This is a genomic window from Leuconostoc holzapfelii, from assembly GCF_012396485.1.
GTDB classification, from domain to species: Bacteria; Bacillota; Bacilli; order Lactobacillales; family Lactobacillaceae; genus Leuconostoc; species Leuconostoc holzapfelii.
Map to the genome: position 1 here is coordinate 115,344 of NZ_JAAXPO010000001.1, position 57,671 is coordinate 173,014.

Annotated in this window: 56 protein-coding genes, 1 other RNA gene, 1 riboswitch and 1 other annotated feature (2 of these 59 cut by a window edge); of the genes, 8 read left to right on the forward strand and 49 right to left on the reverse strand. The window is 44.4% G+C overall.

Translation table 11 applies throughout. The annotated features are described in order from the left end of the window. Together HF966_RS00495 and fni are read left to right on the forward strand one after the other, a co-directional pair. Positions 1-443, forward strand: partial view of a phosphomevalonate kinase gene (locus HF966_RS00495; RefSeq protein WP_168675711.1) — the final stretch only. 586 nt of this gene lie to the left of the window's left edge; 443 of the gene's 1,029 nt are visible here — the last part of the coding sequence; its start codon lies off the left edge, out of view; its stop codon occupies positions 441-443. Further along, a complete protein-coding gene (gene fni, locus HF966_RS00500) occupies positions 436-1,491 on the forward strand; it encodes a type 2 isopentenyl-diphosphate Delta-isomerase (protein WP_168675712.1) in 1,056 nt (351 codons plus the stop codon). The genes HF966_RS00495 and fni overlap by 8 nt, the downstream gene beginning before the upstream one ends. An 11-nt stretch (positions 1,492-1,502) precedes the next feature. On the opposite strand, the gene hpt is transcribed toward fni, so the two are convergent. From hpt to leuS, 32 genes are all read right to left on the reverse strand, one after another. Beyond that, the gene (gene hpt / locus HF966_RS00505) at positions 1,503-2,066 is read right to left on the reverse strand and encodes a hypoxanthine phosphoribosyltransferase (RefSeq protein ID WP_168675713.1); all 564 of its coding nucleotides are present in this window, start codon (positions 2,064-2,066) and stop codon (positions 1,503-1,505) included. Next, positions 2,063-3,358 carry an adenylosuccinate lyase gene (gene purB / locus HF966_RS00510; protein ID WP_168675714.1) on the reverse strand — a complete coding sequence of 432 codons (1,296 nt, stop codon included), beginning with the start codon at positions 3,356-3,358 and terminating at the stop codon, positions 2,063-2,065. The genes hpt and purB overlap by 4 nt, the downstream gene beginning before the upstream one ends. 304 nt (positions 3,359-3,662) lie before the next feature. Beyond that, positions 3,663-4,466, reverse strand: coding sequence for an alpha/beta hydrolase (locus HF966_RS00515; protein WP_168675715.1), 804 nt, complete (start codon positions 4,464-4,466; stop codon positions 3,663-3,665). A 65-nt stretch (positions 4,467-4,531) separates the two neighbouring features. After that, positions 4,532-6,196, reverse strand: a complete 1,665-nt coding sequence (locus HF966_RS00520) for a formate--tetrahydrofolate ligase (protein WP_168675716.1) — start codon at positions 6,194-6,196, stop codon at positions 4,532-4,534. A 35-nt stretch (positions 6,197-6,231) separates the two neighbouring features. Then, complete coding sequence (gene purD, locus HF966_RS00525) at positions 6,232-7,491, reverse strand: phosphoribosylamine--glycine ligase (RefSeq protein WP_168675717.1); 1,260 nt, start codon at positions 7,489-7,491, stop codon at positions 6,232-6,234. 174 nt (positions 7,492-7,665) lie between these two features. Further along, positions 7,666-8,127 (reverse strand): 8-oxo-dGTP diphosphatase, encoded by a 462-nt coding sequence (locus HF966_RS00530; RefSeq protein ID WP_168675718.1) that lies wholly within the window; start codon positions 8,125-8,127, stop codon positions 7,666-7,668. Positions 8,128-8,187: 60 nt separating this feature from the next. Continuing rightward, a complete protein-coding gene (gene purH / locus HF966_RS00535) occupies positions 8,188-9,714 on the reverse strand; it encodes a bifunctional phosphoribosylaminoimidazolecarboxamide formyltransferase/IMP cyclohydrolase (RefSeq protein ID WP_168675719.1) in 1,527 nt (508 codons plus the stop codon). After that, positions 9,711-10,301, reverse strand: coding sequence for a phosphoribosylglycinamide formyltransferase (purN, locus tag HF966_RS00540; RefSeq protein ID WP_168675720.1), 591 nt, complete (start codon positions 10,299-10,301; stop codon positions 9,711-9,713). The genes purH and purN overlap by 4 nt, the downstream gene beginning before the upstream one ends. Further along, positions 10,295-11,332, reverse strand: a complete 1,038-nt coding sequence (purM, locus tag HF966_RS00545) for a phosphoribosylformylglycinamidine cyclo-ligase (RefSeq protein WP_168675721.1) — start codon at positions 11,330-11,332, stop codon at positions 10,295-10,297. The genes purN and purM overlap by 7 nt, the downstream gene beginning before the upstream one ends. After that, positions 11,329-12,951, reverse strand: a complete 1,623-nt coding sequence (gene purF, locus HF966_RS00550) for an amidophosphoribosyltransferase (RefSeq protein ID WP_168675722.1) — start codon at positions 12,949-12,951, stop codon at positions 11,329-11,331. Before purF ends, purM begins: the two co-directional genes overlap by 4 nt. Beyond that, the gene (gene purL, locus HF966_RS00555) at positions 12,933-15,155 is read right to left on the reverse strand and encodes a phosphoribosylformylglycinamidine synthase subunit PurL (protein ID WP_168675723.1); all 2,223 of its coding nucleotides are present in this window, start codon (positions 15,153-15,155) and stop codon (positions 12,933-12,935) included. The genes purF and purL overlap by 19 nt, the downstream gene beginning before the upstream one ends. Positions 15,156-15,224: 69 nt before the next feature. Then, positions 15,225-15,893 (reverse strand): phosphoribosylformylglycinamidine synthase subunit PurQ, encoded by a 669-nt coding sequence (purQ, locus tag HF966_RS00560; RefSeq protein ID WP_168675724.1) that lies wholly within the window; start codon positions 15,891-15,893, stop codon positions 15,225-15,227. After that, the gene (gene purS, locus HF966_RS00565; RefSeq protein ID WP_168675725.1) at positions 15,890-16,156 is read right to left on the reverse strand and encodes a phosphoribosylformylglycinamidine synthase subunit PurS; all 267 of its coding nucleotides are present in this window, start codon (positions 16,154-16,156) and stop codon (positions 15,890-15,892) included. Before purS ends, purQ begins: the two co-directional genes overlap by 4 nt. A gap of 10 nt (positions 16,157-16,166) precedes the next feature. After that, positions 16,167-16,910: a phosphoribosylaminoimidazolesuccinocarboxamide synthase gene (locus HF966_RS00570; RefSeq protein ID WP_168675726.1), complete on the reverse strand. Its 744-nt coding sequence runs from the start codon at positions 16,908-16,910 to the stop codon at positions 16,167-16,169. Further along, positions 16,897-18,012, reverse strand: a complete 1,116-nt coding sequence (gene purK, locus HF966_RS00575; RefSeq protein ID WP_168675727.1) for a 5-(carboxyamino)imidazole ribonucleotide synthase — start codon at positions 18,010-18,012, stop codon at positions 16,897-16,899. The genes HF966_RS00570 and purK overlap by 14 nt, the downstream gene beginning before the upstream one ends. After that, entirely contained in the window at positions 18,009-18,494 is a 486-nt protein-coding gene (purE, locus tag HF966_RS00580) for a 5-(carboxyamino)imidazole ribonucleotide mutase (protein WP_168675728.1), read from the reverse strand. The genes purK and purE overlap by 4 nt, the downstream gene beginning before the upstream one ends. Positions 18,495-18,776: 282 nt before the next feature. Further along, positions 18,777-20,252 (reverse strand): ABC transporter substrate-binding protein/permease, encoded by a 1,476-nt coding sequence (locus HF966_RS00585; protein ID WP_168675729.1) that lies wholly within the window; start codon positions 20,250-20,252, stop codon positions 18,777-18,779. Between the two features lie 162 nt (positions 20,253-20,414). Beyond that, positions 20,415-20,784, reverse strand: an RNA gene (rnpB, locus tag HF966_RS00590) — RNase P RNA component class B. A gap of 30 nt (positions 20,785-20,814) precedes the next feature. After that, positions 20,815-21,207 carry a DivIVA domain-containing protein gene (locus HF966_RS00595; RefSeq protein WP_168675730.1) on the reverse strand — a complete coding sequence of 131 codons (393 nt, stop codon included), beginning with the start codon at positions 21,205-21,207 and terminating at the stop codon, positions 20,815-20,817. Between the two features lie 76 nt (positions 21,208-21,283). After that, complete coding sequence (locus tag HF966_RS00600; protein ID WP_168675731.1) at positions 21,284-21,856, reverse strand: SLOG family protein; 573 nt, start codon at positions 21,854-21,856, stop codon at positions 21,284-21,286. A 50-nt stretch (positions 21,857-21,906) separates the two neighbouring features. Further along, entirely contained in the window at positions 21,907-24,081 is a 2,175-nt protein-coding gene (locus tag HF966_RS00605; protein ID WP_168675732.1) for a transglycosylase domain-containing protein, read from the reverse strand. Positions 24,082-24,104: 23 nt separating this feature from the next. Continuing rightward, the gene (recU, locus tag HF966_RS00610; RefSeq protein WP_168675733.1) at positions 24,105-24,719 is read right to left on the reverse strand and encodes a Holliday junction resolvase RecU; all 615 of its coding nucleotides are present in this window, start codon (positions 24,717-24,719) and stop codon (positions 24,105-24,107) included. Positions 24,720-25,071: 352 nt separating this feature from the next. Beyond that, positions 25,072-26,619: a glutamine-hydrolyzing GMP synthase gene (guaA, locus tag HF966_RS00615; RefSeq protein ID WP_168675734.1), complete on the reverse strand. Its 1,548-nt coding sequence runs from the start codon at positions 26,617-26,619 to the stop codon at positions 25,072-25,074. 63 nt (positions 26,620-26,682) lie between these two features. Then, the gene (locus HF966_RS00620; protein WP_168675735.1) at positions 26,683-27,663 is read right to left on the reverse strand and encodes an IMP dehydrogenase; all 981 of its coding nucleotides are present in this window, start codon (positions 27,661-27,663) and stop codon (positions 26,683-26,685) included. 23 nt (positions 27,664-27,686) lie between these two features. Then, positions 27,687-28,859, reverse strand: a complete 1,173-nt coding sequence (guaB, locus tag HF966_RS00625) for an IMP dehydrogenase (protein ID WP_168675736.1) — start codon at positions 28,857-28,859, stop codon at positions 27,687-27,689. Positions 28,860-29,054: 195 nt separating this feature from the next. After that, a riboswitch (purine riboswitch) is annotated at positions 29,055-29,151 on the reverse strand. 61 nt (positions 29,152-29,212) lie between these two features. After that, positions 29,213-30,379, reverse strand: a complete 1,167-nt coding sequence (locus HF966_RS00630) for a C40 family peptidase (protein ID WP_168675737.1) — start codon at positions 30,377-30,379, stop codon at positions 29,213-29,215. 129 nt (positions 30,380-30,508) lie between these two features. Further along, positions 30,509-31,405: a zinc metalloprotease HtpX gene (gene htpX, locus HF966_RS00635; protein WP_168675738.1), complete on the reverse strand. Its 897-nt coding sequence runs from the start codon at positions 31,403-31,405 to the stop codon at positions 30,509-30,511. Continuing rightward, positions 31,405-31,953 (reverse strand): LemA family protein, encoded by a 549-nt coding sequence (locus tag HF966_RS00640; RefSeq protein ID WP_168675739.1) that lies wholly within the window; start codon positions 31,951-31,953, stop codon positions 31,405-31,407. Before HF966_RS00640 ends, htpX begins: the two co-directional genes overlap by 1 nt. 65 nt (positions 31,954-32,018) lie before the next feature. After that, positions 32,019-32,936, reverse strand: coding sequence for a hypothetical protein (locus tag HF966_RS00645; protein ID WP_168675740.1), 918 nt, complete (start codon positions 32,934-32,936; stop codon positions 32,019-32,021). 6 nt (positions 32,937-32,942) lie between these two features. Further along, complete coding sequence (locus tag HF966_RS00650) at positions 32,943-33,794, reverse strand: hydrolase (protein ID WP_168675741.1); 852 nt, start codon at positions 33,792-33,794, stop codon at positions 32,943-32,945. A gap of 115 nt (positions 33,795-33,909) precedes the next feature. Beyond that, positions 33,910-35,901 (reverse strand): putative polysaccharide biosynthesis protein, encoded by a 1,992-nt coding sequence (locus HF966_RS00655; RefSeq protein WP_168675742.1) that lies wholly within the window; start codon positions 35,899-35,901, stop codon positions 33,910-33,912. Positions 35,902-35,972: 71 nt separating this feature from the next. Beyond that, positions 35,973-38,384, reverse strand: coding sequence for a leucine--tRNA ligase (gene leuS, locus HF966_RS00660; RefSeq protein ID WP_168675884.1), 2,412 nt, complete (start codon positions 38,382-38,384; stop codon positions 35,973-35,975). Between the two features lie 344 nt (positions 38,385-38,728). Between leuS and HF966_RS00665 the strand changes: the two genes are divergently transcribed. Genes HF966_RS00665 through HF966_RS00675 form a run of 3 tightly spaced genes read left to right on the forward strand, consistent with a single transcriptional unit; the run spans position 38,729 to position 40,669 of the window. Then, a complete protein-coding gene (locus HF966_RS00665; RefSeq protein WP_168675743.1) occupies positions 38,729-39,367 on the forward strand; it encodes a phosphatase PAP2 family protein in 639 nt (212 codons plus the stop codon). After that, positions 39,348-39,869 carry an SAM-dependent methyltransferase gene (locus HF966_RS00670; protein ID WP_168675744.1) on the forward strand — a complete coding sequence of 174 codons (522 nt, stop codon included), beginning with the start codon at positions 39,348-39,350 and terminating at the stop codon, positions 39,867-39,869. The genes HF966_RS00665 and HF966_RS00670 overlap by 20 nt, the downstream gene beginning before the upstream one ends. Positions 39,870-39,880: 11 nt before the next feature. Next, positions 39,881-40,669 (forward strand): peptidylprolyl isomerase, encoded by a 789-nt coding sequence (locus HF966_RS00675; protein ID WP_168675745.1) that lies wholly within the window; start codon positions 39,881-39,883, stop codon positions 40,667-40,669. A gap of 28 nt (positions 40,670-40,697) precedes the next feature. Here HF966_RS00675 and HF966_RS00680 read toward each other — a convergent pair whose 3' ends face one another. The 3 genes from HF966_RS00680 to HF966_RS00690 form a co-directional block, all read right to left on the reverse strand. Beyond that, entirely contained in the window at positions 40,698-41,141 is a 444-nt protein-coding gene (locus HF966_RS00680) for a universal stress protein (protein WP_168675746.1), read from the reverse strand. A gap of 111 nt (positions 41,142-41,252) precedes the next feature. Next, positions 41,253-41,948: a ribose-5-phosphate isomerase RpiA gene (gene rpiA / locus HF966_RS00685; protein ID WP_168675747.1), complete on the reverse strand. Its 696-nt coding sequence runs from the start codon at positions 41,946-41,948 to the stop codon at positions 41,253-41,255. 49 nt (positions 41,949-41,997) lie between these two features. Further along, positions 41,998-42,732 (reverse strand): amino acid ABC transporter ATP-binding protein, encoded by a 735-nt coding sequence (locus tag HF966_RS00690; protein ID WP_168675748.1) that lies wholly within the window; start codon positions 42,730-42,732, stop codon positions 41,998-42,000. A gap of 135 nt (positions 42,733-42,867) precedes the next feature. Here HF966_RS00690 and HF966_RS08925 point away from each other — a divergent pair, with 135 nt between their 5' ends. Then, the gene (locus tag HF966_RS08925) at positions 42,868-42,996 is read left to right on the forward strand and encodes a hypothetical protein (RefSeq protein ID WP_261657118.1); all 129 of its coding nucleotides are present in this window, start codon (positions 42,868-42,870) and stop codon (positions 42,994-42,996) included. A gap of 79 nt (positions 42,997-43,075) precedes the next feature. Here the strand turns inward: HF966_RS08925 and tuf are convergent, their stop codons facing one another. The 3 genes from tuf to HF966_RS00705 form a co-directional block, all read right to left on the reverse strand. Beyond that, the gene (tuf, locus tag HF966_RS00695; protein WP_168675749.1) at positions 43,076-44,263 is read right to left on the reverse strand and encodes an elongation factor Tu; all 1,188 of its coding nucleotides are present in this window, start codon (positions 44,261-44,263) and stop codon (positions 43,076-43,078) included. Between the two features lie 162 nt (positions 44,264-44,425). Then, entirely contained in the window at positions 44,426-45,355 is a 930-nt protein-coding gene (locus tag HF966_RS00700; protein WP_168675750.1) for a type I restriction endonuclease subunit R, read from the reverse strand. Between the two features lie 63 nt (positions 45,356-45,418). Beyond that, on the reverse strand, positions 45,419-47,248 hold the full coding sequence (locus tag HF966_RS00705) for a ribonuclease J (RefSeq protein WP_168675751.1): 1,830 nt from the start codon (positions 47,246-47,248) through the stop codon (positions 45,419-45,421). Positions 47,249-47,461: 213 nt separating this feature from the next. Here HF966_RS00705 and HF966_RS00710 point away from each other — a divergent pair, with 213 nt between their 5' ends. Further along, positions 47,462-48,106 carry a hypothetical protein gene (locus HF966_RS00710; RefSeq protein ID WP_168675752.1) on the forward strand — a complete coding sequence of 215 codons (645 nt, stop codon included), beginning with the start codon at positions 47,462-47,464 and terminating at the stop codon, positions 48,104-48,106. Between the two features lie 96 nt (positions 48,107-48,202). Here HF966_RS00710 and rplT read toward each other — a convergent pair whose 3' ends face one another. The 8 genes from rplT to larD form a co-directional block, all read right to left on the reverse strand. Continuing rightward, positions 48,203-48,622: a 50S ribosomal protein L20 gene (gene rplT / locus HF966_RS00715; protein ID WP_168675753.1), complete on the reverse strand. Its 420-nt coding sequence runs from the start codon at positions 48,620-48,622 to the stop codon at positions 48,203-48,205. Between the two features lie 81 nt (positions 48,623-48,703). Then, complete coding sequence (rpmI, locus tag HF966_RS00720) at positions 48,704-48,901, reverse strand: 50S ribosomal protein L35 (protein ID WP_004900365.1); 198 nt, start codon at positions 48,899-48,901, stop codon at positions 48,704-48,706. Positions 48,902-48,963: 62 nt separating this feature from the next. Further along, positions 48,964-49,503 (reverse strand): translation initiation factor IF-3, encoded by a 540-nt coding sequence (gene infC / locus HF966_RS00725; RefSeq protein ID WP_220729021.1) that lies wholly within the window; start codon positions 49,501-49,503, stop codon positions 48,964-48,966. 12 nt (positions 49,504-49,515) lie between these two features. Continuing rightward, positions 49,516-49,640: a sequence feature (ribosomal protein L20 leader region), on the reverse strand. 33 nt (positions 49,641-49,673) lie between these two features. After that, complete coding sequence (locus HF966_RS00730; RefSeq protein ID WP_168675754.1) at positions 49,674-50,309, reverse strand: DUF1361 domain-containing protein; 636 nt, start codon at positions 50,307-50,309, stop codon at positions 49,674-49,676. Positions 50,310-50,391: 82 nt separating this feature from the next. Beyond that, positions 50,392-51,765, reverse strand: coding sequence for an amino acid permease (locus tag HF966_RS00735; RefSeq protein WP_168675755.1), 1,374 nt, complete (start codon positions 51,763-51,765; stop codon positions 50,392-50,394). An 88-nt stretch (positions 51,766-51,853) separates the two neighbouring features. Then, positions 51,854-53,818 carry a threonine--tRNA ligase gene (gene thrS, locus HF966_RS00740; protein ID WP_168675886.1) on the reverse strand — a complete coding sequence of 655 codons (1,965 nt, stop codon included), beginning with the start codon at positions 53,816-53,818 and terminating at the stop codon, positions 51,854-51,856. A gap of 331 nt (positions 53,819-54,149) precedes the next feature. Then, on the reverse strand, positions 54,150-54,272 hold the full coding sequence (locus tag HF966_RS08930; protein WP_261657112.1) for a hypothetical protein: 123 nt from the start codon (positions 54,270-54,272) through the stop codon (positions 54,150-54,152). An 86-nt stretch (positions 54,273-54,358) separates the two neighbouring features. Next, positions 54,359-55,078 (reverse strand): D/L-lactic acid transporter LarD, encoded by a 720-nt coding sequence (gene larD, locus HF966_RS00745; RefSeq protein WP_168675756.1) that lies wholly within the window; start codon positions 55,076-55,078, stop codon positions 54,359-54,361. Positions 55,079-55,343: 265 nt separating this feature from the next. Between larD and HF966_RS00750 the strand changes: the two genes are divergently transcribed. Beyond that, positions 55,344-55,793, forward strand: a complete 450-nt coding sequence (locus HF966_RS00750) for a flavodoxin (RefSeq protein WP_168675757.1) — start codon at positions 55,344-55,346, stop codon at positions 55,791-55,793. 34 nt (positions 55,794-55,827) lie between these two features. Here HF966_RS00750 and HF966_RS00755 read toward each other — a convergent pair whose 3' ends face one another. The 3 genes from HF966_RS00755 to HF966_RS00765 form a co-directional block, all read right to left on the reverse strand. Further along, entirely contained in the window at positions 55,828-56,550 is a 723-nt protein-coding gene (locus HF966_RS00755) for a YebC/PmpR family DNA-binding transcriptional regulator (RefSeq protein WP_168675758.1), read from the reverse strand. A 117-nt stretch (positions 56,551-56,667) separates the two neighbouring features. After that, positions 56,668-57,153 (reverse strand): phosphatidylglycerophosphatase A family protein, encoded by a 486-nt coding sequence (locus HF966_RS00760; protein WP_168675759.1) that lies wholly within the window; start codon positions 57,151-57,153, stop codon positions 56,668-56,670. A gap of 12 nt (positions 57,154-57,165) precedes the next feature. Beyond that, a protein-coding gene (locus HF966_RS00765) for a 3-phosphoglycerate dehydrogenase family protein (RefSeq protein WP_168675760.1) crosses the window boundary here: on the reverse strand, positions 57,166-57,671 show its 3' portion. Its footprint extends 673 nt past the window's final position; the window shows 506 of its 1,179 coding nt (coding positions 674-1,179); the start codon falls outside the window, past its right edge; the stop codon is at positions 57,166-57,168.

The window sequence follows — 57,671 nt, forward strand, 5'->3', positions numbered from 1 at the left end:
GGCCAAACCTACAAATCACACCATTAGCCTGGCCAGCTCAATGGCGTATTCTTCTTGGGGCAACCCATGAATCTGCGGACACCAAAACAGCATTGCAAAACTTAACGCTGAGTTCAAGTTTCTTAACCGCAAGTCAAAAATGTGTGGCTGAGAGCATTGCAGCCATCACGGCAAGCGACTATCCCACTTTTGCCAAGGCACTTCAGCGCAACCAATCCTTATTACAAGCTACGCTACCTGCTGGCTACGTCACACCAAAGTTAGCGCAACTCCTTGCTAACCTTGGCAACCACGCAGGCAAGATTAGTGGCGCTGGTTATGGCGACAATGGCTTCGCCGTGGTGATGGATGATGCCGCCACATTAATAACTAACTGGCAAGCGGCTGGGTTAATGACAATCCCCATGACTATTTTTCCAGAAAACGAGGTGAACCATGAGTGAATCTGCCCAAGCGCACCGTAAAGATGAGCATCTTTCTCTTGGCGTCAATTTATGGCGTCAACAACAAAATATTCAAGTTGGCGCCACTTTTGACGATATTCGGTGGCTACCAGAAACGTTCCCTGAAATGGCGGTGGCTGATGTCAACACGCAGGTTACTTTATTTGGGCACAACTTTGACTGGCCATTTTACATTGAGGCCATGACTGGTGGTTCAACCTTGACTGGCCGTGTGAACGGCCAACTTGCAGCTGTTGCACAACAAACTGGCTTGGCAATGGCGGTTGGCTCACAATCTATCGCACTAAAAGAACCTGATGCTGCAAAAACTTTTCAAATTGCCCGACAAAACCATCCTGATGGCTTCTTAATTGCTAATCTCGGGGCCGATCATCCGATTGAAAACGTGCGTCAAGCCATTGATATGATTGATGCCAATGCCATTGAACTACACGTCAATGTCGCCCAGGAGTTAGTGATGTCTGAAGGCGATCGTGCCTTTTATTGGTTAGACAATCTCGCCACAGTCATCGCGAAGTCACCGGTGCCTGTGATCATTAAAGAAGTTGGTTTTGGTATGAGCCAATCGGCTTTTAAAACAATCCAAGCGCTCGCACCGTCGGCGATTAATGTTGGCGGCGCAAACGGGACGAACTTCGCGATGATTGAGCGCCGTCGTAACCGACCGGCAGAAACTTTTAACCTCGATAATTATGGTCTTTCCACTGTGGAAAGTTTGTTAGCGGCGCAAAGTGCAGACAACAACTTGCCGCTGATTGCCACTGGTGGGATTGCTTCTGCAAACGATGTCGTGACCAGTCTCATGCTGGGTGCTACACTAACTTCAAGTGCCGGTTACCTATTAAATACACTCATGCGTGACGGGGAAGCTGGTTTAATCACTGAAATTCAATCATGGCAACGCGATTTACCGCGTCTCATGACCCTCCTTGGTGCCAAAAAAACAGCTGAATTGTCGGCCAAGCCAAGGTTATATTCTCCTATGCTGCACAACTTTATCCAACAAACAAAAAAAGCAACGCGCTAAGCGTTGCTTTTTCATTTAATTAAATCCAACTTATCAAAATCAATAATAGCAATCACAGGTAAGTTACGGAAGAAATTATTGTAATCCATACCGTATCCCACTAAGAATTCGTCGGGCACATCTAAACCAAAGTAATCAACATCAAAGTCAACCACGCGCGCGGCTTTCTTATCAGCCAAAGCGACTGTGGTCACACTGGCTGCGCCTTTGAGTTCAAAATAATTCTGTAACCATTGCATCGTCCGGCCAGAATCAATGATTTCATCAACAATCACGACATCACGATCTGTCAAATCCATGCTGACATCATGCACCACTTTAACTTGACCCGTTGAAGTTGCGCCTGAATAGCTTTTCACGTCAATAAAATCAAAATCGACATCAAGTGGCATCTTACGCAACAAATCTGTAGCAAAAATCACGCCACCCTTGAGGACTGCAATGAAAACTGGCCGTTTGACGTTGTCTACAAACTTGGCCGTCAATTCGTTAGCGACCCGTTGTACCTGGGCTTGAATATCTGTCTCTGTTGCAAGGACGGTTTTAATCGCTGGATGGTTTATGAGTGATGTCATGCCAAACCTACTCTCTTAAAGATTTCATCAACATGGCGCAAGTGATAGTGATAATCAAAGGCGTCATCAATTTGTGCCTTGGTCAAGTTGGCCGTAATTGTCTCGTCGGCATCGACCAAATCACGGAACATCAATTGTTCATCCCATGAGCGTGCTGTCAATGGTTGCACTGTGTCATATGCTTGTTCACGTGACAACCCAGCATCAATCAAGCTCAACAACAAGCGTTGTGAGTAGATTAAGCCATACGTGCGATCCATGTTTTTACGCATGGTTTCTGGGAATACCCCAAGGTTGTTCAAAATGCCTGTTTGACGGTCAAGCATATAATCCAAGGTTGCTGTCGCGTCGGCCAAAATAATGCGTTCAGCTGATGAATGTGAAATATCACGTTCGTGCCACAATGGAACGTTTTCAAGTGCTGTCACGGCATAACCGCGCAATACGCGGGCCAAACCTGTAATGTTTTCATCACCAATTGGGTTGCGCTTATGTGGCATTGCTGAAGAACCCTTTTGCCCCTTGGCAAAGCCTTCTTCAACTTCATGGATTTCTGAACGTTGCAATGACCGAATTTCAGTAGCTAATTCTTCCATTTGCGTGCCGATCAAAGCAATCGTTTGCACGTAATCAGCATGCAAATCACGTGGCAAAACTTGTGAACCGATTGGTTGAGGCGTTAGGCCAAGTTCTTTCATCGCCACTGCTTCAACATGTGGTGGCACGTTGGCAAATGTGCCAACCGCACCAGACAACTTACCTGTTTCAACTTCAGCTGATACACGATCAAAGCGTTCAATTGCGCGTGTTGCTGAGGCATAAAAACGCGCCATCTTCAAACCAAATGTTGTTGGTTCAGCATGCACGCCATGCGTACGGCCCATCATGACGGTGTCCTTATATTTCAAGGCCAAATCCTTAATGGCTGCTTGCCAGGCTTGCAAGTCTGCTTTAATAATGTCGTTAGCTTGACGCAAACGCAACGCTTGCGCCGTGTCAACCACGTCAGTTGATGTTAGGCCATAATGAATCCACTTCCGTTCGTCACCTAATGACTCTGAGACGTTACGTGTAAATGCGACCACATCATGGCGTGTTGACAATTCAATTTCAGCAATCCGATCCACATCAAAAGTTGCGTCTTGACGGATTTTTTCCAAATCCGCTGCTGGAATATGTCCGGCTTCAACCCAACCGGCATCCACGGCAATTTCAACATCGAGCCAAGTTTGATATTGGTTTTGCATTGACCAAATATCACGAAGTGCTTGACGAGAATAACGTTCAATCATGTTTAAGATTCCTCTACTTAATTAATGTTCTGTCTTTCTATTCAATTGTACCAGTAAAACCGTGGCTTGCGTTCGTTATTTTATGAGTTTTATCTCACAAACAGCGCCGCTATATCCTTAAAAACGAACAATAACCACTTTTTACCTGTATGACACGAACGTTAAGAATGTAAGCGCTTTACTTAACGTTGCATTAACAAAGCCCACCACGTCGCCTTCACCACCCGAAAAAAGTGGCGGCCTTGTCAAGCCGTGCCGATCAGTGTGACAGAACTCGACGCTAATATTGTATACCCAGCACGTTTTATGCTAACCGTTCTTCTGGTTGATAGGCAATCGGTAACCATTCTAGGACCCGTTCGATTTGCTTATCCCAATAATACCAATCATGCGTCCCAGGACTCGTTTCAAACGTTAAATCATAGCCCAATGCTGCAATTTGCGGTAACGTTGTCAAATTATTTTGATATAAATAATCTTGTTCACCGATCCAGGCATACAACTTTGGTAGGTGTTTTTGTGATGCGACTTGCTGCTTCGCTAAGGTGATGACGTCATTTTTGGACCCTAATACTTGTGACATCTCCCCAAAAATTCCTTCCCAATAGGCGTCATTTTGCCACGTCGTGCGATTAGGAAAGTTTGGGTCGCCCATTAGCGCACCTGACAATGAGGCCGCATAGCTAAATTGATCATTGCTAAACGCCATTTTAAAGGCCCCGTACCCGCCCATAGACAGTCCGGCCACAAAGTTTTTTTCACGCTTTTGAGATATTTGTGGAAAAAGTGTTGCCACCTTTTTAGGCAGCTCATCTAATAACGCATCCAAATACGCCATGCCATAAGTTGTATTGGTATACCATGCAAGATCTGTTGAAGGCATGACAATAGCAATTGGTGTTTGACGGACAAGCCGTTCAATACTTGTGCGCCGAGACCAAACGTCCTGATCGCCCGACATCCCGTGTAACAAGTACAGGACCGGAATATCTTGTAAGTCAGCGGCCGTCCATGCAGGCATATGATCCGATAATTCAGGCAAAATCACCTGCATCATCCGGTCCATTCCCAAAACCTGTGAGTAATAATTTACTGCCAATCGTGCCATTGTTATCCACCTTTCTGTGTGTCATTGCACAAAAAACGTTAACCGACAAGTTAACGTTTTTTTGTTTAGAATAAACCAGTAATTTTACCATCAGCATCAATATCCATATCAAATGCTGCCGGATGCTTCGGCAAGCCTGGCATAGTGAGCACCGTCCCGGTCAACGCAACTAAGAAACCAGCCCCTAATTTTGGAACAAATTCACGCACATGAATGACAAAATCCTTCGGCGCACCGAGCTTTTTTGGATCATCCGAAAATGAATATTGTGTTTTGGCCATGATGATAGGCAACTTATCCCAACCGCGCGTTTTAAATTCAGCCAGTTGTTTTTGCGCAGTCGGTGATAGCTCCACCCCCGCGCCGCCATAGATTGTCGTCACAATCGCATTGAGCTTATCAATTGCTTCGTCCGTTGGCTGATATAACGGCGTAAAATCTGATTCTTGATCCGCTAATTCAATGACTGCAGCCGCCAACGCTTCAGCCCCCGCACCACCTTTTGCCCAAACTTCTGTGGTGTAAGCTGTCGCACCAAATTGCTCAGTATAAGCTTTAATCAGCTGCAATTCAGCTGGCGTATCTGCTGTGAATCGATTGATGGCAACTACGACTGGCACGCCGTAGCGCCCCATGGCTGTTAAATGCTGCCCTAAATTTTCCAGACCAGCCGCCAATGCCGATAGATTTTCCGTATCCAAATCAGCTAAAGCGACACCACCGTGGTGCTTTAACGCCCGAATGGTTGCCACGACCACAATCGTATCTGGCGTTTTTTCAAGCAGTGGCACTTTCACATCTAAGAACTTCTCACCACCAAGATCAGCCCCAAATCCACCTTCCGTCACCGCATAATCAGCTAATTGGAGTGCCGTTTTCGTTGCCAAAATGGAATTGGTCCCCTGCGCAATATTAGCAAACGGCCCGCCATGAATGATAGCCGGTGTGTGGGCTAAGGTTTGCACCAAGTTGGGTTTGATTGCATCCTTGAGTAATACGGCAATCGCGCCGGCAATGCCAAGATCTTGCACCGTGACTGGCTGCTTGTCGTAGGTATACCCGACAACAATGCGCGCAACACGCGCTTTAAGATCCATTAGATCTGTGGATAAGGTCAAAATTGCCATCAATTCTGAGGCCACCGTGATGTCAAAACCATCTTCGCGTGGGACCCCTGATGTTGGGCCACCCAGACCAATTGTGACGTGTCGTAACGCACGATCATTAATATCAAGTACCCGTTTCCAAATAATCCGACGCGGATCAATTTGCAATGGATTCCCTTGTTGTAAACTGTTATCCAAGACTGCCGCAATGGTATCATGCGCTGACGTTAACGCGTGAAAGTCACCAGTAAAATGCAGGTTGATATCTGCCATGGGTACCACTTGGGCCATACCGCCACCCGTAGCACCACCTTTCATTCCCATAACTGGGCCAAGTGAAGGCTCGCGCAAAGCAATCATTGTTTTTTTACCAGCTAAAGTCAAGGCATCTGCTAGGCCGACAGTGACCGTTGATTTGCCTTCGCCAGCTGGCGTTGGATTAATTGAAGTCACTAAAATCAGCTTACCCAAAGTCTGCTTGCGAGCGACCGAAGCATCAAGCTTGATTTTAGCTTTATCAAAACCATAGGGTTCAATTTCTTGGGGTTGTAACCCAGCGGCCGCAGCAATTTCTGTAATCGGTGTGATTTGCGCAGCTTGAGCAATTTCAATATCAGTTTGCATAGGTTCCTCTCTTCAAAACGTCTGGTTAGCAACGCTTAATCTTTAGATTCGGCTTCATGTTGCACAGCCTGATAAGCAATATCATGACGATATTGTAAATCAGTTGGCAAGTGGTCAATTTTTTCATAAACAGCAGCTTGCGCCGCTGTCGCATTTGGCGCATAGGCCACAACAGTTGCCACACGTCCACCACTCGCTAAACCTGCTTTAACGCCAGCATAGTTAATCGCTAGTGGTGCGATCTCACTGGTTGATGGCACACTGGCCCCTTTTTCCGGTGCTTCTGGATAGCCGGCAGCCGCCAACACAACGCCAATATAGACATCGTCAGTTTGCCATTCTGGCACGACTGCCTGACCTTGTAATAGGTCATTAATCAACTGGTAGAAATCTCCCGTATATTGGGGCAAAACAACTTGAGCTTCAGGATCACCAAAGCGAACATTAAATTCAATCACTTTTGGCCCATCGGCCGTTAACATCACCCCAGTATATAATACGCCAGTAAACGGTGTCCCCTCTTTTGCCATGGCGGCAATCGTTGGCATAACGAGCGTGTCAATGGCTTGTTGGCGGACTTCGTCAGATAACCAACGGACAGGACTATACGCCCCCATGCCACCAGTATTTGGGCCTTTATCATGATCAAACCGCCGCTTATGGTCTTGTGCCAATGGGGCATGGGTCACCACACCATCTTGGCCAACCAATGAAAAGATGGAAAATTCGACGCCTGCAAGATAGCTTTCAATCACGAGTTTCGCTTGCGGTTGACGTGTGTAAAGCGCTGTGAGATAAGTGGTCACGTCTTCGGCTGACGTGATAATCGTCACCCCTTTGCCCAAAGCCAAACCATCTAACTTAAAAACAATTGGTAAGCCAAATTCAGTAACAGCCGCCGCAGCGGCCTCAGCACTCGTCACGGTACGTGATTGTGCCGTTGGAATCTGGTACTGGTCTAAAATTCGCTTTGTAAACGATTTTGACCCTTCCAATTGTGCGGCAACTTTTGTAGGCCCAAAAATTTGCAATCCTGCTGCTCGGAATACATCAACTACACCCAGCGTTAAAGGTTCTTCATTGCCAACAAATGTTAAATCAACCGCCTCATTGACAGCCAACGCGCGAAGGCCATCAAGGTCAGTGACGGCAACAGCGGCACGTTGTAAACCAGTATCGGTCATCCCATCATTACCTGGGGCGACAATGACTTGTTCAACTTGTTCACTACGTAAAAATGCCTGTGCTAAAGCGTGTTCACGTGCACCCGAACCAATTACTAATACTTTTTTCATGTTATCCTCTAAAATTACGGTTTATTATCCTACGATATATTTAGTTTATCAGAAATGGCAGACCTTGTGTTCGTGTATAAATTATCTTTTTCTCACAAATATAAAATTCGTTCGTTATTCACGAACATTATTGTACTCAATTAGCAATAAAGCGAACGTTTGGGATGTATCCGCTTACAACCACGTTAACGTCCTCTCGCCGTCAACGCTAGGTCCCAATGCCAATTCATTTATTTCCTGGTTGTCAAAGACGGGCAACATTTCTTTAAACGTTGGGGGTAATGGCATAGCTTTTAGCGCTTCTCGGGTCGTCCAAAAAATTTGCCCTTCGCGCCCCGCTTTCAGCTCACCATGAAACTTTGTGGCCTTAAACAAAAAGACAATATACCGTTGCCCATTTTCTAACGGCCATTCTTTCAACCCGACTAATTGTGGCTGTTCAATTGTCAACCCTGTTTCTTCATAGGCTTCCCGAATCGCACTCGCCACAATGGTTTCATCTGCTTCGATATGCCCACCAGGAAAAGTGACCCCCGGCCAAGTCGGGTTTTGTCGGTCTTCGACCAAAATGTCGTGTGTTTGGGGATTTTCAATCATAATCATATTCGTTAATTCGATGGGCGTTGTTCTTGTCATCTTCCTACCTCTTTTGGCATTATAACATACAAAAAAACGCCCCAAAGGGCGCTTAACAGTTTAATGCTTAAAGTGACGTGTGCCAGAGAAGACAAGCACAATGCCTAATTCATCAGCTTTGGCGATTGAGTCCTTATCCTTAATTGAACCACCAGGTTCAACAATCGCCTTGATGCCATGATCAGCGGCATATTGAACCGAATCATCCATTGGGAAGAAGGCATCTGAGGCCAAGACCGCTTCATCAAAGCCTGGCTTTGTTGCCGCTTTTTGAATGGCATAGACAACCGAATCAATCCGGTTTGGTTGTCCTGCACCCATCCCCAAAGTTTGGCCATCGCGCGCCACAATAATGGCGTTAGACTTCACATGCTTGACCACTTTTTGCGCAAAAATCATGGCCCGCAATTGTTCTGCTGTTGGTTGCGCTTTTGAAACGACCTCAAAATTTGTTTCAGCATCAGTATACAAATCGCGTTCTTGCACGACAACACCGCCCAAGACAGAAGTCACTTCTAACTTTTGTGGTATTGTTGTGGTAAATGGTACCGTCAACAAACGCAAGTTCTTCTTGGCTGACAAAATTTCAAAGGCTTCCGGTGTAAAGCTTGGCGCAATGATGATTTCCAAGAAAATGGCATGCATCTTTTCAGCCGTTGCAGCATCAACTTCACGATTCAACGCCACAATACCACCAAAAATTGACACGTCATCCGCGGCAAATGCCTGGTCCCAGGCTGCTTCCAAAGTTGCCCCTTGCCCAATACCTGCTGGGTTCATGTGCTTCACCGTCACCACAGTTGTTTCTTCAAATTCGGCAATAATGCGCATCGCTGCGTCAGCATCGCGAATATTGTTGTATGACAGTTGCTTACCGTGCAAAATATCGGCATTCAGCACGGAGTAAGCTTCTGGCAAGGCAGTCTTATAGGCTGCGGCCTTTTGGTGTGGGTTTTCACCATAACGCATATCGTCAAACTTTTCGTATGGCAAAGTGAGGTTATTGGGGAATTCTGTTGTCGTCAAATAATCGGCAATCAACGCGTCATAGGCTGCTGTGTGTTGGAAAACCTTAGCGGCCAATGACTTACGGTAAGCAGCATCCACAGTGCCTGCTTGCAACTTGTCAATCACAACATCATAATCAGCCGGATCAACAATTGGCAAAACGGCCGCAAAGTTCTTAGCAGCTGACCGCAACATTGATGGGCCACCAATGTCGATATTTTCAATGGCTTCGGCTTCTGTCACGCCGTCTTTTTGAATCGTTGACTTGAAAGGATACAAGTTCACGACCACCATATCAATTGGTTCGATGTCAAATTCACTTAACTTGGCCATATGTTCTGGCAAATCACGACGCGCAAGTAAGCCAGCATGAACACGTGGATGTAATGTTTTTACCCGACCATCTAACATTTCCGGGAAATTCGTGACGTCATCAATGGCAATCACATCAAGTCCTGCTTCAGCAAGCACTTTATGCGTGCCGCCCGTTGAAATCAATTCATAGCCTAAAGCAACCAACTTTTCAGCAAATGGTACCAAACCACTTTTATCAGAAACACTGAGTAATGCACGTGTCATTTTAAGAAAACTCCTTCGTTAAGTAACTGTTCTAAAGTATTGGGATATAAAACATGTTCAACATGATGGATTCGGGTTTCCAAATCCAACAACGTATCTTCTGGGTATCGTGGGACAGCTTGTTGGGCAATAATTTTGCCGGTATCAATTCCGTTATCAACAAAATGGACCGTCACCCCAGTTGTCTCAACCCCTGCCTCAAACGCATCTAAAATGCTATGACGGCCAGGAAAGGCTGGCAACATGGCCGGATGCAAGTTGATAATCTTGCCTGCATACGCATCAATTAACTTGGGCGTTAAAATTCGCATATAACCAGCCAGTAAAATGCCATCGACATGATCGTCGGCTAGTTGGTCTAAAATCGCCTGCTCAGCAGCTGGTTTAGCGTCATACGCAGAATATTTGATAAACGTCGCCGGTACACCAAATAGTTTAGCCAAATTCAGGGCCCCAGCTGATGACTTATCCACGATCAAACGCACAATTTCAGCGTCTAATTGTCGTTGCAAGATCGCATCATACAGCGCTTGAAAATTGGTCCCCGTCCCCGAAGCAAAAACGGCTAAGCGAGCTTTTCTTACCATGGGGCGTCTCCTGAATAAACCACGCCTGCACCAGCATTGGGTACCATTTCACCAATCACGTAAGCGGCTTGATCTTGTGTGGCCAATGCGGCCAACACGGCATCACGGTGCGCTGGTTTGACAATCAAAACCATCCCCAAACCATTGTTAAAGGTCAACAGCATGTCTTCAAGCGACAGTTGACCAGCGGCTTGTAACGTGTTAAAGATTGGCAAGATTGGCCATGAACCCCAATTGATTTGCGCCGAAAGCGTGGCATCATAAGCGCGTGGCAAGTTTTCAGTCAAACCGCCACCAGTGATGTGTGCCATCGCTTGCAGCAAACCACCCTCAACCAATGGCCAAACAGATTTTGCATACAACGCCGTTGGTGTCAGCAAAGTGGCTTGTTGGTCTTCTGGCAATTGATTAAAGTCCTCATCGGATTGAATGCTTAAGACGTGACGCACTAATGAGTAGCCATTTGAGTGAATCCCAGAAGATGGTAAGCCAATCAAAACATCGCCAACCGCCACATTTTTCGGATTTAAGAGTTGGTCTTGCTCTGCCACACCAACAGCAAACGCTGCCAAATCATAGTGCTTTGGCGCATAGAGGCCAGGTAATTCTGCACTTTCACCACCAATTAAGGCCATGCCTGAGGCCTTGGCTGCTTTGGCCACACCGGTCACAATTTCTGCTACCACAGCTGGGCGCATCTTATCTACAGCAAGATAATCCAACATAAACGCTGGTTTAGCACCTTGGGCTAAAATATCGTTAGCGACCATCGCCACCAAATCTTGTCCAATCGTATCGTGTTTATCAGCCGCAATGGCTAGTAAAAGCTTTGTCCCGACACCATCGGCCCCTGACACCAAGACTGGATTTTCATAACGATTTCCCAAGGCAAAAGCGGCACCAAAGCCACCCAGCCCATCCAGAACTTGTTCATTATACGTATCGGCAACCGCATCCTTCATCAATTCAACGGCTTCTTCACCAGCTTTAATGTCAACACCAGCTTGCTGATAAGCGTTTTGTTCGGTCATCCTTCTACTCCCTGAATTGTTTGTGAATCTAGATGAATCGTGCCATCAGCCATGATTTCTTCGTTACGTAACGAAGCCACTTGGCGTGGGTGGTACGTGTCAGTCGGTTCCGGCGTGAAATCAACTGCTCCCGTGGCAACAAAGTCAGCTAAACTGTCTTCATAATCATAAATTGGACTTGGGTAGTGTCCATCAAAATACGCCGTTGTCAAACCAGTCCCTTCGCCATCATATGGTAAATCAATCGCCTTGACTAAGGCAGGGACTGACAAGAAGCCTAATGAATCTGCTTCAATTTTGTCACGCATCTCATCAAGGGTATTATTAGCCCCCATCAATTCAGCTGTGGTTTGCATATCAATCCCATAAAATGATGGGAACTTAAAGACTGGACTGGCAATGCGAACATGCACTGACTTAGCGCCGGCTTCTTTTAACATCCGCACAATAAACATTGACGTCGTCCCACGCACAATTGAATCGTCGACTAGGACAACATTTTTACCGCATACAACGTCTTTGACCGCACTTAATTTCATCCGCACTGCTCGTTCACGCTTATCTTGTGTGGGTTCGATAAAAGTACGCGCAATATATTGATTTTTCACCAAGCCCATTTCATTAGGCAGGCCAGTTGCTTCTGCAAAACCAGCAGCGGCTGACAGACTTGAGTTTGGCACACCGACAACAATATCCGCGTCAGGTACCGGTTGTTCCGCCGCCAGCGCGGCCCCCATGCGTTTGCGTGCTTTATGCACATTCACACCATAAATCGTTGAGTCAGGGCGTGCAAAATAGATATATTCCATTGAATCAATATTAAGCGTGGTCTTGTCTGTATAACGATCAATCGTCAAGCCATTGTCATCAATTGTAATCAATTCACCTGGTTGCACGTCACGTACAAAGCGGGCGCCTGCGACATCCAAAGCAGCTGTTTCTGACGTGACGACATAATGGCCATCTGGCATTTGCCCAATGACAAATGGTCGAAAAGCATGGGCATCAAGTGCGGCATATAAACCATGTGGCGTCAACAAAAGATAAGCAAAACCACCGCGCACAATGTTTAATGATTCTTTCAACTTATCAACAAACTTGTCCGCTTTTGAGCGGCGAATCAAATGTAACAAGATTTCTGAATCTGATGAGCTTTGGAAAATAGCACCTTCTTTTTCCAACCCTTGACGGAGTGACTTCGCATTCGTCAAATTACCATTATGGGCCAAAGAAATTTGCATATCGTGAAAGTTCACCATGAGTGGTTGAATATTTTCGATGCCGTGAGAGCCAGCAGTCGCATAGCGGACATGCCCAATGGCACTTTCACCAGCCAACGCTTCAATCCGGGTTGGATCACGGAAAACATCGCTCAACAAGCCTAAACCACGTTCCTGCCAAAGATGTCCGTCGTGATTTGAGACAATACCGGCCCCTTCTTGGCCACGATGCTGCAAAGCGTGTAACCCATAATAAGTTAATTGGGCAGCATCTTGACGACCCCAGACACCAAAAATACCACATTCTTCATTGAGACTTCGCACATTCACACGCGCTGTCTCAGCTTGTTGCGCCAAGTTGTCGGTAATTTGACTTGCTGTTAAGCTTTTAATTGCCATGAGATACTCTCCTGATAAACCTTTTGCGCTGCTTCACGTGACAACACAATTTCTTCAGTGGTTGTTGTCACAACCACATCATCACCGGTTGTGACGTCACCGATACGCGTTGCCAAACCGCCAGCCAAGGCTTCAAATGCTGCGCTATTTTCTGCAGCCACACTGACCACAAAACGACTTGGTGTTTCGGCAAACAAATATTGTGACGCTAAGTTGACGTTGACATTGAAGCTCAAATGCCCAGCAAAACTGCTTTCCAACAAACCAACAATCAAACCACCTTCGGCCAAGTCATGTGCGCTGGCAACTAACTGTTGACCAATTGCTTGGCGGACAAGCGTTTGTGCTGCCATTTCTGCTGCATCGTCAAAACCAAAGAGTTGGCCATCAATTGTGCCGGTTTGCATTTTTTGAATTTCTGAACCGTTGAAGCTATCTTGAGTTGCCCCAATCACATAAATTGCGTCGCCGGCTTGCTTGAAGCCAATCGTGGTCGCGTGGTCGACATTATCCAGCAACCCAACCATCCCAATCATGGGTGTTGGGTAAATGGCTTGGCCATCCGTCTCGTTATAAAGTGAGACGTTACCGGAAATAATTGGTGTGTTCAGTTGCTTGGCCACATCATTGATGCCAGCCACTGCTTGATCTAATTCGTAATATACTTCTGGATTATCAGGTGAACCAAAGTTCAACCCATCCGTAATGCCGATAGGCAATGCCCCTGTGGCCACAATATTCCGGGCCGCTTCGGCAACAGCCATTTTAGCCCCAACACGCGGGTTCAAATACAAATAACGTGCATTGACATCCGTCGTCATGGCCAAGGCCTTCTTTGTGCCACGCACCCGCACAAGACTGGCATCACCACCAGGCTTAATGGCTGTGTCGGCACGCACCATTGAATCAAAATGACGGAACAGACTAGCTTTTGACGCAATCGTTGGTTGTGCCAACAAGTCAAGAATGGTCTGTTTAACATCCGTTAATTCCGGTTGGTATTGATCAGCCGTAAACGCTGCCAAACGCTTTGGTTCAGCCATTGGCAAGTCTTGCTTTGGCGCATGTGTCAAGAAATCAATTGGCACATCAGCGACAATTTCATCATTAAATGACAACACATAACGGCCATTATCCGTGACTTCACCAATCACCACGGCATCTAAATCAGCAGCTTGGAACAAATCCAAAATGGCTTGTTCTTCACCACGCTTAACCACCAACAACATCCGTTCTTGTGATTCAGACAACATTAATTCGTACGGTGTCATGTGCGTTTCACGTTGTGGCACCTTGTTCAAGTCCAATGTAATACCCATGCCAGCCTTGGCTGCCATTTCTGAACTCGATGATAGCAAACCAGCTGCGCCCATGTCTTGAATCCCAACGATAATATCTGAGTGTTCGCGAACTGCCTTTAACGTGGCATCCATGACCAACTTTTCCAAGAAAGGATCCCCAACTTGCACCGCTGAACGATCTGATTCATGCTCTGTTGAGAATTCTGCTGAGGCAAATGACGCCCCATTAATCCCATCACGCCCCGTTTTTGCACCAACATAGATAATCGCATTCCCGACGCCCTTGGCTTGTCCCACTTGCATGGCTGCTTGATCCATCAAACCAACTGCCATCACGTTGACAAGAGGATTGCCTGCATACACATTGTCAAAACTAATTTCGCCACCAACTGTTGGAATCCCAATCGCGTTGCCATAACCAGCGATACCGGCAATTACACCATCAACAATATGCTTGGTGTGGGCATCATCCAATTCACCAAAACGCAGTGAATCGAGCACCGCAATCGGTTGGGCACCCATTGAGAAAATGTCGCGAAGGATCCCGCCAACACCGGTTGCCGCGCCTTCATAAGGTTCCACGAAACTTGGATGATTGTGACTTTCAGCTTTGAAAACAACTGCCTGGCCGTCACCAATGTCTAAGATTCCTGCCCCTTCACCTGGACCTTGCAAAACCCGTTCGTTCGTTGACCAGAACTTGCGTAGGATGGGCTTTGATTTCTTATACGACACGTGTTCTGACCACATGCCAGAGAAAATACCCGCTTCAGTAAAGTTAGGGAGGCGCTTGAGTTCAGCAACGATTAGATCGTATTCTGCTTCTGTCAGTCCCCATTGTGTATAGATTTTTGAATCACGAACTTGCTCAGGTGTGAGTTCGTTGCTTGTGACTGTTGTCATGTTTTTTGCCTTTCAATAAAACGTCAATAATTGCCAAACGGCATGCCCCAATTTAATGCTAGTGCCAACTTAAGCTCGAGCCAAGATACCAGATAGAATACTTTTGAAGAAGTTTTGACCATCAATATTACCAGTGACAGCATCAACGGCCCGTTCAGGGTGTGGCATCATGCCAAAGACATTGCCTTGTTCATTCATAATCCCGGCAATGTCATGCGCTGATCCGTTTGGATTTTCCTCATAGCGGAATACCACTTGCTGATTTTCTTCTAACTTAGCTAACGTGGCATCATCAGCGAAGTAATTCCCTTCACCATGCGCAATCGGAATCATCATTGTTTCCGCTGGGTCATAGGCGTTTGTAAAGGCGGTTTGTGGATTGGCAATCCGAAGTGGCACTTCGTCACAGATAAAACCAGGCGTCGCATTCACCAACAGTTGGCCAGGCAACAAGCCCGCTTCCGTTAGAATTTGGAAACCATTGCAAATGCCGACAATCAATTTTCCATCATTTGCCGCTTGTGTCACCGCACTCATGATCGGTGAAAAACGGGCAATCGCACCCGTGCGCAGATAATCGCCATAAGAGAAACCACCAGGCAAAAAGATGGCGTCAAAGCCAGTTAAATCATTTTCTTTTGCAGAAACAATTTGAGCATCAACACCGAAATCTTGCAACGCGTAAAGCATATCAAAATCACAGTTTGAGCCAGGAAAACTAATCACTGCGGCTTTCATGCATTCACCTCGTCTTCAACCAAGCTCAAGTCAAAGCGATACGTTTCTGTGTTTTGGTTAATCAACAAAGCATCCGTAAAGCTTTCAACTTCTGCAGTTGCTGTGTCAACATCCTTGGCATGCAACTTCACTTCAAAATACTTCCCTTGCGCCACTTGTTCAACCCCGGCATAATCCATACGTTGCAATGCGGCCTTGATGACTTCACCTTGTGGGTCTAAAATTGAGGGCTTATAAGTCACATAAATCTTTGCTAAATACATTTTTTTCTCCTTAAATCGCTTGCTGTAATCGTGTGAGGACATCATGGTAGCCAACAGTCACATCACCTGTGTGTTGACGGAAAACATCTTTATCTAGTGACTTGCCGGTCGCAATATCCACTAAGCGCATGTTATCTGGTGACAATTCATCGGCTAAGATAATCTTACCAGTCGCAGTACGGCCAAACTCAAGCTTGAAATCAACGAGACGAATCCCGACTTGTTCAAACAAACTACGCAACAATTGGTTCACATCTTGTGACTTTTGGCGTAATTGCGCCAGTTCATCGACGGTTGCATGCCCCAAAGCAATAATTTGTGAATCATTCATGAACGGATCATCTAAGGCATCTGACTTGAAATAAAATTCTTGCACTAATGGGTTTAAGGCTTGCATCGGTGTGGCATCAAACTTGCTAACAAAGTGCCCTGACGCATAATTACGCGTCACCACTTCAACTGGTAAAATATCTAAAGCAGTCACCAATTCATCAGTTGATGAAATCGATTGCAAATAATGGTTTTCAATACCATGGCGCGTCAGATAGTCAAATAATAAATGGCTAATCGCGCTATTGAGCTCACCTTTACCTGCAATGGTTTCTTTGACCTTGCCGTTTAAGGCAGTGGCTTGATCCAGATAATGTACCCACAATATTTCAGGATCATTGGTGGTATAAACTTCTTTGGCTTTACCCGTATACTTGAGGGTTGCTTGTGTAATGTCGCGGTTTTCAAATTCAACGCTGACCATGTGTTTGACTCCATTCATCTAGTTTTTGGATATTCTCTTCACCGATTACCGTGAGATGCCCCATTTTACGATCACGCTTAATGGCGGCTTTCCCGTAATCATGGAAATGCCATTCGGGATGATTGACGAAATCTTCGCGCGCTTGCTGCATCTCATCACCCAATAGGTTAAGCATGAGGGATGGCGCTTGTGCAGTAATCTCTGGCAGTGATAATCCTGTAATACTACGGATATGCCCTTCAAATTGGGAAATATTCGTTGCTTCAATCGTGTAATGGCCCGAATTGTGCGGGCGTGGCGCCAATTCATTGACCCACACATGGTCGTCACTCACAAATAGTTCAATACCCAACACGCCGCGTAAGGCCAAGCTATTGGCAATGCTGGCCGCAATTTGTTGAATCTTTGCTGTATCAGCTGCACTTAACACGGCTGGGGCAAAACTCGTTTTCAAAATATGATTCACGTGCACATTTTCTGCAATGGGCCAAAAGACCACTTGCCCATTGGCATCACGGGTGACCATGATACTCAATTCTTTTTTAAACGGTACGCGTTGTTCCAAAATCAGTGTTCCTGCAGGAAAGTCAGCCAAAAGAGCCGCCACATCCGCTTCACTGTCAACTGACCATTGTCCATGGCCATCATAACCACCACTGACGGTTTTTAAAATCGCTGGTAAGGTAATCCGGCCAATCGCATCGGCAAATTCCTTTGCTGAATGAATGGCCATAAATTGCGCAACGGGGACTTTCGCAACATCACGGATAAACGTTTTCTCAGTTAACCGATTACTGGTAATTTCCAGTAATTTAGTGCCTTGTGGGACCAAATCAGCATGCTTCGCCAAGGCGTTCACGTCGACATTTTCAAATTCGTAAGTCAACACATCACTGCGAGCAGCTAATGTATCAATCGCGTCTTGATCATCATAGGCCGCAACAATCTGAAAATCAGCAACCTGGCCGGCCGGCGCATCTTTGGTTGGATCAAGCACGCCGACTTTATACCCCATGGCCTTTGCGGCTAATGCCATCATTTGTCCGAGTTGGCCACCACCAATAATACCAATTGTTGCTGGTGGCAAAATAAGATTGGTCATACGAGATCGGCCTCACTATCAATTGATTGTTGTGTTTGCTTGGCGCGGAACGCGGCCAAGTTCGCCAAAACGTCTGGTTGTCCTTGGGCGACAATTTGTGCGGCTAAAATCGCTGCATTTTTGGCCCCTGCTTCACCAATGGCCACTGTGGCGACTGGAATACCCGCAGGCATTTGCACAATTGACAAGAGTGAATCCAACCCGTTAAGGGCGCGTGACTGCATTGGCACGCCAATGACTGGCACCAATGTATTGGCGGCTAACATACCAGGTAAGTGTGCTGCGCCCCCAGCGCCTGCAATAATCACTTTTAACCCATTTTCTTGTGCTGCCTGCCCAAAGGCCTGTAATTGTTCTGGCATGCGATGTGCCGAAATCACATGTTTTTCATATGTGACACCCAATTCATCTAGTAACTGCACCGATTGTTTCATTGCTGGCCAATCACTTGTTGAACCCATGACTACCGCGACTTGTGGCATAATACCCTCCATTGTTCGTGTTTTAACGACAATTCAATAACACGTAAATTATTCGTTCGTCTGCTATTTAAATTTAACAGAAAATGACCAAAAATACTTCGATTTTAAATAAGAAATTTCACACAAATAAAAAAAACGTTCGCTATTCACGAACGTTTTTAACAATTTAAGTAAGATATACGAACGTTTGCTTTGTAAGCGATTTCATAACAACAAAAGCTGAATATTCGTATTTTTATTAGTAAAAAACGGTCTGACCACAGGTCAAACCGTTGCGTGTAATTATCGACTCGTGCGCGCCATGCGCTTTTCCGCATAACCTAACGCACGACTAATGCCAAAGGTTAAGACAAAGTAAATCAATGACGTGATTAACAATGGGAAGAATGGCTTAAAACTAGCACCTTGAACGACACCTGTTTGGAACATCAATTCCCCAACGCCAATCACAGAAACGACTGAGCCTTCCTTAATGACTGTGACAAATTCATTCCCCAATGCTGGCAGAATATTTTTAATCGCTTGTGGTAGAACAATGAAACGCATCGTCTTGCCCTTTGACAAACCTAATGACCGCGCTGCTTCAGTTTGGCCGTAGTTGACCGAGTTAATACCGGAACGAATAATTTCGGCGACATAAGCTGCAGAGTTCAAGCCCATTGCCAATGCACCAGCCGAGAATGCTGAAAGATTCAAGCCAATAACTTGTGTCCCAAAGAACACCATGAAGGCTTGCACCAACAAAGGCGTCCCACGGACATATTCAATATAAATATTCCCAAGCATTTTAAGCATAAAATTAGGAGACAACTTAAAGAGGGCCAAAATCGTGCCCAATACTGAGCCCAAAACCACGGCAATAGCAGCCAAAGCCAGCGTAATCAAAGTTCCTTTGATGAAAAGATTGCCATACTTGGCCCAAAATGATTGCTTGGCAAACATCAAGGTATTTGCTTCCTTTTTAAACTTTGTTAATTGACCAGAAGACACAATATGATCAATTGAGGTATTAATTTTTGCTTGCAAAACAGGTGAATTTTTCGGCATCGCAATTGAAACTGCGCCTTCAGATTCATTCGGTTTTGGATAAATCACCGACAAGGCCTTATTTTGTTGCGCATAAGCTTCAGAGATTGGATCGTTTAATACCACACCAGCAATCTTTCCAGCTGAGAGTTGCGATACCAGATCAGGCACCTTTTGCAAGCTCACAAGTGTTGACCCTGACATATTGTCCTGAACAAATGTTTCTTGGGTTGTCTGCCGTTGCGCTCCGACTTTTTTACCAGAAAATGAACTGACATTGGTCGTATACTGCGCTGCATTCTTTTTCAAAATTAAAATGGTTTGCTTTGGCGACATATAAGCCTTAGAGAACGATACAATTTGTTCACGTTCTGGTGTGGCATTGATACCTGAAATAATGACATCAATTTTACCCGTTTGCAAAGCACCGATTAAGCCATCAAAGCCCATTTCTTTGATTTCCATCTTCACACCCAGGTCTTTAGCAATTTGCTTGGCCATGGCGACTTCAAACCCGACGATTTCATCGCGGCCGTTGACAGTTGCATGGAACTCAAAGGGGGCATAATCAGCTGACATACCAACGACCAAGACACCACGCTTTTTGATTCCAGCGTAGGCAGCATCTGTCTCATCAGCATGTGCCTGTGGTACAAAGACCGAAAAAGCTGGCATTAACAACATAATGCCAACTAGCACCATCACAAGTTTTTTCATTTGTTTCAATTTCATATTTAACTCTCCCATCAACAATTAACGTAACTAATCATAACCTGATATGAATTTTTATGCAATTATTTTTTTAAAATATTCGTTTTAAAAGTGTATATTTGCTGTTTCCTGTATAGTTTGCCAATAAAAAAACGCCACAAAGTGACGTCACCTGATGTAAGCATCTATAGGCCATGTTTTGTTCCAGTAATATGCAGGTACATATCACCTTCGGTAATCATCTATCTAAGTTTGTTGCCAAACCATACCAACCATCGCTTCAGTTCGCTAGATTAGCCGCCCCTACCAAAAGTTTGGGTTGCCCGCTTGTGGGGTTTACCTCGTCTCAAACGCCAACTTTCATTGACGTATACGTTTCTATGGCACCTTCGAGCCTATTAAGACATAGCCTAAGCCTTAGCCTGTTCGACCGCCGTGACATCGCTGTCCCTGGGTTTATTCTTTATCCCAGCACAATCACTACAACCATCACAGGTTGTGCGAGCATGGACCTTCCTCACGCTAGAAATATAACGCGCAATTACCCAATGCTTACAAAATATACAATTTAACTTGCTACAATTTAAATGTTCTCAGAACCTGGTCCAAAGACTGCGCGCTCCAAGTTAGCCACACGCTTGATCAAGTCAAGATTTGTCACCACTTGTTCAGCCTTTGGTGTTTCGACCACAGCTGCTTCTCGTACAACTGGTGGTTCAGCCACAATGTGTTGTACCGGTTGTTCAACAGCTTGTTGCTTTAAAGCAACAAGTTGTTCTTGAGAAGCCTTCAAGGCAGTTTGTAAACGGGTTACTTCACCTTGCAATTGTTCGATACGACCAGCAAACGCCCCGTAATCTTTGATGATGTCATCCAAGAAACTATCAACGTCGGCAGGGTCATAACCAACGCCCATACGCTTTTGCTTAAAAACGCGCTCTAAAATGTCTTTTTGCGTGTATTTTACTTGTTCCACAAGTGCACACCTCATTTATTTTTTTACTTAACTTATATTACCAATAAAAGGCAATTTTTACAAGAAAATTGCACAGTTATTTAAAAAGATCCTGTTCCTCGGCTCGCTTTTCTTCATATTCTGTGGCATATTCTTGCAATTGATACATATCAATTTGTGTGAGTGGATAGGGCATGACCGCTTGTTGCTGTTTAATCGCTTGAAAGTCGTACTGGGTCTTCCCTTCAAAATCAGGATCATAAACCAATAGTGCCGCATCAGTGTGTGCCAGCATGAATTGTTGATAATTTTGAAGTTGTTGCGGTCCTTGATATGGCACAGTGGACACATGCGCAACAAAATCACATTGCGTGGTTAATTGCTGTAATTTTTCTTGGTTGTTGGCTTGCCATTGCTTACCAAAATCTTGAAAAGGGAACATCATCGCGATTTTTAAGTCTGGAAAACTTGTTTTTAACTCGGCGACTACTTCAACCGTCCACTGCTCAATTCCGAGTTGTCCCCCCGTAATCACCCACTCTAAACCGAGTTCAAGTTGTTCACGAAGCGCTTGTGTTAAAGCATATTTCATCACGGTTATTTTAGGATCTTTGTCGCCAAATGTCCCAATTTCATAACTGCGATAGCCTGTTACCCATAATCTTGACATATCTATTCCCCTATAACAAAGGCCTTGCTTGCGCAAGGCCTTTCAATAGCTTAATTATTGCCGCTTGTTGAGCCGACAGAGGCTGCGCCAGCTGGAATGCCTGCTTCGCTTGGCGATTCACCAGACTGTGACACCGACGTCACGGTTGGCAAGCCACCATTATCCCACTTTGCATCTTTCACTTCATATTCAACAATATTGCCGTCAATTTTTGGTGTGACTGTATCCGGCATTTTCCAATCCGTATTTGGTTTGTTCTGCATCGCATAAGACATCACCTTTTGGTAATATTGTGCTGGCAAGTCCTGACTTGTCCAAGGAATATAGCCTAATGAATTGTCATCATAGCCTGTCCAAACGGACAACGTATAAGATTTCGTGAAACCAGTAAACCAAGCATCTTTAATGGCACGATCAGGCATTTGTTCCCCATCACCGAACCCAACTAAGCCCGATTTCCCTGCTTGGTGTAAGCCAGGAATAATGGCATCAGCCGCCGTCGCATTTGGCTTAATGACCCCCTTCATCATGTCAGTCAACATAAAGGCAGTACTGGTCTTCATTGCCCGCTTACCAGACACGCTATAGTTATGCGTTGTCCCATCAGCTGTCACAATCTTTGAGATATAGGTTGGCTTATAATAGGTACCGCCATTTGCAATTGCGCCAAACGCGCCGGCCTCTTGAACCGTTGAAAGTGGCATACCAATTGCATCTTGCCCACCTGGAATCTTATTGAGCTGAATGCCTAGGCCACTCATAAACTTAGCGGCATTTTGACCACCAACGGCTTCCAAAGTATGGACGGCTGGGATATTACGTGATTGGGTCAATGCTGTACGCATCGTAATATTATCCATATATTTCCCATCCCAGTCCGTCACATCATGAGATGTCCCAGGATATTTATACTTCTTATCTTCGACCGTGCGATATGTTGGCCAGTTGAGATATTCGATGGCTGGCCCATAATCGAGTAATGGCTTAATCGATGAACCAGAGGAACGCCCTGTCAAATTTGCATGATTCGTACCGAAAAGAATTTGTTGGTTGCGCCCACTAATTTGCGCCACGACTTCTCCATTGTTGGGATCAGTCATCGTTGCCCCAATTTGCGTATTTTGCGATGGAAAGGCGACTGAGCTACCGTTAGCCAAATCGTACATCTTTTGTTGCAAATCAGAATCTAAATTCGTATAGATCTTTAAGCCAGGCTTGGACGTATCAAAACCCATAGCACTAGCTTCGGCAAGGACAGATTGCACATAGCCATCCACTGTCTTGCGGCTTTCGTTTGCCAATTGCGTTTTAGCCGTAATATCTTGTAACCCATCAGATATTGGCACTTTCATCGCATCATTTGCTTGCTTTTGTGTGATGGCCCCGTATTTAACCATTGCTTGTAATACGGTATCACGGCGATCTTTAGCCGCTGACGTATCTTTTAGGTAAGGATCATAATTTGTTGGCGATTGTGGCATCCCCGCCAACAAAGCAAGTTGTGGCAAAGACAGTGCGGTCAACGGTTTCCCATAGAAATATTCGGCCGCCGTCTTCATGCCAGAGACGCCATGTCCCATATAAACCTTATTCATATAAAACGTCAAGATTTCATCTTTTGAGAAATTCTTTTCAACCCGCAAAGCAAGCCAAGCTTCTTGCGCTTTACGTTTCAACGTTTGGTCAGCAGTAGACGTACTAAAGACCGACAATTTGACAAGTTGTTGGGTTAAAGTTGACCCACCTTGCATACCAAGCGATGATCCTTCTATGTTCGCCAGTGCAGCACCGGCAATTCGGATGGGATCAACACCGCCATGTTTATAGAAACGACGATCTTCAATTGATACAACGGCTTCTTTTAACGTCTTTGGAATTTCATTAGAGTTGGCATAATCACGTTGTACCGTAGATAATTTCCAAATTGGATTGCCTTGATTATCATAAATGGCACTCGAATTTTCCGATGCCAAATCCGACTCAGTAATGTTTGGTGCTTCGTTAGCATAGGTGAAAAATACGGCGGCACCAGCCAGCGTACCAATGAAACCTAACGTCAGTAACCATAAAAAGACGGTGAGTAAGATACGACGCCATGATCTACGCTTTTTGGGCTTTTTTGGCCCCCCATTATTGGGCGGTAAAGTTGGCGGTTCAGTTGCTGGATGATTGTCATACAAATTTTGATTACGATTGACACGTGACCATTGGTTATCATTTGCCATAATTATTGGAGGACTCCTAAATGTTAGTCTAACTGTTGAAAGTATTGATCAACTGCTTTTAAATAATCCAAACTCGGATTCAGGCTGTTGGGCACCCTAAAACTGTCACGCACAATTTCAAGGTACGGAATTGATTGTTTTCCTTGTCTTAACTGCCACTGTTTGATTAAATGCTTTGCGGGATAGACAAAAGTTTCGTCACGGGTCGTAAATTTAATAATGACAAAGCCAATCCCATTTTGAGCTAGCACATGTGCGAGATGCGCAATTTGATGTTCGTGAAAATTTTTGAGTGGAAAGGAAGTTTTATTCTTCGTTTCCTTCGCATCAAAATCAATATAGCGCCCTTGGTAAACACCATTATAATCCGTTGTTGATGCTTGCTTAAAATAAGCCTCAGTGATTTTCGCCGCAGAACGTGCTGGATAATCCACTTTCACAATGGTAATTGGGGTGGGCTTTTTATGGATGACAGCCAATTGATTAGCTAAATAGTAAGTATTGGCAAGGTTAATCTCTTCTTCTAACCCCATCCCACGCCTACCAAAGGTCAACGCTTTTTTTGTTGTCTTACCAATCCGAACTTGATTGGCGGTTGCTGACGTACGTCTTGTACCAGCCGGATAGTTAATCGCCATGAATAACCTCAGATTATTTTAAACTATATACTTACCCATTTTACCATAAATCAATAGTTTTCAAGCGATAACGTCTTTTCTTACAAAAAAAGTTGTCTATTACAGACAACTTTTTGTAAGAAACAGTTATTCCCACTCAACTATAATTGCTCTTAATACTAAAAAAATGGACTATTTTTAGTATAAGAGCACAAATACGACCATAGCCTTAGAAGTATATTCACACCTGCTAAAAGAAAAAGAACAAGCGCAAGATGCACTCGTCCTCAATATGCTTTCAAACACAAATTAAATCTCGTGTCCCCAAAAGTCCCCAGAAACGCCTGTAAACCACGTAACTGTGGGACTTATTTTATTCCCATTCAACGGTAGCTGGTGGCTTAGCCGTGATATCATAGACAACGCGGTTAATGTGTCCCACTTCATTGACAATGCGGGCAGAAATTTTTTGCAACAATTCCCATGGTAATTGGGCAAAATCAGCCGTCATGCCATCAACAGACGTAATCGCACGAATCGCAATCGTATAATCATATGTGCGATAGTCGCCCATCACGCCAACTGAACGGACACCAGTCAAGACAGTAAAGTATTGCCAAATGTCGCCTTCTAAGCCAGCCTTAGCGATTTCATCACGTAAGATCCAATCTGAATCACGAACAATTTCAAGCTTATCTTCTGTAATATCGCCCAAGATTCGGATACCCAAGCCAGGACCTGGGAAAGGCTGACGCCAAACCATCTCATGTGGCATATCTAGCGCCTCGCCTAATTCACGCACTTCATCCTTGAACAAGGTGTTCAATGGTTCAATCAATTGGAAGTGCATATCTTCTGGCAAACCACCAACATTGTGGTGTGACTTAATCGTTTGGGCTGTATCTGTCCCTGATTCAATCACATCTGTATACAACGTGCCTTGTGCCAAAAAGTCAATATCCTTGAGCTTAGCTGCTTCATCGTTAAAGACTTCAATGAATTCGTTACCAATGATTTTGCGCTTCTTTTCCGGATCCGTAACGCCAGCTAACTTTGATAAGAAACGTTCTTGGGCATCGACTTTAATAATGTTCAAGCCAAATTGCTTACCCATCATTTCCATGACTTGTGCCGCTTCGTTTTTACGTAACAAACCATGGTCAACAAAGATTGACGTCAGTTGGTCACCAATGGCTTTATGAAGCAAAACACCAACAACTGATGAATCCACCCCACCAGATAGGCCAAGAAGCACTTTCTTGTCCCCAACAACTTCACGAATACGCGCAATTTGCTCATCGATAAAGCCGCTCATATCCCAGTTGGCTTCCGCCCCAGCAATGTCAAACACAAAGTTTTGCAAGATTTGCTTCCCATGTTCTGACAATGTCGTTTCGGCGTGGAATTGAACACCGTAAAGACGGCGTTCATCATTGGCAATCGCTGCAATTGGTGTCTTATCAGAACCACCAGCCACCACAAAGCCAGCTGGTAAAGCAACAACGTTATCGGAATGACTCATCAAAACGGTTTGGTCTGCCGGTGTATTAGCAAACAACAAACCAGCCGTCTCCGTTTGGTGTAATACCGTTTGACCAAATTCACCGTTCCCAGGATTGGCTTCAACTTTACCACCCAAATTTTGAGCCATCAGTTGCATGCCATAGCAGACACCCAAGACTGGAATGCCTAATTCAAAGATTTCGTTATCAATCGTAAAGGCATCTGCCTCATACACTGACTTTGGTCCGCCAGACAAGATAATCGCTTTTGGATTATAGGCCTTCACTTCGTCAGCCGTCATGTTGCGTGACTTTAATTCAGAAAAAACACCCATTTCACGAATGCGTCGAGTAATGAGTTGGTTATATTGGCTACCGTAGTCCAGTACAAGAACTTTATCGGCGTTTACATCAGCCATGCGTTATACTCCCTTTTATCCATTTTGCGCGTTTGCGCTGGTTTTAATAATGCGCAATCCTGCTTATTTCGCGTAGTTTGGAGCGATCTTGGTGATTTCGACATCGTGTGGATGTGATTCACGCAACCCGTTATCCGTAATTTGGACAAATTGGGCAGTTAGTTTAAGGTCAACAATCGTTGATGAACCAGTGTAACCCATACCGGCACGCAAGCCACCATCCGCTTGGAAAATCGCATCATCAATTGACATGTCGCCACCAACAAATGTGCCATCTGCTTCAAGCACTTCACCCTTGAGCAAATCTGAGGCTAAAATCGCATCAGCACCGGCAGAAATTGCCTTCACAACGTCACCGGAATAGTGAACACCGCCAGTAGCAATCACTGTCTTGTCAAAGTCAGCAGCTACTTCAGCAATGGCCATTGTTGTTGTCAAGAATGGATACAGGGCGTTATTTGGTAATTGTGAATCAACTGAGCGACCAGCAATAACTGCATCCACACCATTTTGGTAAAGTGCGCTAGCAATGCCCTCGTCTTCGACAACCCCAACCGCGATAAATGTTGCTGGAAAGGCCTTACGCACAGTCTTAACAATCGCATTTGTTTCCTTGTTTAACCCAGCTTGCAAATAGAAGAAAATGGCATCGGCACCGGCAGCAACCAACTTTTCAACCCGATCTTGCGCCCCTGTTGTCAACCAAACTTCAGCAGCAACGCGTACGCGACCAGAAGCATCCAAAAAGGCATTGGGATACTTGTCTAAATCAACTGCTGTAGCTTTGGCCGCTGAAACTGCTGCCATCTGGGCAGCAACATCTTCTTGTTCTGCAATCACGCCCAAACCGCCGTTTAAAGCAGTTGCAGCAACCCGGCTATCCGTAGCTGTCCCATTGGCTTCTGCAATCAGTGGAATATTGAGTGTAAAGTTATCCGCAAGTTGTGTCGCCAATGACACAGTATGTGGCAAGACATTTGATGCACCAGGGACCAACAAGACTTGATCGTAACCTAGGCCCATAATTTCATTATTTTCAGACATGTTTTTTCTCCGTGAATTTGTCATTAAAATGTTGGGATCGTGATTGTCTTTTTGAAGTTTTCCCGTTCAGCTTCATAATCAATCACTTGAATATCACGCGCAATTTGGTGACCCTTAGTCAATTCATTGATTGATTGCGCCCCAACTTTGGCCATTTCTTCACGAATTTCTGACAGCATAGCGCCTAATACATCAGCCAAAGCGCCTTTATAGGCAACGCGGGCTTCAATACCTTCTGGTACCATTTTCTTAGCTTCATTGACTTCACCTTGGAAGTAACGGTCTTTTGAACCAGCTTCCATGGCAGCAATCGATCCCATACCACGATAAGTCTTGTATTGCTTCCCATTATCTTCAAAGACTTCGCCTGGCGTCTCTTCGGTACCAGAAAACATTGACCCAAGCATGACCGCATCACCACCAGAAGCCAAGGCCTTAACGATGTCTTCTGCCGTCTTTGCACCACCATCAGCGATGATTGACTTGCCGCGACGGGCACCTTCTTCTGCTGCATCACGCACGGCAGAAAGTTGAGGCACACCAATACCAGCCACGACACGCGTTGTGCAGATTGAACCGGGGCCAATACCAACTTTAACAACATCAGCACCAGCATCATACAAAGCCGCTGCACCAGCAGTTGTTGCGATATTTCCCGCAATAATATTTAATTCTGGAAAGGCTTCACGTACTTCAGATACTTTGCGCAAAACACCTTCTGAATGTCCATGCGCAGAATCCAATACGATAGCGTCCACACCGGCAGCGACCATTGCTTCGACACGCTTGACTGTATCTGACGTCACACCAACGGCACCAGCCACAAGCAAACGCCCCTGGTTATCAACGGCAGCATTTGGAAACGCTGTCTTGTCAAAAGTTGCGGTTTTAACTGCACGAACTTCATCTGCTTGTTCGGCAATCGTCATATTTTTATGGACAACACCAAGGCCGCCTAACTTGGCCAAAGTTGTTGCAAAGCGCGCTTCTGTCACCGTATCCATTGCGGCTGAAATTAACGGTAATTGCAGCTTCAAGGTTGGTGTCAAAACTGTGCTGACTGAAACGGCAGCTGGTTGAATAGTTGTGCTTTCGTCAAAGACTAACTTCATATCATCAAAAGTCAAGCCCATCTTGGCAAACTTGTTACGTGAGCTGAACTTAGGCTTTTCGTCGTCTAAGAAAAATTTTTGCATGAGATCCTCCGATTTTAAACGTGATAACAACAGCACCATGATTACCGTGTGTTCACCATTTAATGTTTAGTTAGGCCTTTTTGTCAACACAATTGTTAACGGATCCGCCGATTAATAGATAACCAAATTCAACATTTAGGTACAAAAAAAGCATTTGGGATACACAGATCCACAAATGCTTGGCATGATCCAAAAGACCACCTCACACTTGCGGATAGTCACGGCTTTTGGGGCGTGGTAGAAACTGCTGGCCATTTCCCAGCGATATATCTGCAAACAAACGATTTAGTTATTGGTATTACTTTACAGGTTTTTATGAGAAAAATCAACCCTTTTTAAGCGACGAAAATTGGTTAAAATTGGCCGGCAAAGCTGGGCATAAATGCCGGTGAAATTTTTTCAACGCGGACTGTTTTGCCAGGTTCCGGTGCCGCCACATAAGATTGATTGCCAATATATATTGCCACATGATAACTTGCACCTGGGTTTCCCCAGAACAATAAGTCACCGGGCTGGGCATCGCGCACAGCCTTTTGCTGCACAACCCCTTCTTGAGTAACCGACGAGTGTGGCAATGACTTACCTGTCGCCTGTTGGAAAACATAGCTCACCAGGCCTGAACAATCAAAGCCAGACAAATCAGCCCCACCCCATACGTAAGGAATATTTTGTTGGGCTAACGCCATGGCTAAGCTAACGACGCCTTGATTGTTCATCGTTAACGTTGAGTTTGCCAGTGGTTTGTCAGGCGTGGTTGGTTGATTAACCTGTTGGGTGTCCTCATGGGCCACTTCAGTTGGTGTAGTGGTTGACTCTGGCGTGGTGCTAGCTTGCATGCCAGACGCTGCTGTCGCGCCAGCAGCTGGGGTCACATTTGTTGACGTGGCTTCCAAACGGGTTGCTTGTGGCTGGTTATTGACCGCACGTGTTGGCGGTGTTGGTGCCTCTGACTGTTTTGGTGATTTGAGTGTGTCACGAGATTGCGTGGCGAGTGGCTCAGCCTGATTCAAGGTTGGGCTGGCTGATGTTGATGTCTGATCAGACGGCGCCGGCACTGGCGATTCAGCCAACTTGACTGTTGCCGTTGCATGATCACGAGGCTGCGGTGCTGGGACTGGTTGTTGGACTGACGTATCAGTTGTTGGGATGACGAGTTTTTGACCCGTCGAAATGAGATCGGAACCTTGGTTACTAGCCACTAAGTCATCGACACTGACATGTTGGGCCGTGGCAATCCCCCAAAGCGAATCCCCCGCCTGCACCTCATAAACCTTCGGCTGATCAGCCGTGACCTGTCGCGGTGTAGTTTGTGAAGTCCCCACGACTTTCCCGCTCGCAATTTTTAAAGGTGCTTGTTCATTGGTACCTGCTTGCGGCGTCTCATGCTGGCCCGCCAAAGACACAACCGCATGGTTAACGGCCCGCTGCACCGTATCTGCATGCGCTAGGCCAGTACCCAATCCAGCAACGCTAAGTAAGCCTAAGCCGGATGCGACGATCTGTTTATCAATTCTTTCCATAGCTGATCCTCTTCTCTCTGCAACAAACTTTAACATTTCTTAACTATTTTTATTTTATCATAACCTTTTTACTGGATTCAAGCGCCTACGAGACCACAAAAAAACATTGGACGTGAATGTCCAATGTTTTTACATTTTTTCTAATCGTGCGATGCGCTCTGCAATGGGTGGATGCGTATCAAAAAGATGTGCTGACTTCTTCATAGGATCATTGATATATAACGCGGCTGACGAAGCATCAACATCTTGCATTGGTGGGGCTGCCGCCAATTTACGTAACGCAGCAATTAATGCCTGCGGGTTTCGTGTGAGTTCGACACTGCCCGCATCAGCCAAATATTCACGGTTTCGTGAAATTGCCATTTGAATCACAGCCGCCGCCAGCGGTGCCAACAACATAATTAAAAATGATAGCACAACCGTCAAAATTTGTCCGCCACCACTGTTGTTTTCACGATCATCACGATCCCGTCCCGTGTCTACACCGAACAACCACCAATTATTGCCGAGATTAGTCAACATGGTAATGGCAGCAGTCAGGGCTAACGCAATGGTTGATATACGAATATCATAATTACGAACATGACTCATTTCATGCCCAATGACACCTTCAAGTTCCTGACGATTCATTAACGCTAATAAACCAGAAGTCGCCGCGACTGCAGCTGTTTTAGGGCTATTTCCTGTGGCAAACGCATTGGGACTATCATCTTGAATGATAAATACCCGTGGCATAGGCAGTTGGGCAACCATCGCCATATCTTCAACAGTATGCCAAAGTTCAGGTGCTTGATCAGCTTGGGTGACTTCAGTCCCATGATTCATGGCCATCACCACCTGAGTTGAATTGCTGACCATGATCACAATGTAAACGGCACCGATCACTAAAGCACCAACAACACCAATCGTCAATGATTCTAACAATAGATAGCCAACAGCCGCCCCGACGAGACCCACAAGTATGAGAAAGCCAACCAAAAGCACAACTGTGCGGCGCTTATTTGATTGTATTTGTTCATATAACATTAAAACTTAACCGTTGGGACTGCTTTCTCAGATTCTGGTGCGGCAATGAATTCACTGGGTTCAAAATGATGAACACCGGCAATGATATTGCTTGGAAAAGTTTGTAACTTCGTGTTGTAGCTTGCGGTCGTTGTATTAAACAATTGGCGTGAGTAAGCAATTTTATTTTCTGTATTTGTCAATTCTTCTTGCAGCTTCATAAAGTTGGCGCTCGCCTTTAAATCAGGATAAGCTTCAGCTACGGCGAACAAATGCGTCAAAGCATCTGACAATTGATCTGAGGCAGCCATGGTTGCTGCAGGACCTTGGGCATTGTTCACATTGGCCCGAGCATCGGTGACAGCTTGCAAAGTTGACTTTTCAAAATCTGCATAACCTTTGACTGTGTTGACCAAGTTTGGAATCAAATCATTGCGGCGCTTTAACTGCACATCGATTTGGCTCCAAGATTCTTTTGTTTGCATCCGCGACTTCACTAGGCCGTTATAGACACTAATCCATACAATCGCAATGACTGCGATAATGGCAATCACAATGAGTAACGTCATATTTTTCTCCTTTAATAGTGATGCTTATTCGACATCTGCTGTTTCTGGTTACGACATCCGCCAAGTTAGTCAACAAACACTTCCCGTTTATCTTTCAAGCCGACAAACGCCAGCTGGGCGGCATACCATTGATAGAAAAAGGGTAATTGTTGCAACAAAGTATAGATCGTAATTATTTGATTATGATCTATAATATCATACGTCCACTGTGAGTGCCCATCTTCCTGGCGGTGTTGGGTTAACTTTATGGCAATATCACCAAGGCTGATCTCAGCACCGGAAGTATCGCCTTGCATTCGCTTCAACACAAACTGTTGCTTAGCTGCTGTTACAAATAGACTATCCAAAACATGCGCAGGTAAATCTTTTTGAACCATGACCAAACCAGCCTGCTTTTCCGCATCTAAGCCAGGCATTTCAATATCAAAACCAACTGCCATTAACTGCTCAGCAACAGCGACAAGACGCTTTTGAAAGGCGGTCAACGCATCAACACCTGCCAATTGAATGGCTTCAGTTTGTACCAATTTGGCAAACTGTTGGGTATCTAGATACAACCGTTGACGGTTGAAATCCCAATACAATACGCGAAGATTTTGCGCCGTTTCTTCTAAATAATAACCGCCGGCAGCCAGTGGTGCTTTGGTAAAACGAAATGTCGCATTGGGCCACTCCTCAAAATGCAGCTCTGCAACCTTTTGACCATGCGGTAACATCATGGTTGTGGGCTGCAGTGAGGCAGACTCTGATAGCTTGGCAAATGCCACCGTCACCCAGTGCGTACTTGGAAACCAAAAATCATTGGCAATACGAACCATCTGAGCTTGGTGCATATCAAAGGCTAAAATCTTTTGCAGAATATCCAAAAGTTCCGTGGCGTCAGTCGTTGTATTTAATGCAGCTACCAGCACCTGCCAACGGTCAAATAAAGTCAAATCCTTTTTTAACGCAGCACTATAGTCTGCTATCTGAAATTTATCCATTGTCACCTAGCCTTCAATTAATCGCGTCAAATAAGCAACATAACTCTTGTCAAGCATTGTCGAAAAGTCAGCCACACTCGCAAATTGACTCAGAATGGCTTGGAGTTCTAATTTTCGTAAGGCATCTGCTTTCTCTAAGACTAATAGTTCGTCTTGCTGCTCAGCTAATTTTTTTTGCACTTCAGGTAACCTTTTTTGGGTGGCTAACAATAAGGCTTGCTTCTTCTCTAAACTTTCCCGCGTTGTTTTATCATTGCGCCCAAATAGGCCAGCCTTATTGGCTTGCAATGTCGCCAACTGATCGTCGATCACTTGTAATTCTAGTGTGCGCTTCGTGTCATCTGCTAAGAAAGCTTCCAAGCCAGCGATAATCTGGTTCACTTCTTGAATTTGGAGCGCATTAATACTATCACCCTCAGACAGTTGCGCCGCCTGAGTCAATTCGCGAAGCATATTGTCTTCGTAAGTAAAAGAAATGTCCAAAACATCTAACACACCGAGTTGGCGGTGATGCCACCAATCACCAAGGTAGACGTAATATTGGGTAGGCTGTTCAGTCGCCTGTTCAAACACCAAAAAACTAAAAGTTGATTTTAAATAAGCTAATAATTCTGGTGCCAAAAATTCAGCAATTGCCGGTTTAATGTCTGCGACCAAAACCGCTAATGATTCATTGCTGTCCGCATGCGGCCGCTGGCGGATCTGCTCGTTGTACTTTTTTGAATCCAGTAATTCATAAACAGCGGGTACTTGATTGGCTGAAATCGCAGCCTGCAATTGGCCCAAATATAGAATTTTGTGATCTAACTGATTAATTAATTCTGGTTGCAAAACGGTTTGCGTGTCTTGATTTGTCATATCTGACCTCCTGTCGCACAAAACTTATTTTTAGCATACACCAACCAAGTATTGAAAAGTAGTCTGTTAATAATTTTTTATCTACTTCGTTGCCATATAAAAAAACGATGATTACTCATCGTTTTGGACGTAATTTAGCTGGAATACGGGTAATGCGTGAACCGAGAAGATCTTCACCAAAGCCGCGCCGCAAGTAAATGAGGGCGACAACCACTCCGCCAATACCAGCGCTTAGGAACGTCGTAAGCGTGACGGATAACTTTGTATCCATCGGAAAGACAAAGTTACTCATGATAAAGACGACGCCATAGGCTACCGCAGCCATAATCAAAGCCCCGGTAAACAACTGCCACAGTTCTTCACCAATGGACCCGAGTGACACATCGTAGGCACGATTTAAATAATCAAGCATGAAGGCAATGGCAATCGCCATCCCAACCACACTAGCCATTAGCGCACCCATACCTTGGAAGTAACGAATGAGTGGTACTTGCACCACCAATTTAACAAGTAAACCATAAACAAACGCCTTCATCACAATGGATACTTCAGATAATGCTTGTAGGATAAACGCCAACAACATGAATAGACTAAAGACAATTGCCAGAATCGTTGAATATTGAAGCAAGTAGATGCCTTCTTGATTCGATACATCAATTGGATAAAACATCTTGTATAGTGGTGCCGCAATGGCAAACATCCCCAAAGCACTTGGCAACATCACAAGGGCAAACAGTTTAATGACCTGCTTTAATTGCTGTTGAATGTCAGCCCGAGTTAAAGTCGCCTTACTGCCAGATAACATTGGCAACGCTGTGGCGGCGATACTCGTAGAGAATGGCACAATAATCATAATCAACTTATTTGGGTTGGCACTAAACAAGGCAAACTCCGTTTGGAGCTGGGCGTTTGTATTGGCAAAGAAGTGACTCATGACATCAAAATAGGTATATTGGTCAACCAGTTGGAAAATGGTAATGGCCGAACCAATGATGATAAACGGCCATGACTCCTTGAGAATATCTAAAATCATGCGCAAAGTGGGCGCTTTAACTCGTGGCACATCTGGTGTCAGGGGTTGGACGAGAATGTGGTGATATTTGACCCATCCCCATCCGAGCACAAGCATACTGAAAATTGCCCCAATGAATGCCGCAAAGGTCGATTGCACCACGACGCCACTCCAATTACCTGGATCAACTTTCAAAATGGCTACTGCAGTCACTAACATATAGATGACACGGGCAATCTGCTCAATGACTTGTGACAAAGCCGACACACTCATCAATTGGTAGCCTTGGAAAATCCCCCGAAGCATCGACATCAAGGGGAAAATTGCAACGGCTGGCGCCAATGAATGCAGCACCGGGACAAAATTAGCGTTGCCCATTGATAGCCAAGGCGTCAACACATAAATCGCTGTCCCAAAAATCAAACCAAGAAACACGCCTAAAATTAATGATTGTCGTGTTAATTGTCGTGTTTGATAAACATCATGACGCGCATGATACTCGGCGACCAGTTTAGAAATGGCAGCCGGAATACCAAAAGTGGCAATGGCTAAAAACACTGCATAAATGTTATAACCTTGACCAAACAGGCCATTGGCACGGTTAGAGTTAGATCCTAATAACGCCATCCAAGGCACAATATAAACTGCCCCTAACACACGGGAGACAATATTACCCGCTGACAGCCAAGCTGAACCCTTGACAAGTGTTGCTTGGGCATCATCAACTACTGGCTTAGCAGCTGCTGGTGCTTGTGCCATCGCAATGGCTGTCACTTCTTCTGCAAATGGATCAGGTGTTTGTAACGCCTGTAATTGCGGCTTTTTTTGCACGATATTCTGACGCGCTTGGTCGTTTCGCGCTTGCAAACGCGCTAGTGTCTCATCATCTTGTGCCACTGGCCTGTGCTGGCGTGGCTGAGGACGTTCAGCTTGTGATTGCCGTGGTGCTGTCGTGCGTTGTTGATTTTTGGCTTGGATACGTTGACGTGCACGTGCGAGAATTTCATCTGCACTTAATATTTGGCCGTCCACATTGATTTTATCAACATGCTTTCCTTGCATTTTCAAATCGCTTGGACGCTGTTCATCCGTCATTTGTGTACTCCTCTTGCATTATGTACGCTGGCAAATATGCCAGCATGGTTGTTACTTTTTATCATGTTTGGTTATCCGACAACGATATTAACAAATTTACCCGGAATCGCAATGACCTTACGAATTGTTTGATCAGCCAAAAACTTTTGTACATTGTCATCTGCTTTCGCAGCAGCAATCATCCCGTCTTGGTCAATATCACGCGCTACGGTCGCCTTACCACGCACTTTACCGTTCACTTGGAAGATGATTTCAACGGTATCTTCCACCAGATGCGCTGCATCATATGTCGGCCAAGCCACATATGAAATTGAGGCTTCTTGTCCCAAGCGTACCCACAATTCTTCTGCCAAATGGGGCGCAAATGGGGCTAACAACTGCACAAAGCCAGTCATATAAGTTAGTGGCAAAGCCTCTGATTTATAGGCTTCGTTAACAAATACCATCATTTGTGAAATGGCAGTATTAAAGCGCATGTTTTCAAGATCTTCAGTCACTTTTTTGACCGTTTGGTGATAGACCTTATCTAAGTCCCCTGGGTTAAAAGTTGTTACGTGGTCACGCAATTGATCTTCATCATCAATCAACAAACGCCAAACGCGATCCAACCAACGTCGTGACCCAGTAATGCCTTCTTCAGACCATGGCTTACTTTGTGTCAATGGACCCATGAACATTTCATACACACGCAGTGTATCGGCACCAAACTCGGCCACGATATCATCAGGATTAACCACGTTACCTTTTGACTTTGACATCTTTTCATGGTTTTCGCCAAGAATCATCCCTTGGTTAACCAACTTTTGGAAAGGTTCCTTAGTTGGCACAACGCCAAGATCATACAAGAATTTGTGCCAGAAACGGGCGTACAATAAGTGTAACACAGCATGTTCGGCCCCGCCAACGTACAAATCAACATTCATCCAATACTTTAATTTCTCGGGATCAGCTAATTGTTCTTGGTTACGTGGATCAATATAGCGTAAGAAGTACCACGATGAACCAGCCCATTGCGGCATTGTGTTGGTTTCACGACGACCCTTGACACCATCCTCGCGAGTCACTTCTAACCAATCTGTTAGGTTGGCCAGTGGTGACTCGCCATTGCCTGAAGGCCGCAATTCGGTAGCTTTTGGCAAAAGTAGTGGTAACTCTGATTCAGGCACAAGACCTGTCCTGCCATCTTCCCAATGAATGACTGGGATAGGTTCACCCCAATAACGTTGGCGTGAGAAAATCCAATCACGTAAACGGAAATTCGTTTGCGCATGACCAGCGTGGTGTGCTTCTAACCATGCAACCATCGTATCAATGGCCGTTGCCTTATCCAACCCATCCAAAAATTCTGAGTTGATATGCACGCCATCGCCTGTATATGGTGCTTCGTTGACATCCCCACCAGCAATCACTGGCTTGATGTCTAACCCAAACTTCTGCGCAAATTCATAATCACGCTCATCATGGGCTGGCACAGCCATGATGGCACCAGTCCCATAAGAAGCCAACACGTAATCAGCAATCCAAATTGGCAATTGTTCACCATTGACTGGGTTGATGCCGTAAGCCCCAGTGAACACACCCGTCTTATCCTTGTTCAAGTCCGTGCGTTCAAGATCTGACTTTGCTGCAATCGCTGCGCGATAGTCGGCCACTGCTTGTGCTTGTTCTGGTGAAACAATTTGATCAACCAATGGATGCTCAGGCGCTAACACCATATAACTTGCCCCAAAGAGCGTGTCAGGTCGTGTTGTGTAAACCTCAATTTTGTCATCGGTATTGGCCACGTCAAAGAAGACGGCTGCGCCCTTTGAACGACCAATCCAATGGCGTTGTTGTTCTTTAATCGCTTCTGGCCAATCCAAGTCTTCCAAATCGTCAACCAAGCGATCAGCATACGCCGTAATCTTCAAGACCCATTGGCGCAAGGCTTTACGCTCCACTGGATTACCAGACCGTTCTGACTTGCCATCAATGACTTCTTCGTTGGCTAAGACAACACGGTCAATTGGATCCCAGTTGACCATCATGTTTGATTCATAAGCCAAACCCTTTTCGTACAACTTTTCAAAAATCCATTGCGTCCACTTATAAAAGTCGGGATCCGTGGTGTTAATTTCACGGTTCCAATCATAAGACAAACCTAAAGCCTTGATTTGTTCACGAAAATGGTCAATGTTTTCACTGGTAAAGTCCGCTGGATTATGCCCAGTTTTCATCGCATACTGTTCCGCTGGCAAACCAAACGCATCCCAGCCCATTGGATGCAAGACGTTATAGCCATTGGCACGCTTAAAGCGGCTCATAATATCCGTGGCCGTATACCCTTCAGGGTGTCCCACGTGTAAGCCTTGGCCGGATGGATAAGGGAACATATCCATGGCATAATATTTTGGCTTACTGGTATCATCCGTGGTGGCAAAAGTTTGCTGCGCATCCCAAAATTTTTGCCACTTTGGCTCGATTACTTGATGTTCGTATGGCATGTCTTTCGTGTCGTCATCAATCATGATCACGACGTTCCTCCTACAAAATTTCCATTCATATTTAGGCTAAAAAAACGCCCTATATCACACTCAAAAAGTATGACATAGGGCGATTTAACGCGGTACCACCTATGTTCACGTATTGCTACGCCTCAAACGTCTTAACGCGACGTCACGTCAAGAGCTACTCTGAGTTCACTCTCAATGGCTTTAACCGAGTTCCACATGTTGCTTGATAGACTTGCAACCCCGTCTACTTTCTGAATCCTACGCGATGTGTACTAATGCTAAATATAATGCTCTAATTATATCACGTTTTCAGTAAATCAGGTATACTATATACTATGTTCAAACGACAAATCATTAGCCGATTAACAACGCTTTTCGCTGGTGTGATTTTTTCCCTAATGTTGCTAGGTGTTTTAACCCACGCGACATGGCTGTCACAATTTAACCATGCCGGACAAACACTCATCCAGCTGCGCTCACCAATGGCAGATACCTTTTTTATGACAATCACCCAAATGGGCAGTGTATTCACAGCAATCGTGCTCACCACGCTACTTGTGATTTGCTTACTCATTTGGCGTCAGTTTCGATGGGGCTGGTTTTTGACTGTCAATGTTGCTGGATGCGCCGGTTGCGTGACTTATCTCATAAAAAACTGGGTGAGTAACCCCCGACCGCAACCGCAATTATTACCTGAAACAGGCTATAGTTTCCCTTCTGGCCATAGTATGGTTGCCGTTCTACTCTACGGATCATGTATCGTCTTGGCCCATCAGATGATTCAAACCAGGTGGCTACGACAAATCATAACCTGGAGTTTTGGCAGCTTAATTGGCCTAATTGCAATCAGTCGCGTGTATCTCAACGTTCATTATTTGAGCGATGTGATTGCTGGCTTATCACTCGCTTGGCTACTACTGCAACTATCTTATGTCTTATTGATTGGAGAAAAACATGCTGCCAACCACCCATAATTTCATGCACCAACTCATTGAACAAACTGTTCAAGTTGGGGATGTCACGGTAGATGGTACTACCGCTAACGGTATTAACACCCGCTTTTTAGCAACACGTGTTGGCCAATCTGGCCGTGTTCTGAGCTATACCGCTACCAAAGATAATGCTAACGCCGCCGCCGCATCATTATTTATGAGTGGTTTATCTGAGCGCGTCACCCTTCTGGGTAAAACAATTGATCGCCAATTCACCATAGAATTGGGGCATCAAACTCAGGCGCGCATCGCTATTTTTGATTACTCTAGCACAGCACAAAATGAACAAGACCGGCCGACCGATTACCTCGATCAAATCGATCGTGTCTTACCGCGTCTCACGCATGGTGGTTTGTTAATTGTTCAATTCAGTCAAACCCCAAGCGATTGGGAAGACTTCAGGCACACACTGTTGGCAGCAGATTACAAACAAGCAGCATATTTGACTGAAACCACCCAAGCTTATCTCATTGAACGTATTTAAGGAGTCGATTGATGAACAAAGAAAAACAATATATTCGCTTGGCCGCCATGGCCACCATATTACTGGCAGTGGTGATTGGCATTCTAATGCTCACGTCACATACACAACCACAACAAGAAATGCCCACCGCCTCATCCGCTTCGTCACAAACCAAAAAAGATCCGAATTTAGACAAGGTGCCATTACCACAGCTCAACAATACCGTCGCCGATAATGAAAGTGAAGTTCGGCTTTCAACTTCAATGGGAGACATTACACTCAAACTTTTCAATCAATATGCGCCGCTGGCTGTTGAAAATTTCTTGACCCATGCAAAAGATGGGTATTATAACAATACAATTTTTCATCGTGTGATTAAAAACTTTATGATTCAAGGGGGCGATCCAAAGGGTGATGGCTCGGGCGGCACGTCCATTTGGCATGATAAAGACACAACGATCGATAGCGGTAATGGGTTTAAAAATGAAATCAGTGCCTCCCTCTACAATATTCGCGGTGCCCTATCGATGGCAAATGCCGGGCCAGACACGAATGGCTCTCAATTCTTCATTAACCAAAACAATAGCGACCAGCGTCAAAAACTCGACAAAAATAAATATCCCTCAAAAATCGTCAAAGCGTATCAAAAAGGCGGTAACCCGTCACTTGATGGCAGCTATACCGTCTTTGGTCAAGTGATTTCGGGGATGGCTGTTGTTGATAAAATCGCTGCTGGAAAAGTTAAGTCCAGTGGTGAAGGCTCATCACCAGTTGATCCCGTTAAAATTACTGGCATCTCGGTTCTTAAAGAAGCCAAATAACCAATAAAAAACGCCTAACGGCGTTTTTTTATTTTTCAGTTTGCGCTGTTCGTAAGACTAACACGTCAACTGCTGCTGCTTGGGTGACAAATGACGGGACAGTCCCAGCCATCGCACGTTGTAGACGGCTTAGCCCTGTTTCACCGACAACAATCAAATCATTTTCATGGTCCTCAGGGAAATCATGGGCGATGACCTGCTTTGGTGACCCAAAGCGGACGTGAACATCAACCTGCTCATGCCCCAAGCTGCGAGCATAATCATATGCTTGATTGATCGCCAATTCTGCATCTTGCTCCATTTGATAAACAATGTCTGCATTCATCACAATTGTACCAAAGTAGCCCCCACTCGTATCGACTACATTTAAAATATCAATGTGCGCTGTTGGCGCCATATCATGCACTTGTTTAATTAACAAGTTTGATACATTGGATCCATCAATTGCCACTAAAATATTCTGATATGCCATCTCACTTACTTTGTTACGTCCGCTGACGTGACTTGCTCCTTTTTTGATTATGTTACAAGCCCATTATACCGCTTTCAACCCTAAAATGTAAGCGCTTAAATAAAGTTACATTTATTTCTGTAAACTTTGCCGGGTTAAAATTTCGGTCCCATTTTCACGACCAACAATGACTTCATCTGCAATATTGAGGAATAACCCGTGCTCAACCACACCCACCCGACTGTCTAAATACCGGCCTAATTCATAAGGCTGGTCAATGATTTTCAAATGCAAATCAACGATGTAATGGCCCATATCAGTCACTACCGGTTGACCTGCTTGGACACGTAATACAGGATGCAATTGTTGCTGGGCAAATTCGGCCACAAGTTTCCCATGTCCAAAGGGTACAATCTCAACTGGTAAAGGAAAACTGCCTAAGTCCAGGTGCACTTTTTGCTGATCTACGATCCAAACAATGCGCTTTGAATTTTTGGCCACAATTTTTTCCATTAGGAAAGCAGCGCCACCACCTTTGATGCCATTCAATTGCACATCAATCTCATCAGCACCATCGACCGTCAGATCAATCGTTGGCGCATCATCAATATCAACAATCTCAATCCCTAAGGCCGCCGCACGTGCCGCCGTTTTAAAAGACGTCGTGACGCCGATGATATTTAATTGTTCACGTTTCACTCGCGCTGCTAACGCATCTAGAAAGTAGGCAACAGTTGAACCAGTGCCTAATCCAACTGTCATCCCATCTTTGACAAGCTGAGCTGCCGCGATGCCGGCCTGTTCTTTTTCTCGATTAATATTTTCCATATCCCCATAATAGCAAAAAACACGGCAAAAAATAACCGTGTTTTGTGTATTATAACACCTTTTGTAAGAAATCTTGCGCACGTGGTGTGACCGGTGCAGAAAAGAATTGCTCTGGGGCCGCGACTTCTTGCAAAGCGCCATCTGCCATAAACCAAATGCTATCCGCTACTTCACGTGCGAAACCCATTTCATGTGTCACAACCAACATCGTCATCCCATTTTCAGCCAATTGTTTCATTACTTGCAGCACTTCACCAACCATTTCCGGATCTAACGCACTTGTTGGTTCGTCAAACAGCATCACATCTGGTGACATTGCTAGCGCTCGCGCAATAGCCACACGTTGTTGTTGCCCGCCCGAGAGGCTTGCAGGGTAAGCATCGCGTTTATCAGCTAACCCAACTTGTACCAATAATTTTTCCCCCAGTTCACTGGCGGCACGCTCTGTCATATTTTTGACCTTCATCGGCGCCAATTTGATGTTTTCAAGCACTGTTAAATTGGGAAATAAGTTAAAGTTCTGAAACACCATTCCCATTTTTTCACGTAATTGATCGCGCGCTTTATCACTTAAATGGGTTATTTCATTTCCCTCAAAAACGACTTGCCCACTTGTCGGTTCGTCTAGTAAATTAATTGCGCGTAGAAAGGTTGATTTACCAGCACCTGATGGGCCTAATATCGCAATCACTTCACCCTTTTTAACCTGGGTATTAACCTGATCAAACACGACCTTTTCGCCGTATTGTTTTTTTAAGTTGACGATTTTCAATAATTCAGTCATAGTCTTACTCCTTTAATCTCTAGTCTTGATTATACATGATATCCATAAATATGCACTTTATATACTGATTATTTCTGAATAATTGTATATTTTTGCATATAAAGTGCGTTATACTATCATGAACGGAGGTAAAACATGGCAAAAATTGTAACGCGTGATGATCAATACACTAACCCATTAGATCAGCTCATCTCATTACCACCCGATGATGTAGCTAACGAAGACCGTTCAGCAGCACTCGGCCGGGAAACAGATGAAAAATAAAAAGCTAACAATTTGTTAGCTTTTTTGTGCACAAAAAAACACCTACAAATGCAGGTGTTTTTAAGTTTAATACAAAGTATTAGTCTTCGATTTCAGTAACAGTTCCGGCACCAACAGTGTGGCCACCTTCACGAACAGTAAACTTCAAACCTTGTTCGATAGCGACTGGTGAGATCAATTCGATTTCGAATGTCACTTGGTCACCAGGCATAACCATTTCTACGCCGGCTGGCAATTCAACAACACCAGTAACGTCTGTTGTGTGGAAGTAGAATTGTGGACGGTAGTTAGTAAAGAATGGTGTGTGACGTCCGCCTTCTTCCTTAGAAAGGACATAGACTTCAGCCTTGAACTTCTTGTGTGTGTTGATTGAACCTGGCTTTGCCAAAACTTGACCACGTTCGATTTCGTTACGGTCAACACCACGCAACAATGCACCAATGTTATCACCCGCTTGAGCTTCTTCCAAAGTCTTACGGAACATTTCGATACCAGTAACAGTTGTCTTCTTAACTTCATCCTTCAAGCCAACGATTTCAACTTCAGTACCAGTAGTCAATACACCACGGTCAACACGACCAGAAGCAACTGTACCACGACCAGTGATTGTGAAGACGTCTTCGACAGGCATCAAGAATGGCTTTTCAACTTCACGCTTAGGTTCTGGAATGTATGAATCAACAGTATCCATCAATTCTTCGATAACCTTAACTTGTTCAGCATCACCTTCAAGAGCCTTCAAAGCTGAACCCTTGATTACAGGAATATCATCGCCTGGGAAGTCATATTCTGACAACAATTCGCGAACTTCCATTTCAACCAATTCAACCAATTCTTCGTCATCGACCAAGTCAGTCTTGTTCAAGAAGACAACCAAGTAGTCAACACCAACTTGACGTGCCAACAAGATGTGTTCACGTGTTTGTGGCATAGGACCATCAGTTGCGGCAACAACCAAGATAGCACCGTCCATTTGTGCGGCACCAGTGATCATGTTCTTAACGTAATCGGCGTGACCAGGGGCATCGATGTGGGCATAGTGACGTGCTTCAGTTTCGTATTCGATGTGTGAAGTGTTGATCGTGATACCACGTTCCTTTTCTTCAGGCGCGTTATCGATTTCAGCAAAATCAGTTGCTGTGATACCTTGCTTTTCAGCCAATACCTTTGAGATTGCGGCAGTCAAAGTCGTCTTTCCGTGATCGACGTGTCCAATAGTACCAATGTTAACGTGGGGCTTTGTGCGAACGTAAGTTTCCTTAGCCAATGTAGTTTCCTCCAAAATTCATTTCCCAGTAATCTGGAAAATGTTTATAAATATATTTTACAACGCAAGCCATTAAAAGACAACAGTTAATTGCGTTTTTCCGGCTCTTTAAGCCAAAAATTATTATACCGACATATTAAGAAAATGTAAATAGTTTGCCCGCTAATTTTCAAAAAAATTCGTGGTTAAATCCCTTACTGTCTCATGCCATTTTCGCTGTTCAGCCATCTCTGACAAATTGCGCCGTTCATAATATTGATCGATACTTGCATCAACCCAACCTTCAGGGTCAGTGACCACTTCTGTCACCCGAGGATAAAGCAAAGTAAGTTCAAAACGCACCTGTTGGGCTAATAAGTCTAACGCAATTGGATCGTCTTGCCCAACTTTTTCATCCAGGTAGTCTGCAATTTCTTCAAAAATTTCAGAATCAGTGAGCAAAGGCAATTGATTTAACGCAATCGTATAGATTTCATCATCCAACCATCGATATTGCACAGGCTCGGCGACTTGTAATTTTTGTAAATCCTCTAATAAAGTTGCCCGAATAATTGGTGTCGCAAATGGATCCACCAAAAGATAGCGTGCGCCGACAATAAATTCATCGACTGGCAAGTGCCGTGCCGACTCATACCGATCGCGTTGCTCCATGATACTGTAATCACTCAGATGATAAAACTGACGTGCAATTGTTTGAAATGTAGTCGCCATTGTCGTCTTGGCTCGCACCTCAGCATCACGAATATCTGATAGCACTGCAGCTTGTACCGTTTCGTCCTGCCAAAGCATCACAAGCTGTTGGGCGTAAACAAAATTTTGATTTTGAATAGCTAATGCGACTAGCATCCGAAAATCAGTCTCTTCTTCAAGGTAATTGAGCAAAAAGTCATCAGCATAAGAAGCTGCTAACTGGTATTGTTCATCCATAAATAATGCCGTGACTAAGCGATAATTCATGTCAAATGTCGCAATTGTCTCGTAAATTACTGTCAAGCTTTCAGCAGCGTCGTGCCAATTTTCTTGCTTCATTTCCGTTTGCGCTCGCGTCATCAAAGCTTGCATTTCTGGTGTTAAATGATCTTCTAATGCCATAAACTGTGTGGATTAATCAATTGCTTGATAAATCGCGCCCCTTTCTGACAAAATGCGCCAACATTACTCGCCAGCACGCGTCGCCTCTGCTGGTTTAGCAGCGGGCTTTTTAGGCCGTTTTTTTGCTGGCTTTGTAGCCTTTACTTCTGATTTGTTTGGCTTATTTTGTCGTTTTTGTGTGCCATTTTGGCTTGTCTTGTGTGCCGTTGGTCGCCGATTTTGGTTGACTTCCATTACAACTGGCATCACCATTGGGCGACGGCGGGTCTGTTCAAAGAGATAACGTGACAAAACTTCACGCACGCCATTCTTTAATTCGTTCCAGTCAAAACTCTTGGTCGTGTTCAAATATTTTTCAATTTGTGTGACAGTTAAATCAGCCGCCTCCTTCATCAAATCACGATTTGCTTTCACGTAGACAAAACCGCGGGATGTCAATTTAGGCTTTGAGACGACTTGACGCTTCTTTCGGTCAATCGTCACAACTGATACAAAAATGCCGTCTTCTGATAAGATACGACGATCACGCAAAACGACGTTTCCAATGTCGCCAATGCCTGCCCCATCAATTAAAGTTTCACCAATTGTAAAGGAGTCTTTTAATTCAAAATGATCCTCTAACCATGTAAACTGATCACCCTTCATGGCCATCATGATATGGTCGGCCGCCACGTTGACTTCTTCGGCGGCTTCGCGGGCCGAATTCATCACACGATATTCGCCCTGAATAGGCATAAAGTATGCCGGTTGCAAAATATTGATCATCATTTGCAGGTCATTACGTGAAGCGTGGCCACTAGAACGCAAATCACTGTTGATTTGCTTGACGTCAGCGCCTTGCTTAAATAACATATCACGGGTCTTTGCGACAATGCCTTCCATCGCTGTAGACGGTGTTGTTGTAATGAATACCAAATCATTTTCACCGATCCGAATGTATGGGTCTTCGCCATTGGCCATGCGATTCAGATGCTTGATTGGTTCACCCATGCGCCCTGTTTCTAAAATTACCGTGCCTTCAGCTGGCAAGTTCTTGGCATTTTTTAGGTTCACAAAGAGCTTGCTTTCTGGGATTGGTAAGTTTAATTTGCGTAAACGAATCGCAGTACGAACAACGTTTTCAATGTCATTGCCTGACAAAACCAATTGCCGCTTCGTCGCTACCGTGGCATCAATCACTTGTTGGATGCGTTGAATGTTAGAAGCGACCGCAGCGACAATAATTCGTTTCTTTTTATTATCACGGAAGGTATCCAGAATATAGTCGCTAATTTTTGACTCGTTAACCGAATCTGCTTCGTTACCCGTCCCAGCAGCGTCTGCAAGCAATGCTAGTACTTTACCCTGCCCAACTTCAACTAACCGTGCAATGTCTGTGCGGTAATTTTGATCCGCCGTTTGATCAAATTTGAAGTCACCTGTATAAACAATTTGTCCATAGGGTGTGCCTAAGACAATACCCAGTGAATCTGGGATTGAGTGCGTGGTGTTAAAGAATGATACAGTCACATCGCCAAAATCAATTTCTGTTTTTTCATTGATAACATGATAATCATCATAGTCTTTTAGTGCTGGTTGTTCTTTAATCGCAAGCTTAGCTAATTCAATCGTTAATTCAGAACCAAAAATTGGTGCCGTCACCTGTTGCAAAAAGTAAGGCAAGGCCCCAATGGCATCCGCATGACCATGTGACAAAAAGACACCAGCAATTTTGTCACTGTTTTTAATCAAATATTCAAAATCAGGAACGACAACATCAACACCTAACTGATCTGTTTCTGGGTATTTTAGCCCGGCATCAAAAATAAATATTTCATCGTTCACAGTCACGGCATACATATTTTTACCGTTTTCACGCACACCACCAAATGGGATTATACTTAAATCTGTCATTATTTCTTTCCTTTATAAATAGACTTATTCACTAAGCCAATAGTTCTTCGTAAATATAACAAGCGGACGCTACTGGTTTCTAAAACGCTGAGTTAGTCCATTTTTTTGTCTCGATACGTAATTACATCTATTTTAACATACTTTTATCATTTTCTGTTATCATTATCTATGGAAAGGAGTTGTGGCAAGCACTTCGCCACATCACAAATCATCATGCAACGTCAACCATTTAAGAAATCACACAAAACACGCAATACAGTTATTGTCATTGTACTCATTGTGCTCGCTGTGATCGCCCTCTTCACGCTGCTTGGTCATACTTCTGACCAATCAAAAAGCCATAGTGCCGCATCGTCTTCTTCGCACACGAAACAGGAGAAGAAAACAAAACAGGCTAACACGGCAAGTTCGACATCAACCACGGCAGATACATCTGCCGGTGATGATGCCACGGCTAGCACTTCAACCAGTGTGACGCCAACACCGCCAGCTGCTAAAGCGGCAGCAACTGCTGCCATGAACGCCGTAAAAGGCCAAGCAACCGGCGCACCAGTTGCACCGCAAGCACCAGCAACTGATTCAGCAGCAAATACAACAGCGAGCTCAAGTTCGGCACCAGTCGCCAAATCTTTTGGTAATTGGTCATTAGCCACCTATAATGCTGTCAACATCGGTTCTGCAACTTATGAACAAATTACAGCAGCTTATGGCGCACCGACATACGCCACTGCCAGTGATCAACTTTATGCCACTTGGCAAAGTACCACCGGCCAAAAGGTTTCAATCACCTTTACCCCAACCGGTACAGATGGTGTACAACTCATTGCCAGCAGCAAGTCACAATCAGGGTTACAATAACAAAAAACAATGACGCATCGTATTGATGCGTCATTGTTTTTTTGTCATCTTTAATCAAAAAAAAACACGGAAAATCCGTGTTTTTTAAAAGCAATTTTAGCGATCAACCTTAACAGTTGTTTCCAAAGTTGCAGCGACACGTTCTTGTACCAAAACGTTGTCTGATGCCAAAGCAGCTTTAGCTTGTTCAGCCAACTTTGCAAAAGTATCAAAATCAGTCACAGCAATATCAGCCAACATCTTACGGTTCAATTCAACACCAGCAAGTGTCAAACCGTGCATCAACTTTGAGTATGACAAACCGTTCATACGTGCTGCGGCATTAATACGCGCAATCCACAACTTACGGAAGTTACGCTTTGTGTTCTTACGATCACGGTATGCGTACAAATATGACTTCCATACTTGTTGCTTAGCAACCTTAAAATTAATACGACGTTGACCACGGTAACCCTTGGCCAACTTAACCATCTTCTTACGACGTGCGCGTGAAACTGTACCACCCTTAACTCGCATGGGTAATTCCTCCTAGAATTTTAAAAATAACTTGTTGGATTAAAATCCAAAATGTAGATAGATGAACTATCGCAACGCGAATTAGATGTTTGACAACATCTTAGCGTATGTCTTAACAGTCGTTGAATCCATCATGCGTGTGCCACGCAATTGGCGACGTTGCTTCTTTGTCTTACCATGGAAACGGTGTGAAGTGTAAGCTGAAGCTGACTTCAAACCACCGTTGGCTGTCTTCTTAAAGCGCTTTGCTGATGCGCGGTGTGTCTTCATCTTTGGCATGTGACTAATTCTCCTACTTTGTGATTTTGTTTAAGCTTGAAAACAAGCGGTTAAACCTTTAATTACTTGGCGTCTTTAGGTGCCAAGACCAAAAACATTTGGCGGCCGTCCATCTTGGCACGTTGCTCAACCTTAGCAATGTCGTCAAGTTCTGCGGCCATACGGTCTAATACTTGACGTCCGATGTCTTGGTGCGTAATCATACGACCACGGAAACGTAAGTTTAACTTAACCTTGTTGCCTTGTGACAGGAACTTGATTGCAGCTTTCTTACGTGTTTCGAAATCGCCTGAATCAATGACCGGTGACATACGAACTTCCTTCACTTGCACGATCTTTTGGTTCTTGCGTTGTTCTTTTTGCTTCTTTTGCGCTTCGAACTTCGCCTTACCCCAATCCATGATTTTAGCAACTGGTGGTTCAGCATTTGCTTGCACCAATACCAAATCTTGGTCTAAATCATTAGCAATCTGTTGTGCGTCTCGTGTTGACATTTCTGTCTGCTTTCCATCATGGATCAGCAATACACGAGGTGCGCGAATATTATCGTTGATTAAATCAACTTGTCGTGGTTGACGTGCTATTGTCAGGCACCTCCAAATTTATTTTGTGAATCAAGAAGAAAAGTGGGTAAAGAACCTAATCTTCACCCACTTCAACACTTGCAATCCATTCGGATAACTGTATCTGCCAAGCAACTTTATCACGTGGCGAGAAGCGGGTGCTTCTACTTGTTCAACAAATAATAGTTTACCGTACTATTTAACGCGTGTCAAGCCTCTTGCTGATTTATTTGAATCAGACGAATACCGTAATGGAAGACAACCAACACAGCAAACTGTGCACCAGCAAATAGAATAATGAACGCCAGCATATGATAACTCAACGAGAAGACGATGTTTTTGATCACATCCTTAAAATTGAAGAAAATGTCCCATGAATTGAGCCTGAGATAGCGTCCCAGATAAATGCCCAACGCAGAAACAACGGATAACCCAGCTGTCATTAAGAAATATAGCCAATGCGCATGCCGCCTGAGTAAGGCTTGCGTAATTATTTCTAAGCTCAAAATCCCCAGTCCAACCCCAATAAAGATGCCAGTTGATAAAATCGCATAGTTAAAAAATTGCGTCGCTTGATCTAAATTGGTACCGATGGCATAAAGATGAATAAAATCAGTCATCATGTACATCGTGTTTGGAAAATAGAGCAACCAGAGCACGGCAAAAATAGCTTTAATCACCCGAACACGCGTGGCCGAAACAATCAGCGCAAAGTCAAATGGTAAGAGTGCCAAAAAGACATTCCAATTTAAAAAGGTAAAACGTGTGGGTGTTAAATGCACGAAAATAAAGAATAAGACAACCATCACATGGATGACGGCAATATTCAAACTTTTACTGTTCATAATGTAACGCCCCCTTTTGACAATGATACTAGTGTATCACAACTCATAAAAACTGTTCAATCATGTGATTGAACAGTTTTGGTTATTGCGCAAGTGTCTTGGGCTGCCGATAAGCAACGCATCCAAACAACACCAACCACAGTGTGGCGCCGATAGCCGGAATACGCGATTCTGAATTGAAAAATAGTGTGACGAAAACAAAAATGAAAAACAAGATAGCCATTGGCACCAATAGGCGTGGTGCAATGACCAAAAAGCCATCTGCCAAATAGTCTTTAGATTGTCGGTAACGCCAATAGGCAACTAAGATCAAGATGTAGATCATTAAAAAGAGATCGGTCGAGGCACTGGTGACAAAACTAAAGGCATTGGTAATACTTGGAATGACTGAAATCACCGCCGAAAATCCAATCATCAACGCTGTAATCAATACTGCCGGCACTGGTAATTGTGCATGTGATAGTTTCTTAAATGGTTGCAGGAAGGACGCTTTTGATTGGAAGGCCAGCGCATAAAAATTACGGCTCGCACTAAAAATCACGGAATTCAAGGCTGAAGCTGCACTAGTCAGCACAACGAAGTTAATTAAAGCTGCCGCCCATTTAATCCCCACTAGTTCAAATACCATCACAAAAGGGCTTTGATCGGCAGGAATTTTTTGCCAAGGATAAATGGTCATAATAATAAACAATGCGCCTAAGTAAAAGAACAAAATACGCCAAGGAATTTGATTGATGGCTTTGGGCAATACTTGCCGTGGATTTTCAGTCTCTGCAGCAGTCATCCCAATAAATTCCATCCCAACAAAGGCAAACATCACCATTTGAAAAGCATCAATAAAATGGCCAAACCCATTAGGAAAGAGTGAAAAATGTTGCCAGACATTACTAAAAGCAACATCCCCCACCGGCGTTTTAAAGCCGGTCAATGCCATGATGATACCCGTCACAATCAAAGCTAAAATGGCCACAATCTTAATCATGGCAAACCAAAATTCAGTTTCCCCATATAACGCCACTGCAATCAGATTAATCACGGTCAATGCCACTAACATCACGACTTGAATCGCCCAACTCGGTACGTGTGGCAACCAAAATTGGATATATTTTGCTACCGCCGTTAGCTCCGCCATTCCCATAAAAACAATTGTAAGCCAATAAGACCAACGAGCAAAGAATCCTGCGCGATTGCCAACATACTTCGTAATAAACGTAATAAATGTGTGTTGCTTTGGATCGGCATAAAGCAGTTCGCCAATGGCTCGCATCACGACAAACATGAAGAGGCCAATGATTAAATAAACAAGCAAGATGGCCGGACCGGCATAATTAATTGATCGGCCCGCCCCCATGAACAAGCCAGTACCAATCGTGCCCCCAATGGCAATTAATTGCACGTGGCGATTTTTTAACCCGCGTTTGGCGGGCTGCTTACTGTCTCCAACTGTTTCAGACATGATAAAATTTTTTTCTCCTTTAACTGACGTTAAATTTTGGTCATAAATAGTAAAGCACCTGACGAGCATCCCGTCAGGTGCTTTTACATTAATTTGTTGTTATTTCGCGTGAATAATTCGCAACATCCGCCAAGATAGCTTCTTGGAATGCTGAGAAAGTCATTGTTTCGGTCTTTTCTTCACCATACTGACGTACAGTCACAGTCTGACCAGCCACTTCGGCATCTCCCAAAACCAGTGTATACGGTACTTTGTTCGTTTGTGCTTCACGAATCAAATAGCCCATTTTGGCATCTTTTGTTTCCACATTGGCACGTAGACCTGCGTCTTGGAGTTGCTTTTTAACTTGTTCTGCATACGCACCATGCGCACCCAAGTTAACCGGAATGATTTGCACTTGCAATGGTGACAACCAAGTGGGGAAGGCACCCTTATACATTTCAATCAAGTAGGCCGTGAAACGTTCCATCGTCCCGACAATCCCACGGTGCAACATGACTGGCCGGTGGTTATCTTGGCCGTCAGCCCCGATGTAGGTCAAGTTAAAGCGTTCTGGTAACAAGAAGTCCAATTGAATCGTTGACATGGTTTCTTCACTGCCCAAAGCTGTTTTTGTTTGCACGTCAAGCTTTGGTCCATAAAAGGCCGCTTCACCTTCAGCTTCATAGTAATCAAGTTCAAGGTCATCCATGGCACGCTTCAATTGCGCTTGCGACTTTTCCCACATGTCGTCATCATCAAAATACTTTTCTGTGTTTTTTGGATCACGATATGACAAACGGAAACGATAGTCGGTGATGTTAAAGTCACGGTAAACTTCCATCATCATCGTCAAAATTGACTTAAATTCTTCTTCCAACTTTTCTGGTTCAACGAATGTGTGGCCATCGTTCAATGTCATTTCACGCACACGTGACAAACCAGTCAACGCACCTGACTTTTCATAACGGTGCATCATCCCCAATTCCGCAATCCGGATTGGCAATTCACGATATGAACGTGGCTTGTGCTTGAAGACCATGATGTGTGATGGGCAGTTCATTGGCCGTAGTTCAAGGAATTCGCCATCGCCCATGTCCATTGGTGGGAACATATCTTCACGGTAGTGATCCCAGTGCCCAGATGTCTTATACAAGTTCAAGTTAGACAACACGGGCGTATACACGTGTTGGTAACCATTGGCCAATTCTTTATCCGTAATGTAACGTTCAACTTGTCGACGAATGGTTGCGCCATTTGGTAACCAAACTGGCAACCCTGAACCAACTTCTTGACTTGTGAAGAACAAGTCCATATCACGGCCAATCGTCCGGTGATCACGTTCCTTGGCTTCTTCACGACGCTGCAATTCAGCTTCAACATCGGCTTGCTTCCATTCAGCCACACCATAAACACGTTGCATCATTGGATTAGATGACTTCCCGCGCCAGTATGCACCAGCAACAGATGTCAACTTAAAGTGCTTCAACCAACCTGTTGATGGCACCAAACCACCCTTGTCTAATTCAACATGATCCCCTTGCACAGCAATCGTGATTGTCGCATCTTCAGGCAAATCTGAAATCAATTCAACCTTATAAGGATCTGCTGCAAACATTGTCAAGGCTTCTTCACGAGATACTTCACGCGACACAATTGGCAAGTCTTCCTTGGCAATCTTGTGCATCATCGCTTCGATTTCAGCAAAATCTTCAACCGTGACTTGGTTACCGGCACCATTATCCGTATCATAATAGAAACCATTATCGATAAATGGCCCCACCCCAAAGTGCATATTAGCAAACTTTGGTAAACGCTTCAGTGCTTGCGCTAACAAATGTGAGGCAGAATGACGTAGCAAATCCAAGGCTTCATCATCTGCTGTTGTAATCAATTGGAAATCACCGGATGCTGGGATGACATCATGCATTCCCACATAAGCGCCGTTTAACTTTGCTGAAACTGACTTCTTTGCCAATGATTTTGAAATGCTTTCAGCCACTGCCAAGGGCGTTGTGCCTTCAGAGAATTGCTTAACAGCACCATCTGGAAAAGTAAGATTTAATTCTGACATGTCATATATTCCTTTCACTGACGTTTGTGATAAAACAAACGTTGTCGCCGTTGATTCAAACAAAAACGTCCCTCCGAGCCGTTGCGACTCAAAGGGACGTTTCACCGTGGTACCACCCAAGTTTAGCACAAAAGTGCGACTTAAATGACAGTTAACGGTGTCACCCGGATAGCTTTCAGCCTTTACTCACTATCACTCAAAGGTAGTCTCGCCTGCACAAGCCACTCATTTCCACCATCCATGAGTTCTCTATTCGCTTGTTAACAATGGAGTTGTCCTTATCAACGTTATTGTGATTTATTTTATCACTGTTCTGATATTTGTGCAACAATTACTTTGTTTGCACATTTTCCAGCACAAGCGCTAAGGCTTCTTTGGCGAGCGCATCGTGATCTAAAATGCCGTTATCAAAGGCAACCTTGAGTGCTTCAAATTGTGCTTGCGTGAGTGTCATGACGTTTTCCTCTTCATCTATTGTTTCATTTTATTATAACGATAAGCCACTAAAAAACAACCCATGCTCAGCAAAAGAAAAAGGCCTTAAAGGCCTAAAAAGTATTTTGAAAAAAGTGCGGCAAAGATTGCCCCTACAAATGGCGCAATTCCTGGCACCAGCAAGCCATATTTGAAGTCAACATCAGCCCGATTTTGCCATGGCAAGATGGCATAGGCTAATCTTGGTCCCATATCCCGTGCTAAATTCATCGCAAAGCCTGTTGTCCCACCCATGCCCATGCCGACAGCCCAGACGAGGAAGCCAACCGCCAACGGCACCATCCCCGGCACATGACCTGCGCGAGCAACAATTGCTAAAATACTTGTCAAAAAGACAAAGGTCGCAAAAGCTTCGACAAAAAAGTTACGTGGTAGATTGCGGATGGCTGGCGCAGTTGAGAAAATGTTGCGCACAATCACAGGATCAATGTCTTTTTCAGACAATTTAAATTGATCTGCATACATCACATACACAATCAGAGAGCCAACGACCCCACCCAAGACTTCAACCAAACTGACAATTAAAAAATACCAAATATCAATTTTACCAAGCACTAATTGTACCATCGCCATCGCTGGATTGATGAACACATCCCCAAACACAAACAGCACAATTGAGATCCCAAAACCCCAGGTTGTAATCGCAAAAATGTGCCCCGAACCGTGGTATTTCGTCCGGTTCAATACTTCATCGGCATGGACGCCGACACCAAAAATAATCATGAGCGCCGTGCCCATAAATTCAGCCAACAACTGGTGTATCATTTGTAATCTCCTAAGCGGTCGCAAATCTATCAAGAAGTCGCGGTTTTTTATGTTAAATTTCCATTCCTTATATTAAGGCCTCGTTTAGGGGGTGTAAAGCTATTTTGGCGTTTTGTCAACAAACTGTCACATTTCGTGTTTTTCTTCACGAAGTCTGGCTGTAAATTTACCACTGACTGCTTTATAATGAATACTAATAACAATAGGGAGGAAATGGTCGCAGGTTTTTTGGATTCATAATGACCTGCTCCATATCACGGGACTCATGCAGGCACACGTCGTTTATGCAACAATTACTGGTAATAATGAAGAGGTCGCAGATATCATCGTCGCTGCTTTTGAAGCTGAAAATGTCGCAGTGAAAAAGACCGAAATCTCACAAACTGAGGTCGACGAATTCGAAGACGTTGACATCGCAGTCGTTGTACCTTATACCTATGATCAAGGATCGCTACCCGATGAAGGGTTGGATTTTTTTGAAGAATTAGCCGATGCAACACTTGATAACGTTGTTTATGGCGTCGCTGGCTCAGGCGACACCTACTACTTGTCTGATTATTGTGTCGCAGTGCCGAAGTTTGAAGCCCAATTTGAACAAACACAAGCAATTAAAGGGGCAGCGGGTGTGAAAATCAACTTACATCCCAATGCAGATGATGCCCAAGCCTTGACTGCTTTTGTGCAAGCACTCATTGAAAAAGCTAAAACATTGTAGTAAAAAAAGATCTCAATCGTGAGATCTTTTTTTGTTAATCAGCAGTGGTATAAACTGCCAGCACATCTTCATTTTCTTCGAGTTCATCCACTAATTTATCGAGCTTCTCTCGATCTTCATCTGAAATTTCAGCAGGATTTTGAGCAATCATCGTCACTTCAGCATCTTCAAAAACATACCCAGCTGTCGTGAGTGCTGATTCAACTGCTTGAAAATCTGCGGCTGTCGTATAGATTTCAAAGACTTCATCTTGTGTTTGAACATCTTCAGCCCCTGCTTCTAATGCGGCTTCCAGCACGGTGTCTTCATCTAATTCTGGAAAATCGGCCCGATTAATCGCCAAGTAACCTTTGCGATCAAATTGGAAGGCCACTGAACCAGTCGTCCCCAATGCGCCACCAAAATGTTTAAATGAGTTACGGATGCTTGACACTGTTCGGTTAATATTATCTGTCGAAGTTTCAACAAGGACTGCAACACCGGCTGTCCCGTAACCTTCATAAGTTACTTCTTCAAACTTTTGGCCCCCTGCACCGGATGCCTTATCCAACGCGCGTTGGATATTATCTTTTGGCATATTGGCTGCTTTTGCCTTTTCAACTACCATACGCAACGAGGCGTTCATATCGGGGTCGGCGCCCCCAGCTTTAGCTGCCACATATAAATCATGTGCTAGTTTCTGGAAAACTTTACCACGCTTAGCATCTTGGGCGTTTTTACGGCCTTGGATGTTATGCCACTTACTATGTCCTGACATGTTAACATCTCCTTGATTTTGTCAATATAATTTTAATTTTAACAAAAAAAAGCCTGTCTGACTAGGGTTGTCCCAACGCGGCCCATTGTCTGACGAGACTTTCTAATTGGCGAGGTTTTAGTAAGTATTACCACCTAATAATTCCAAGTAGGTCATTGCCGAACTTGCAATCAACGCCGCCAAAATGTCATCCAAATAAACGTTAATGCTGTCTGTTTTATCATTGATTTCACCAATCAAGCCTGGCTTCAAATCATCCAACAACCCGTAATGCACTGTGGCTGCCGCAGAAAACTGTTGTGTAATGGCGATTGCTAAAATTTCATCAACGTTATGCCCATTCGCATCGCGTTGTAAACGTGCTTTTAAGGGTTGCGTTTCCGGCATCAAAGCCGCTTGTTCGTCGAGATAAATTGCTGTCAAAATGATGTCAGCAACCTCGTCTTTATGCAAGACATAGTCAACGGCTGCACTGAGTTGATCCTCAGAAATGGCATCATGATACTTTTCTGTCAAAAACGTCCGAGTACCCGCCGCAATAGCGGTTGTTGCCACCCCACGTTCGGCCAATTTGGCAATCGCTGCTTCTTGTAATTCTTTCATGATTTCTATTCCTTATACTGTTTCGTTGACATAGCGACGAGTCAAAATGACATGAGGAATTTCATCCAATGCGGTTTTGACATATTCTTGTTGTGCTGTGGTAAAGTCATTAATCGCCACAAGTGTGTAGGCATACGGCCCGACTGCGCGATTACTCAATTGTTCAATGTTAATGCCATTATCACCAAAGAACTTTGAAATTTGACTGATCATGTTAGGCACATTCTCGTGAATGATGCCAACGCGATATTTGGTAACAAATGGTTCATCAATGTCTGGATAGTTCACCGAATTAATAATGTTACCGGTGGTCAAATACTCGTCAAGTTGGCGGGCCGCCATCAACGCACTTGTGTCTTCAGCCTCCACGGTTGAGCCACCAATATGGGGCGTAATAATAACTTTAGGGTGGTCAAACAGCGCTTCGTCCGCAAAATCTGTGATATAAACACGCAAAGCGTCTTGATCCAAAGCCGTTTTTGCCGCCAAATCATCTACAATCCCGCTGCGTGACAAGT

Bases quoted from the DNA above. Each gene is read 5' to 3' on its own strand.
- HF966_RS00675 (WP_168675745.1), top strand. From the start codon at position 39,881: ATGAACAAAGAAAAACAATATATTCGCTTGGCCGCCATGGCCACCATA.
- HF966_RS08930 (WP_261657112.1), bottom strand. From the start codon at position 54,272: ATGACACTCACGCAAGCACAATTTGAAGCACTCAAGGTTGCCTTTGAT.
- purE (WP_168675728.1), bottom strand. From the start codon at position 18,494: ATGCCACAAGTCGCGGTAGTCATGGGTTCAACAAGTGATTGGCCAGCA.
- rpmI (WP_004900365.1), bottom strand. From the start codon at position 48,901: ATGCCAAAGATGAAGACACACCGCGCATCAGCAAAGCGCTTTAAGAAG.
- HF966_RS00680 (WP_168675746.1), bottom strand. From the start codon at position 41,141: ATGGCATATCAGAATATTTTAGTGGCAATTGATGGATCCAATGTATCA.
- HF966_RS00705 (WP_168675751.1), bottom strand. From the start codon at position 47,248: ATGACAGATTTAAGTATAATCCCATTTGGTGGTGTGCGTGAAAACGGT.
- HF966_RS08925 (WP_261657118.1), top strand. From the start codon at position 42,868: ATGGCAAAAATTGTAACGCGTGATGATCAATACACTAACCCATTAGAT.
- HF966_RS00620 (WP_168675735.1), bottom strand. From the start codon at position 27,663: ATGTCTGAAAATAATGAAATTATGGGCCTAGGTTACGATCAAGTCTTG.
- HF966_RS00645 (WP_168675740.1), bottom strand. From the start codon at position 32,936: ATGGATAAATTTCAGATAGCAGACTATAGTGCTGCGTTAAAAAAGGAT.
- HF966_RS00515 (WP_168675715.1), bottom strand. From the start codon at position 4,466: ATGGCACGATTGGCAGTAAATTATTACTCACAGGTTTTGGGAATGGAC.
- purS (WP_168675725.1), bottom strand. From the start codon at position 16,156: ATGTATTTAGCAAAGATTTATGTGACTTATAAGCCCTCAATTTTAGAC.
- guaA (WP_168675734.1), bottom strand. From the start codon at position 26,619: ATGGCTGATGTAAACGCCGATAAAGTTCTTGTACTGGACTACGGTAGC.
- HF966_RS00520 (WP_168675716.1), bottom strand. From the start codon at position 6,196: ATGCAAACTGATATTGAAATTGCTCAAGCTGCGCAAATCACACCGATT.
- HF966_RS00585 (WP_168675729.1), bottom strand. From the start codon at position 20,252: ATGAAATTGAAACAAATGAAAAAACTTGTGATGGTGCTAGTTGGCATT.
- leuS (WP_168675884.1), bottom strand. From the start codon at position 38,384: ATGCCATACGAACATCAAGTAATCGAGCCAAAGTGGCAAAAATTTTGG.
- larD (WP_168675756.1), bottom strand. From the start codon at position 55,078: ATGATACACCAGTTGTTGGCTGAATTTATGGGCACGGCGCTCATGATT.
- recU (WP_168675733.1), bottom strand. From the start codon at position 24,719: ATGGCGATTAACTATCCGGCTGGTACAAGACGTACGTCAGCAACCGCC.
- purK (WP_168675727.1), bottom strand. From the start codon at position 18,012: ATGACCAATCTTATTTTGCCACCAGCAACAATTGGTATTATTGGTGGT.
- fni (WP_168675712.1), top strand. From the start codon at position 436: ATGAGTGAATCTGCCCAAGCGCACCGTAAAGATGAGCATCTTTCTCTT.
- HF966_RS00600 (WP_168675731.1), bottom strand. From the start codon at position 21,856: ATGTCAAGATTATGGGTAACAGGCTATCGCAGTTATGAAATTGGGACA.
- purH (WP_168675719.1), bottom strand. From the start codon at position 9,714: ATGACACGTGCATTACTCAGTGTTTCTGATAAAAGTGGTTTGGTACCA.
- HF966_RS00655 (WP_168675742.1), bottom strand. From the start codon at position 35,901: ATGACGGATGAACAGCGTCCAAGCGATTTGAAAATGCAAGGAAAGCAT.
- HF966_RS00570 (WP_168675726.1), bottom strand. From the start codon at position 16,910: ATGGTCAGCGTTGAATTTGAAAACCGCGACATTACACAAGCAACCCTC.
- purM (WP_168675721.1), bottom strand. From the start codon at position 11,332: ATGACCGAACAAAACGCTTATCAGCAAGCTGGTGTTGACATTAAAGCT.
- htpX (WP_168675738.1), bottom strand. From the start codon at position 31,405: ATGTTATATGAACAAATACAATCAAATAAGCGCCGCACAGTTGTGCTT.
- purN (WP_168675720.1), bottom strand. From the start codon at position 10,301: ATGGTAAGAAAAGCTCGCTTAGCCGTTTTTGCTTCGGGGACGGGGACC.
- rpiA (WP_168675747.1), bottom strand. From the start codon at position 41,948: ATGGAAAATATTAATCGAGAAAAAGAACAGGCCGGCATCGCGGCAGCT.
- HF966_RS00640 (WP_168675739.1), bottom strand. From the start codon at position 31,953: ATGACGTTACTCATTGTGATTGCCATTATCGCAGTCATTGCGATTGTA.
- HF966_RS00690 (WP_168675748.1), bottom strand. From the start codon at position 42,732: ATGACTGAATTATTGAAAATCGTCAACTTAAAAAAACAATACGGCGAA.
- thrS (WP_168675886.1), bottom strand. From the start codon at position 53,818: ATGTCAGAATTAAATCTTACTTTTCCAGATGGTGCTGTTAAGCAATTC.
- HF966_RS00630 (WP_168675737.1), bottom strand. From the start codon at position 30,379: ATGGAAAGAATTGATAAACAGATCGTCGCATCCGGCTTAGGCTTACTT.
- HF966_RS00755 (WP_168675758.1), bottom strand. From the start codon at position 56,550: ATGTCAGGACATAGTAAGTGGCATAACATCCAAGGCCGTAAAAACGCC.
- HF966_RS00735 (WP_168675755.1), bottom strand. From the start codon at position 51,765: ATGTCTGAAACAGTTGGAGACAGTAAGCAGCCCGCCAAACGCGGGTTA.
- purQ (WP_168675724.1), bottom strand. From the start codon at position 15,893: ATGAAAGCCGCAGTGATTAGTTTTCCTGGCTCAAACTGTGATTTTGAT.
- purD (WP_168675717.1), bottom strand. From the start codon at position 7,491: ATGAAAAAAGTATTAGTAATTGGTTCGGGTGCACGTGAACACGCTTTA.
- purB (WP_168675714.1), bottom strand. From the start codon at position 3,358: ATGATTGAACGTTATTCTCGTCAAGCACTTCGTGATATTTGGTCAATG.
- HF966_RS00700 (WP_168675750.1), bottom strand. From the start codon at position 45,355: ATGGCATTAGAAGATCATTTAACACCAGAAATGCAAGCTTTGATGACG.
- HF966_RS00665 (WP_168675743.1), top strand. From the start codon at position 38,729: ATGTTCAAACGACAAATCATTAGCCGATTAACAACGCTTTTCGCTGGT.
- HF966_RS00730 (WP_168675754.1), bottom strand. From the start codon at position 50,309: ATGAACAGTAAAAGTTTGAATATTGCCGTCATCCATGTGATGGTTGTC.
- rplT (WP_168675753.1), bottom strand. From the start codon at position 48,622: ATGCGAGTTAAGGGTGGTACAGTTTCACGCGCACGTCGTAAGAAGATG.
- HF966_RS00750 (WP_168675757.1), top strand. From the start codon at position 55,344: ATGCAGGCACACGTCGTTTATGCAACAATTACTGGTAATAATGAAGAG.
- guaB (WP_168675736.1), bottom strand. From the start codon at position 28,859: ATGCAAAAATTTTTCTTAGACGACGAAAAGCCTAAGTTCAGCTCACGT.
- hpt (WP_168675713.1), bottom strand. From the start codon at position 2,066: ATGACATCACTCATAAACCATCCAGCGATTAAAACCGTCCTTGCAACA.
- HF966_RS00760 (WP_168675759.1), bottom strand. From the start codon at position 57,153: ATGAAAGAATTACAAGAAGCAGCGATTGCCAAATTGGCCGAACGTGGG.
- HF966_RS00710 (WP_168675752.1), top strand. From the start codon at position 47,462: ATGCAACGTCAACCATTTAAGAAATCACACAAAACACGCAATACAGTT.
- HF966_RS00650 (WP_168675741.1), bottom strand. From the start codon at position 33,794: ATGACAAATCAAGACACGCAAACCGTTTTGCAACCAGAATTAATTAAT.
- HF966_RS00605 (WP_168675732.1), bottom strand. From the start codon at position 24,081: ATGGCAAATGATAACCAATGGTCACGTGTCAATCGTAATCAAAATTTG.
- purL (WP_168675723.1), bottom strand. From the start codon at position 15,155: ATGACAACAGTCACAAGCAACGAACTCACACCTGAGCAAGTTCGTGAT.
- purF (WP_168675722.1), bottom strand. From the start codon at position 12,951: ATGGCAATTAAAAGCTTAACAGCAAGTCAAATTACCGACAACTTGGCG.
- HF966_RS00530 (WP_168675718.1), bottom strand. From the start codon at position 8,127: ATGACAAGAACAACGCCCATCGAATTAACGAATATGATTATGATTGAA.
- HF966_RS00670 (WP_168675744.1), top strand. From the start codon at position 39,348: ATGCTGCCAACCACCCATAATTTCATGCACCAACTCATTGAACAAACT.